The following is a 57,671-nucleotide window of genomic DNA, read 5'->3' on the forward strand; positions in this document are numbered from 1 at the left end:
CGGACGGCAGCACTTGTGCTGGCTGAACTGGGGGACATTCAACGCTTCGGCAGCAGCCGAGCGGTCACCGCCTTTGCAGGGCTCAATCCCAAGCTACAGGACTCGGGGATACTCAAAGGGCATGTGCAGATTTCCCGCATGGGGTCAGCCAGGTTGCGCGCAGGGCTCTACATGCCAGCCATTACGTCCATGAGCCGTAACCCTGCCATTCGGGCAATGGTCGAGCGGATGAAAGCCAGAGGCAAAGCCGGCAAACAGATCGTCTGCGCGGCGATGCGTAAATTGCTCTGTATCGCCTATGGCGTGTTGAAATCCGGCGAACCGTTCAACCCCGAACTCGCTATTGCGAAGTGAGGGGCAAGACGGTATCTACCGAAGCCACACCATTCGTAGGTCGAATTGGCCGAAGGCGTAATCCGACATTCCTCACCGCAATTTGACAATCCCCCACCATTCAGCTTTCGTTGACGTAAAGGTAAAGCACGGTTCGCCGATTATTGCCAGTCGCGCGACGTCCACTGATCAGAACAACGACAGGCAGGTGGCCTCATGAACCATTCCGTGCTCAATTTCGCGCTTGGCGAAACCCTCGACATGCTGCGCGATCAGGTGGCGGGTTTCGTTGCCGACGAACTGGCGCCACGCGCCGAAGCCATCGACCGCGACAATGCCTTTCCGCACGACATGTGGCGCAAGTTTGGCGACATGGGCCTGCTCGGCGTGACCGTTCCCGAACAATACGGCGGCGCCGGCCTCGGCTATCTGGCGCATGTGCTGGCGATGGAGGAAATCAGCCGGGGCTCGGCCTCGGTGGCGCTGTCCTACGGCGCGCACTCGAACCTGTGCGTCAACCAGATCAACCGCAACGGCACCGCCGAGCAGAAGGAAAAGTACCTGCCGAAACTGATCAGCGGCGAGCACGTCGGCGCACTGGCCATGAGCGAACCCAATGCCGGTTCCGATGTGGTCTCGATGAAGCTGCGCGCCGAGAGAAAAGGCGACCGTTTCATCCTCAACGGCAGCAAGACCTGGATCACCAACGGCCCCGACGCCAACACCTACGTGATCTATGCTCGCACGGTCCCGGACGCGGGCGCCCACGGCATCAGCGCCTTTATCGTCGAGCGCGACTGGAAAGGCTTCTCCCGTGGCAACAAGTTCGACAAACTCGGCATGCGCGGTTCCAACACCTGCGAGCTGTTCTTCGACGATGTCGAGGTCCCGGAAGACAACCTGCTGGGCGCCGAGAACGCGGGCGTCAGGGTGCTGATGAGCGGCCTGGATTACGAGCGCGTGGTGCTCGCCGGAGGCCCGGTCGGCATCATGCAGGCCTGCCTGGACGTGGTGCTACCCTATATCCACGACCGTCAGCAGTTCGGCCAGAGCATCGGCGAGTTCCAGTTCATCCAGGGCAAGGTGGCCGACATGTACGTCCAGCTCAACGCCAGCCGAGCCTACCTCTATAGCGTTGCGCAGGCCTGCGACCGTGGCGAAACCACCCGCAAGGACGCCGCCGGGGTGATTCTCTACACCGCCGAGGCGGCGACGCAGATGGCGCTGCAGGCGATCCAGATTCTCGGCGGCAACGGCTATATCAACGAGTTCCCCACCGGGCGCCTGCTGCGCGACGCCAAGCTCTACGAGATCGGCGCCGGCACCAGCGAGATTCGCCGCATGCTGATCGGACGCGAGCTGTTCAATGAAACCAAATAATAAAAGCCGCTGGAGGCTAAAGGCTGGAGGCTGGACGAAAGCAGCCGCAGCCCCCGTTCAGCCTCCAGCCTATAGCGCTTTTATCGAGGGCTTTATGGCTATCCTGCACACCCAGATCAACCCCCGCTCGCCGGAGTTCGCCGCCAACCACGCCGCGATGCATGCGCAGGTGAACGACTTGCGCGCCCTGCTCGAGCACATTGCCGAGGGCGGCGGCGCAACCGCCCAGCAACGCCATGTTTCACGCGGCAAGCTGCTGGTGCGCGAGCGTATCGACACCTTGCTCGATCCCGGCTCGGCGTTTCTCGAACTGTCGCCGCTGGCCGCGCACGAGGTCTATGGCGAAGAGGTACCCGCCGCCGGCGTGGTGGCCGGGATCGGTCGCATCGAAGGCGTCGAATGCATGATCATCGCCAACGACGCCACGGTAAAAGGCGGCACCTACTACCCGCTGACGGTGAAGAAACACCTGCGCGCCCAGACCATCGCCCAGGAAAACCGCCTGCCCTGCCTCTATCTGGTGGATTCCGGCGGCGCCAACCTGCCGCGCCAGGACGAGGTGTTTCCCGACCGCGAGCACTTCGGGCGGATCTTCTTCAACCAGGCCAACATGAGCGCCATGGGCATCCCGCAGATCGCCGTGGTGATGGGCTCCTGCACCGCCGGCGGGGCCTATGTGCCGGCGATGGCCGACGAAACCATCATGGTGCGCGAACAGGCGACCATCTTTCTCGCCGGTCCGCCGCTGGTCAAAGCCGCCACCGGCGAGGTGGTGACCGCCGAGGAACTGGGCGGCGCCGAGGTGCACTGCAAGACCAGTGGCGTCGCCGATCATTACGCCGAGAACGACGAACACGCCCTGGCCCTCGCCCGCCGCTGCGTGGCCAATCTCAACTGGCGCAAACAAGGGCAATTGCAAGCGCGCGAACCCAGACCGCCGCGCTATCCGGCGGACGAGCTGTACGGCGTCATCCCGGCCCAGAGCAAACAGCCCTACGACGTGCGCGAAGTGATCGCGCGGCTGGTGGATGACAGCGAGTTCGATGAATTCAAGGCACTGTTCGGCACCACCCTGGTATGCGGTTTCGCCCATCTGCACGGCTACCCCGTCGCCATCCTCGCCAACAACGGCATCCTGTTTTCCGAAGCGGCGCAGAAAGGCGCGCACTTCATCGAGCTGGCCTGCCAGCGCGGCATTGCGCTGCTGTTCCTGCAGAACATCACCGGCTTCATGGTCGGGCAAAAGTATGAAGCGGGGGGAATTGCGAAGCATGGCGCCAAGCTGGTCACCGCCGTGGCCTGCGCGCGGGTGCCGAAGTTCACGGTGATCATCGGCGGCAGCTTCGGCGCGGGGAATTACGGCATGTGCGGGCGCGCCTACGACCCGCGCTTCCTGTGGATGTGGCCCAACGCCCGCATCGCCGTGATGGGTGGCGAACAGGCCGCCGGCGTACTGGCGCAGGTCAAGCAGGAACAAAGCGAGCGCGCCGGTAACAGGCTCGGCGCTGACGAAGTGGCGGCCATCAAACAGCCAATCCTCGAACAGTACGAGCGCCAGGGTCACCCGTACTATTCCAGTGCAAGACTGTGGGATGACGGCGTGATCGATCCGGCGCAGACGCGCGACGTGCTGGGCCTGGCAATCTCGGCCAGCCTCAATGCGCCCATCGAGCCGACACGCTTCGGCGTGTTCCGTATGTAAAGCCGCTCTGTACTGGAGTTCAAATGACTGATTTCACGACCGTACAGCTTGAAACCGACCCACGCGGCTTCGCCACCCTCTGGCTGAATCGTCCGGAAAAGCACAACGCCTTCAATGCCGAAATGATTCGCGAACTGGTACTCGCCATCGATCAGGTGCAGGCGGACCCTTCGTTGCGTTTCCTGCTGTTGCGCGGACGCGGGCGGCATTTCTGCGCCGGTGCCGACCTGGCCTGGATGCGGCAGTGCGCGGCGCTGGATTTCGAGGCCAATCTCGGCGATGCGCGCCAGCTGGGCCAACTGATGTACAGCCTCTACCATTTGAAACTGCCGACGCTGGCCGTGGTTCAGGGCGCGGCGTTCGGCGGTGCGTTGGGGCTGATTGCCGCCTGCGACATGGCCATCGGCGCGAGCAGCGCGGAGTTTTCGCTGTCGGAAGTGCGTATCGGCCTCGCCCCGGCGGTGATCAGCCCGCTGCTGTTCAAGGCCATCGGCGAACGCGCGACACGCCGCTACGCCCTGACCGGCGAGCGCTTCAGCGCTGAAAAGGCCGGCGAGCTGGGCCTGCTGTCGGATATCTACGCAGACGAAGAACTGGATGAGCGCCTGGGCGGCTGGACAGACAACCTGCTGCGCAACGGCCCGCACGCCATGCGCGCCTGCAAGGACCTGCTGCGCGAAACGGCCAGCGCATCGCTCAGCCCTGCCCTGCGCCGCTACACCGAAAACGCCATCGCGCAGATTCGCGTCAGCCCCGAGGGTCAGGAAGGACTGAATGCCTTTCTGGAAAAGCGCCGCCCCGCCTGGCAGGAGACACAGTCATGAGCCGCCCCCTCGACACCCTGCTGGTGGCCAACCGGGGCGAGATCGCCTGCCGCGTGATGCGCACCGCCAGAACCATGGGCCTGACCACGGTGGCGGTGCACAGCGCCATCGACCGCGACGCCCGGCATGCCCGCGAAGCCGATATCCGTATCGACCTCGGCGGCGCTAAACCGGCTGAGAGCTATCTGCTGATCGACAGGATCATTGCCGCCGCGCACAGCAGCGGTGCCCAGGCGATTCACCCCGGCTATGGCTTTCTGTCCGAGAACGCCGCTTTCGCCCACGCCGTGGAAAACGCCGGCCTGATCTTTCTCGGCCCACCCGCCTCCGCCATCGACGCCATGGGCAGCAAGTCCGCCGCCAAGGCACTGATGGAACAGGCCGGCGTGCCGCTGGTGCCCGGTTATCACGGCGACGATCAGGCGCTGGAGCGCTTCCGCGCCGCCGCAGAAAACATCGGCTATCCGCTGCTGCTCAAGGCCACTGCCGGGGGTGGCGGCAAAGGCATGAAGGTGGTCGAGCGCGAGGCCGATCTGGCCGAAGCCTTGCAGTCCGCCCGGCGCGAAGCGCAGTCGGCGTTCGGCGATTCACGCATGCTGGTGGAAAAATACCTGCTCAAGCCGCGCCACGTGGAAATCCAGGTGTTCGCCGACCAGCATGGCAACTGCCTCTACCTCAACGAGCGCGACTGCTCGATCCAGCGACGCCACCAGAAGGTCGTCGAGGAGGCGCCCGCGCCCGGCCTGACGCCGGAGCTGCGCCGCGCCATGGGTGAAGCGGCGGTCAAGGCGGCGCAGGCCATCGGTTATGTCGGCGCCGGCACCGTGGAGTTCCTCCTCGATGCCACTGGCGAATTCTTCTTCATGGAGATGAACACCCGCCTGCAGGTGGAGCATCCGGTCACGGAGATGATCACCGGGCTGGATCTGGTGGCCTGGCAGATTCGCGTCGCCCGCGGCGAGCCATTGCCCATCAACCAGGAGCAGGTGCCGCTGAACGGCCATGCCATCGAGGTGCGGCTGTACGCCGAAGACCCGGACAGGGATTTTCTCCCCGCCACCGGCTGCCTCGACCTGTACCGTGAGCCGGAAGCCGGACCCGGTCGGCGCGTAGACAGCGGCGTGAGCGAGGGCGATAGCGTCTCGCCCTTCTACGACCCCATGCTCGGCAAGCTGATCGCCTGGGGCGAGAACCGCGAGCAAGCGCGCCTGCGCCTGATGGCGATGCTCGCTGAAACCCATATTGGCGGGGTTCGCACCAACCTCGCCTTCCTGCGGCGCGTGCTCGGCCATCCGGCGTTTGCCGCCGCCGAGCTGGACACCGGCTTCATCCCGCGCCATGCGGATGAATTGCTGCGTAAAGCCGGCGAGCTGACGGATGAGTTCTGGCCGCTGGCTGCCGAGCTGTTCGTCGAAACCGAACCGGCTCGGGTACGCAGCGATGATGTGCATTCACCTTGGGCGAAACGTGAAGGCTTGCGCTTGGGCATGCCTGCGCAAAGCCATGTGCATTTGATGTGCAACGGTGAAAGCCGTCGGGTACGCCTCGGGGCAGCGTCCACAAGGGTCTCGCGCCAGCCAAAGGCCATTCGCCAGGGTCATGTCCTGTATCTGCAATGGAACGGCGAAATGCAGGCGGTCACTGCCTTCGACCCCATTGCCGAGGCGCAGGCCGACCACTCGCATCAGGGCGGGCTGACCGCCCCCATGAACGGCAGCATCGTCCGCGTGCTGGTCGAGGAAGGCCAGGCGGTGGAAGCCGGCACCGCGCTGATCGTGCTGGAGGCAATGAAGATGGAACACAGCATCCGCAGCGCCCAGGCCGGCGTGGTCAGGCAGTTGCTCTGCAGCGAAGGCGAGATGGTCAGTGAAGGCGCGCTATTGCTGGAGATGGACGAGTCCTGAATATCGTAGGGTGGAAAACGCCGAAGGCTTTTCCACCACACACGCAAACCATGATCAGGTGGAAAATGCTGCGCAGTTTTCCACCCTACGGAGCACTTATGACCCTGCCCAAACACGTTCGTCTGGTCGAAGTCGGCCCGCGCGATGGCCTGCAGAACGAGAAGCAGCCGATCAGCATCGCCGACAAGGTGCGGCTGGTGAACGACCTCTCCGCTGCCGGTGTGCAGTACATCGAGGTCGGCAGTTTCGTCTCGCCCAAATGGGTACCGCAGATGGCCGGTTCCGCCGAGGTGTTCGCCCGGATCGAACAGATGCCCGGCGTGACCTACGCGGCGTTGACGCCCAACCTCAAGGGGCTGGAAACGGCCCTCGAAGCGGGCGTCAGCGAAGTCGCGGTGTTCGCCGCCGCATCGGAAGCCTTTTCGCAGAAGAACATCAACTGCTCCATCGACGAGAGCCTGGCGCGCTTCGCTCCCCTGCTGGAAATGGCACGCGCCAATGGCGTGCAGGTGCGCGGCTATGTCTCCTGCGTGCTGGGCTGCCCCTATGAAGGTGAGGTCGATCCGGCGCATGTTGCCCATGTCGCGCGCGAGCTGTTCGCCATGGGCTGCTACGAGATATCCCTGGGCGACACCATCGGCACCGGCACCCCCGGCAAGACCCGCCAGCTGATCGAAACCGTCAGCCACGGCGTACCGCGCGACAAGCTCGCCGGGCATTTCCACGACACCTACGGCCAGGCGCTGGCGAACATCTATGCGAGCCTGCTCGAAGGCCTCTGCGTATTCGACAGCTCGGTCGCCGGGCTCGGCGGCTGCCCCTACGCCAGGGGTGCCAGCGGCAATGTGGCCAGCGAGGACGTGCTGTACATGCTCGACGGGCTGGGTATCGACACCGGCATCGACCTGGATGCGCTGGTTGCCGCCGGGCAGCGCATCAGCGATGTGCTGGGCCGGACCAACGCATCGCGGGTCGCGCGGGCGCGGCAGAACGCGGTCTGACGGGCGTTCGAGGAAGACAGCCATGGCACAGCAGACCTACAGCATTTCCGATCTGGCCAACGAGCTGGACATCACCACCCGCGCCATTCGCTTCTATGAAGAACAGGGCATGCTCGCCCCCACACGGCGTGGCCAGGAACGCATCTACAGCCCCAGGGACCGCGTTGCCCTGAAGCTGATCCTGCGCGGCAAGCGCATCGGCTTTTCCCTGGCTGAATGCAAGACGCTGATCGAGCTCTACGACCCCAGGGCCGGCAACCGGAAACAACTGCAGATCATGCTCGACATGATTGCCGAACGCCGCCAGCAACTCGAACAGCAGCTGCTGGATATCCAGCAGATACAACGGGAACTCGATACCGCCGAGGAACGCTGCCTGAAGGCCCTGGCGGGCCGCTGAAACAGACGGGCCTACACCTGCAACAGTCGCTCGCGCAGTTTGTGGATCTCGTCGCGCGTCTGCGCTGCGGCTTCGAACTCCAGATCACGGGCATGGGCGAGCATCCTTTCCTCTAGCTGACGGATGCGTTTGGTGATCTCGCTGGGTGAACGCAGCTCATTCTCGTAGCGTGCCGCTTCCTCCGCCGCCTTGGCCTCGCCACGCCGTTTCTTGCTGCGCGAACCCGGCACGGTGGCGCCTTCGAGAATGTCCTGGACGTCCTTGACCACGCCCTGCGGCACGATGCCGCGGGCCTCGTTGAAGGCGATCTGCTTGTTGCGCCGGCGCTCGGTCTCGTCGATGGCGCGCTGCATCGAGCCGGTCATGTTGTCGGCATAGAGAATCGCCCGACCGTTGAGGTTGCGCGCCGCGCGGCCGATGGTCTGGATCAGCGAACGCTCGGAGCGCAGGAAGCCTTCCTTGTCCGCATCGAGGATCGCCACCAGCGACACCTCGGGCATATCCAGCCCTTCGCGCAGCAGGTTGATGCCCACCAGCACGTCGAACACACCCAGGCGCAGGTCGCGAATGATCTCGACCCGCTCCACGGTGTCGATATCCGAATGCAGATAGCGCACCCGCACGCCATGGTCGCCGAGGTAGTCGGTCAGGTCCTCGGCCATGCGCTTGGTCAGGGTGGTGACCAGCACACGCTGCTCCTTGGCCACGCACTTGTTGATTTCCGAGAGCAGGTCATCGACCTGGGTCAGCGCCGGGCGCACCTCGATCTCGGGGTCGACCAGGCCGGTGGGGCGCACCACCTGCTCGACCACGCGCCCGGCGTGCTCAGCCTCGTAAGGCCCCGGCGTGGCGGAAACGAAGATAGTCTGCGGGCTGATCGCCTCCCATTCATCGAAGCGCATGGGCCGGTTGTCCAGCGCCGACGGCAGGCGGAAGCCGTATTCCACCAGGGTTTCCTTGCGCGAGCGGTCGCCTTTGTACATGGCGCCGACCTGCGGCACGCTGACGTGGGACTCGTCGATCACCAGCAGCGCATCGGCCGGCAGGTAGTCGTACAGGGTTGGCGGCGCCTCGCCACTGTCGCGCCCCGAAAGATAGCGCGAGTAGTTCTCGATGCCGTTGCAGTAGCCCAGCTCCATGATCATTTCCAGATCGAAGCGCGTGCGCTGCTCCAGGCGCTGCGCCTCCACCAGCTTGTTCTGGCTGCGCAGGTAGTCCAGCCGGTCCTTGAGCTCGACCTTGATCTTCTCCACCGCCTCCAGCAGCGTTTCGCGCGGCGTCACGTAGTGGCTCTTGGGATAGAAGGTGAAGCGCGGTAGCTTGCGGATCACCTCACCGGTCAGCGGATCGAAGGCCGACAGGCTTTCCACCTCGTCGTCGAACAGCTCGATGCGCACCGCTTCCAGGTCGGATTCGGCGGGGAAGATGTCGATCACGTCGCCACGCACGCGGAAGGTCGCGCGGGCGAAATCCATGTCGTTGCGGGTGTATTGCAGGCCGGTCAGGCGGCGCAGCAACTCACGCTGATCGAGGCGGTCGCCGCGATCGACGTGCAACACCATCTTCAGGTACGACTGCGGATCGCCCAGGCCGTAGATGCACGACACCGTGGTGACGATGATGGCGTCCTTGCGCTCCAGCAGCGCCTTGGTCGCCGACAGGCGCATCTGTTCGATATGGTCGTTGATCGAGGCATCCTTCTCGATGAAGGTATCCGACGACGGCACGTAGGCTTCGGGCTGGTAGTAGTCGTAATAGGAAACGAAATATTCCACCGCGTTGCGTGGGAAGAAGGACTTGAATTCGCCGTAGAGCTGCGCCGCCAGGGTCTTGTTCGGCGCCAGCACCAAGGTCGGGCGCTGTACGTGGGCGATCACGTTGGCGATGCTGAAGGTCTTGCCCGAGCCCGTCACGCCCAGCAGCGTCTGGTGCGACAACCCGGCCTCGATGCCTTCGATCATCTGCCGAATGGCTTCGGGCTGGTCACCGGCGGGCTTGAAACGCGTGACCAATTCGAACTGCGACATATGGACCTCTTGGTTGACGGACCTGCTGGGGTATCGATTGTGCCATTTCATGCGCCGCACGGCAGTGAAGACGGTCGGCAGTGCGCCCATGTGAACGGACCGATTCTGGCAGAAAAACCATCCCGGCATTCGCAACGAAAGCCCGGGATGGCTATAATCCTGCCCGTTTGCCCGCAGCCCTCAGCGTGAAGCGAGGGTGCTGTATCACTCACCTTCTTCTCTTCGAGCCTCCCCACCATGAGTTTGTTCTCTGCTGTCGAAATGGCGCCGCGCGATCCGATTCTCGGCCTCAATGAAGCCTTCAACGCCGACACGCGGGCGAACAAGGTCAATCTCGGCGTTGGCGTCTATTACAACGAAGAAGGTCGCATTCCCCTCCTGCGCGCAGTCGCTGCGGCGGAAATGGCGCGTCTGGAGCTGAACGCACCACGCGGCTACCTGCCCATCGAGGGTATCGCCAGCTACGACATGGCGGTCCAGGGCCTGCTGTTCGGCGCGGATTCGGCGCTGGTCGCCGGGGGTCGCGTCGTCACCACCCAGGCTCTGGGTGGTACCGGCGCGCTGAAAATCGGTGCCGACTTCCTCAAGCGCCTCCTGCCGGACGCCGTGGTCGCCATCAGCAACCCGAGCTGGGAAAACCATCGCGCACTGTTCGAATCCGCCGGTTTCGCCGTGCAGAACTACAGCTACTACAACGCAAGCAGCCATGACGTCGACCGCGCGGCCATGCTCGAAGACCTGAACAATCTTCCGCCGCGCTCCATCGTCGTGCTGCACGCCTGCTGCCACAACCCCACTGGCGTCGACCTGCTGCCCGAAGACTGGAAGCAGGTGCTGGAAGTCCTGCGCGCCAGGGATCACGTGCCCTTCATCGACATCGCCTACCAGGGTTTCGGTGACGGCATCGAGGAAGACGCCGCCGCCGTGCGCCTGTTCGCCGAATCCGGCATGAGCTTCTTCGTCTCCAGCTCCTTCTCCAAATCCTTCTCGCTGTATGGCGAGCGCGTCGGCGCGCTGTCGATGGTCACCCAGAGCCAGGAAGAATCGACCCGCGTGCTGTCACAGATCAAGCGCGTGATCCGCACCAACTACTCCAACCCGCCGACCCATGGCGCCACCGTGGTTTCTGCCGTGCTCAACAACGCCGAACTGCGCGCCATGTGGGAAACCGAGCTGGGCGAGATGCGCACCCGCATCCAGGAAATGCGCCTGAGCATGGTCCGCCAGCTGGCCGAGAAAGGCGCCCGGCAGGACTTCAGCTTCGTCGCCAAGCAGCGCGGCATGTTCTCCTACTCCGGGCTGACGGCCGCACAGGTCGAGCGCCTGCGCGTGGAATTCGGCGTCTACGCCATCGGCACCGGACGCATCTGCGCCGCCGCGCTGAACCACAACAACCTGGACCACGTCACCGACGCCATCGTGCAGGTAATTTGAGCCAGTCTCAGGGTTGACTTCCCCTTGATAAACAGTAGGATACGCACCGCAGTTCCGCGATAGCTCAGTCGGTAGAGCAAATGACTGTTAATCATTGGGTCCCTGGTTCGAGTCCAGGTCGCGGAGCCAAATTCAGAAGCCTCGGGTAATACCGGGGCTTTTTTGTGGCTGCAGGACTCTCACCAGGGACTACGTCCCAGGTGATTCGCTTCGCTCACCCCTCCGGGGCCGCGCTGAAGCGCGTTCTGCTGCGCAGTCGAGTCCAGGTCGCGGAGCCAAATTCAGAAGCCTCGGGTAATACCGGGGCTTTTTTGTGGCTGCAGGACTCTCACCAGGGACTACGTCCCAGGTGATTCGCTTCGCTCACCCCTCCGGGGCCGCGCTGAAGCGCGTTCTGCTGCGCAGTCGAGAGATTTGAAAGCCTCAGATGAAAATCTGGGGCTTTTTTGTGAGCGATGGAAACCACCCAAGTGCATAGATGGGTGGGCCGAATGCTGAGCTTGCTTGCAGGCACAATTAACCCCGCTCCCCTGATGGGGAACGGGGTTAGATCGCAGCCGGACAGGATCAGTCGATCACTATGCCTTGTGCCTCCAGCTTCACTTCCGTTCCGTTGTGGCCACTCACCCAGGAATTTCCTTGCTGCGCCCAATCCATGTCCAGCGCCGCCGAGTCCTCGTTATCACCGAGAATGTTCAGGATGTCGCCCTGATCGGGCATCTCGAATACATCTTCAGCACTCAGAACCAGGATGTCATTGTCGCTGCTGGTACTTGGGTCATCGCTGACGCTGTCCTGCACTGGCAGCTCCACCTCGGTTCCATTGTGATCACTTATTCCGAAGTCTTCGTCCTGTATCAAATCCTCACCCAGCGGCACCAGGTCTTCATTGTCATGAAGAATACTCAGGGCGCTGTCCTCGTCCTCACCGGTCGTCTCCTCGACGCTTAGAGCAAAAATGCTGTCGGCTCCGCTGGGGCTCAGGCCAACGGCTATGCCTTGAACCTCGAGTTTCACTTCGGTTCCGCTGTGATTGCCAACCCAGGAGCTTCCCTGCTGCGTCCAGCCCTCGCCCAGCGTTACCGAGTCCTCACTATCACCGAGAATGTGCAGCGTGTTGCCCTGATCGGTCATCCCGAACACATCCTCGACGCTTAGATCAGTGATGCTGTTGGCCCCCGCGACACTCAGATCAATCACCTCGATATTGCTCAGGTGGGCGGCCAGTTGACTGCCACTCAGGCTCTCTCCATAGCGCAGTTGAATGGTGTCATTGCCATCACGGCCATCGATCGCACTGCCGGTCCAGAGCAACGTGTCGTCGCCATTGGTTGGCAGCTTGTCCGCGACGTTGATCTGCACCGTTCCGGTTGCCGGAGTGCTGGCTGCTCCCACAGGATTGCCCGCCGCATCCACCTCCTGGGTCCAGGCATTGACCACAATGTCTTGCACCCCACCTGTCCCCTGATGCTTGAAGCCCAGACCATCCAGCTCCGCCTGGGTCAGGTCGCTGATGATGTGCTTGCCACCAACGAAGCTGACACGATCAGCCGCCAACGCAACGCCATTGACGAAGAACAGCACTTTCGCCTGATCCGGGAAACCGCTCAGCTCCAGGGTGGTGAGTTCACGATGGGCATCGGAACTGCCAACCGCTGCCGGGTCCTTCATCTCGGCGTTCAGGTTCAGAGCGATGATGTCACCCGCCGTACCGAAGCTGAGCGTGGGACGCAATTCAAGACCGTCTGCCTGGGGCGCGATGTGAAGATCGAATTCGACCGGCCAGGCTGTGGGTTGCAGACCCGCTTCGCCACTCACCAGGTACAGCTTCAGCTCTTCCAGTGTGCCGCTCCAGTGAGCGGGTGGCTGGATGCCTATGTACGCAGGCAGGCTGCCTCCTGACAGCGGGATTGACCAGGTATTGGTAGTGGCGCTTCCCCCGGCGTTGCTGGCAAGAATGGCCCCTGAGCCATCTGCATTGCTTCCGTAGAAAACGGTGAAGTCCTTCGGCAGGCCTTCGATAAAGGCCGCCTGCAGCGTCTCGCCGGAATCCGGCAGAACCTCGCCATCAATCTGCAGCGTCGCCTGCGACTTCACTACACCATTGTGCTCGATACCCTGCGCCGTGATCGTCACGTTCGGCTCGGTGTTGGTCGGGTTGACCGTCAGGTTCTGCTGGCCGGAAGAGATCATTGCCGAACCACCATTTTCCTGATTCTGCACCCAGGCCTTGAGTTGTACGCTGCCATTGTCGTGCGGGTTCGCCGGGCTGTAACTCAGGTTCAATGGGGTATCCGCCACGACACCTTCGATAACGTAGTACTGGCCGTCAGCCAGACCGGGCACACCCGCCACGTTCTGCAGCGTCAGGGTCACATCACCCTGCTTGAGTTCGCCGGCAAGGGCACTGCCTTCCAGCTGTAGATAGAGCCTGCCATCGAGGATCGCCCAATCCCCGCCTGCGTCGGCGGAGTTGGAAACGGTAATGGCAATCTCGACTTCCTGCCCTTCCTCCACCGGGGCAGCCACAATCGAGACTGTGGCAGCGTCGGTGACGGGCTCCAGCGAGATGTTCGGCTTGACGTTGCCTTCGCTATGCACGCCGTTGTGGTGCAGGGTCACCGTGACATCCAGCGGCAGCCCCGCGCCCAGATTGTTCGGGTTGCTGTTGGCATGTTCCGGCGGTGTGACGTTGATGGCTGCCAAGGCATCATTCATTACCTGCTGGGCGGTCGCATTGGTCACACCAGTGATGGTCTGTGTCCACAGCACCACCGGCTCGCCATTTTCCATCGCAAGCGTACGCGTCATGCCGGAGAACGTCGTCTCGTCACCCGGTGCCGTACGCAGGGTGATGGTCATGCTGTAGGTGGCCTGATTGGCCCCCGTCGTATCGATGGTTCCCGACACCACCTCGGACAGATTGAAGGAGTCATCCTCCGTCTGCGGCACCTCGATGGCATGCAGCGTCACCGTCGGCAGGATCTCCGGCTCGCCGTCGGCAAAATCGGTACTCAGATGCCAGACAAGGCTGGCTTCTTCTGTGTTTTCAGCAGCACCGTCGCGCGTCACGACCGTGATGGTGATAGGCACAGCGGTGAGATTTCCAGCCTGCCCGTTCACGCTGAATTCGATGTCTTGGGTGATGGCGCCCGGCTGGAAACTGCCGGTGACCGGCAGCAGCCACTGGCCATTGCCGGTGAATTGCGCGCCTGTCACAGCCACCCCCTCGGGCACGCCCTGGATGAGGATATGGGTCAGGCGCTCGCTGCCATCGTAGTCACGCTCACCATCCGCATTGCTATCGGGCTCTTTGCTGATGTTCAGGCGAACGGTGACAGTGCCCGCCGCCGTCAGCTCAAAGGCCGAACTGCCCGCCTGGCCATTGATCGATTCCAGCGTAAGGCCGACCTCATCCGTGACCGGCTGGAAGTTCAGTGTGTGGCCGGCGTTTTGCCAGTCGCTCTCAACCGCATCGACAGTGCCGTCCCGAGGAGCATCGATAACCTTGTACTGGACGGTCAGCGCCACATCGCCACTGAAGTTGGGCGCGCCCTTGACATAGATACTTTCAACCTCGCTGACCCCGCTGATCTCATACCAGCCGCCCACCGCAACGAGTGGCTGAGTACCTGCCGCATCGCGGTAGAACGTCAAGCCGGAAACCTCCTGAATCCGAACCGCGCTGATCTGCTCGTCGGTGTCGCCATTCTGATAGACAGGCGATAGATCGACCTGGCGAACCAGATCCTCGATCACGCTGGAGCGAATGGTCAGGGTCGCCTCGGGCGAGGGATTGACCTTGAACTCGACGTTCTCCGGTGCGAAGAAGGTTTCCGATGGGTTGTCGTTTTCGGTGACCACCGGCTGGGCAGTGAATTTGACCGTGCCGCTGTAATTGGGCGGCAGCTTGATTTTCACCGAACCATCGGCAATCTGTTCGGGGGTCACTACCCAGACGCGACCGGTTCCCGTGCCGTTGCCGATAACCGGCCCGGCACCGACGATACCGAAGCCATCCGCTAACCCGCTGATGCGCAGGGTGATGCTCTCCGAGCCGTCACTGGTCGTTTCACCGGAAGCCAGGCTGGTGATCATATCCCGCAGGGCAACCTCATTTCCGCTACTGTCCAGGGCGTTTTCGTCATAGACCTGGGTATTGTCGGGCGTCATCTGCGGTTCATCCGGCACACCCGTCACCGTGATGGTGATCGGCAGGGTATGAGGCGCGCTCGGAGCCGAAATGATGGTCTGTTCAACACCATGCACGTCGGTATAGGTCAGCGTATCGATAGAGACCGCTTCCACCGACAACTGAATGATTTCGTTACTGTCCTTCGGAGGTGTCAGGGTTGGTTGCTTGGTCCTGTCGAAGCTCTCCAGCGTCAACTGGTAATGGCCACTGCCATCGGCGACCAGACCGCTACCGACGCTATAGACAACCCCGTCATAGATGATGCTCGCCCCCGCCGGAATCCCCTTGATGGTGACGTTGAAATCTTCGGTCAGATCATCGCTGGTTGGATTGATATGCAGCGTGACAGGCGCATCTTCCTGAGTGGTGATGCGCGCGCCCACCTGCAGCGTCACCTGGTCGGCTACTGGCGCCAGGATCAGGTTTGACAGCCAGGCCTCACCCGAGACCTGAGTATCGGTCAGGCTGGAATCCTCGTCCTCGTCGATGGTGACAGCCTCGACTTTGATCCTGACCATACCCTTGAAGTTGAGCGGCCCCTTGAACTCCACGGTATCCAGGTAGGCGATGGGGATATCCACCGGCGTGCCGTTGTAGGCGACTGTTCTGAGGCCGGTGCCATCGTGGTATTGGAACCAGGAACCATCGAGGGCGACATCACTTCCGCCCTCGACCTTGAAGGGCGTGAAGCGGGCGAAGGTCTGCTCGCTGCCACCGCTCGGGCCGCCGTTGGCAGCACCGTTGCCATCTTCGTTGGACCAGGGGCCCTTGAGGTCAAAACCATCACTATTCAGACGGAAATAGACGTCCTCTTCACCCACAGTGCTATAGGCGTGCGAGCCGTTCATGCTCAGATCGTTACCAGCCTGACCACCCGAATCCGTATCGGTACGCTCACCAACGGGCCTGACGGTAATGTTCACATCCAGGGAAGGCCTATCCAGACTGGTGACCGTTCTGGTATCGGGATCGCCGGTTACAGCATTGGTGTCGGTGGTCGTGACGGTCAGCCTGATGGTCTCATCCAGGCTGCTATGAGCCGGCGGCCTGATCATGAAGCCATCCAGAACGGCTTCGCGCTCTGCCTGGGTGCCACCGGTAAATTCGATGGTATAGGTCGAGTCCGCCAGGTTTACTGTCCAGGTCGCGCCGTTACTGACCGTTGAGTCCGTTACGAGCCAGTTCGTTGGCACCTCGAAAGACACCGAATCGATGACTTCCGTGCCAGTCCCTGTATCCGTTACCCGCAGGTGCTGCAGGAAGGCCACAGCCGTGTCTTCATCAGTGGTGACATTGCCTGCCGCCACGTCGCCCGCAACCGGCGTGACACGCAGGTTCAGCGTAACGCTATTGTTGCTGGTATCTGCCTCGGCAACGCCATCCGGCGGATTGGATGCGTTGCCCGCAGTGCCTTGGAAGCCATCTGCGTCCTTGTCCTGGGCATTGATGGCAATCACGATGCCATTCAGATCGCCACTGAAGTCGCCGACCGCACCGATGCGGATATCCGGGAAGCTGTCGAGGTCTCCCGTCTGGCCATTGGCGCCGCTCCTAGCGTTGATCGTCCGGGCACCACCCGCCGCCAGCTGCGTGCCATCGACCAGGATCGCCTGCCCGGTAGTGTTGGTGATGGTGATCGAGCGCACCTCGGAGCCGTCCAGGTCGGCAAACTGCGCTTGCAGGATGTCGTTGAGGCGGAAGGTGGTGTCTTCCTTGAGCGTGACGGTGGCTTGCGTATTGTCGGTATAGGTCACGCTGTCGATGTCAGTGCCGCTAACCACGCCAGTGTCGAACAACAGCTCAGCATCATCGGTCACAGCCTGCACCCACACCTTGAAGGTGGCCTCGGATGTTGCGCCGGGCACCGGCGTACCGTTCACCACGGCGATATTGCCTGCATCATCCACTTCATGGCTGGTGGCCTTCACGCTGACGTCGATATTGTCGCCGCGGTGTACAACCGGCAGCAGCTGCAACGCCTCGAACTGAGCCGAGGTCATCTGCACGGCGCCAACCGGTGGTGTCATATCGGCAGGATGCGGCGCGTCCGTCAGCCAGATGGTGACGGGACCGCTGTACGTGATATCCACCGCACCCGAAGAGCCATCAGCTGCCGCCGTCAGCTTCACGCCATTGACCTGCGCACCGGTCAACTCCAGGGTGATTGCGCCCAGGCGTTCGGCTGCATCGCCGACCGCTGCAACGTTCTGGTCGGTGGCATCAGTGATGATGGGCGCCTTCAGGCCCAGCGCTACGGCTGTATCTTCCAGAGTGCTGACATCGGCAAGGGTAACGTCACCTCCTGTCGAGGGCCCCGTACCGTCCATATCCGGCGCATCGGCTACCGGGTTGACCGTCACCTCGATGGTGAAGGTCTTGGTCTCGTTATCCGTCACCGTGGTGTAGGTGAAGGTATCCGTGCCGCTGTAATTGCCATGCGGAACGTAGGTGATGGTGCCATCGGGGTTGACCGTGGCGGTGCCATGGGAAGGTGCGACCGTCCCGCTGCTGCCATCACCGATGGTGGTATTGCCGCCCACGCCGCCTACAGGTCCGACAGCATCAGCGTTGGTGTTGAAGGTAATCTCATCGTCTTCATCCACTTCGACACGGCGTGGCTGAGTCGCGTCGGGTGTGTCATCGAGGACAGTGACGGTAAAGCTTGTATGCACCTGGTCGCCATCACGATCGGTGATACGCACCTGGCCGAATACAAGATCGAACTCATCAACCGGAGCATTCGATCCATCGACGTGATCCAGCGGTTTGTGCAGCCTGAACTCGTAGCCCGGATTGGTCGCCGGGTTGGTGATGACGACGGTAAAGACCTCATTACCCACGCTCTCGCCACCACGATAGGCCGTCAAGGTGTGACCGTCGGCGCTGACGACATAGCTCAGCGTCTGGCCGTTCGACTCCAGGCCAAGAGCCTCCAGCGCTGCCGCAGTAGCTGGTGTGAACTGGGCATCGCCAGCACCGTCGCTGCCGAACTGCACATTCAACGAAGCGCTGACGGTGGTCTGCGGCACATCCGGATCACTGCCGTTGGCCAGGTTGGCCTCATCGACAGTCGCCGACGCGGGCTGGGCGCTGATGCGGGGGCCATCGTCCTTGAAGGTAAACCGCCCTCCCACTTCGACCGCTGTGCTGGAGACGACATCGCCATCGCCATCGGTGGCCGTTGCCGTCAGGGTGATGGCGTCGGAAGCGAGAGTCAGCGAATCATCATGATCATTTACGTTCGGATGCTGCAGGGGACGCTTCTGGGTCAGGGTCACCGCGCCTGTTTCACTGTCGATGGCAATACGAAAGGCTTCCGTCCCCGAGGCGTTGGCCACACCGCCACTGCCGACCAGACCGACAATATCGCTACCCTCCTTGTACAGGTACACACCTTGACCGGTGGCGGTATCGACGACACCGCTGGCCACGCCTGGGCTGGCGACGTTCAAGGCATAGATGAGCGCATTGCTGGTTGCTGCGCCATCGGCGCCGTAGTGGATAGCGAATACGTCTTGCACGAAATCGGTATCGATCGCACTGACGGAGCCATCTACAAAATCCGTTTCATCCACCACCAGATGGCCGAGTTGCGCCGCATCCGTACTCACCTGCGGCACGTCATCTTCCACTTGGACAGTCAAGGTACCGTTGCTGGTGATATTGCCTGCATCCGTCACGCTCAGCGGGATATCCAGCGTCAGCGTGTCATTGCCCGGGCTGCCGTGGGTACGCTGCTCGGTGAGGGTGTAGGTGTAGCTCAGATTGCCAGCAGTGGGCACTTCGCCCACGCTGGCAGTGGCGGTAAAACCGGTCAGAACCAGAGTGCCGCCGGTAACGTTGATGGGAGCCGACGGGTTGGCTGCAAGCGCCTGGAGTTCGGCCACCGTAAAGACTTGACCGCCAACGCTGATGCTTTGCAAACCATCAGCGGCATTGATGCTGATGGTGCCACTGGCTATTTCACTGTCAGCCATACTATCGCTGCCGTTCGCCAGGCCGCTTTCCATGACCGTGACGTGGCCGCTGATCGCCGCGCCATTGGTATCCTGCGGCACGATGCTCGGCGAACCATCGGTTACGCCATCGATGGTGATGGTGAGGGTGGTAGTGCTCCAGTCACCATCGCTGTCCCTGATGGTATAGCTGAACGTCTCGATCAAATGATCCCCATCCTTCAGCGCATTGACCGCAGGGTTGCTGTTATCGAGCGTGTAGCTGTAGCTGCCATCGCTGTTCAGGACCAGAAGACCGTACTGCCCGCTCACCCCGGCGCCCGCAACACCGCCAGCAAGCTCGCTGGTTTCGATGCCTGCGGCGACGCCTACAACAAACGTTGCATCTGCGCCCAGCTCGTCCTCTCCGCTGCCCGCGTCAGTGACGACGTTGCCTCGCAGCGGCCCTGCGGCATCTTCAGTGATGCTTCCGGTGTCCGGGTGGGCTACAGGCACGGTGTCGGTGATCAGGACGATCAGGTCCACAGGAGCGGAGGTCTGATCGGCATTGTCGGTCACGGTAATGGGAAAGCGATCGGTCACATCGCCGCCGCCATGATCCTTGCTGGTCCCGGTCTGCTGGTAGCTGTAATTCACCGTTCCTGTTGCCGGGTCGTAGCCCGTCAGCCTCAGGGTGCCCTCGGAGCCGGGGATCACTCTGGGCGTGGTGTCCAGCGCCGCCAGTTCGCTGGCCGTGACAGTCTGCCCGCCGACAATGATGTGCTTGAGACCATCCGGCGCGCTGATCTGGAACTCGCCGGTCACCGGTGTGGCGGCATCCTCGGCAATGCTGTTGACCCCTGCCTCGAGCCCGTTATAGTCGGTGACGGTAACGACGGGGATGCCATCGGTATGGCCATGGATGGTGATGGTGAGGGTGGCGGTGGATTTGTCGCCGTCATTGTCAGTAAGGGTGTAGCTGAACACTTCGTCGTTCAGGCTTTCGTCGGTCCTGAGTGCGTTGACGATCGGATTGCTGTTGTCCAGTTCATAGGTGTAGCTGCCATTGGCGTCGAGCGTCAGCGTGCCGTACTTGCCGGTGATGACCGTGGCCAGGCCTCCATCGGCTACATGCGTACCCTCGGCTACTCTGCCGGCCTGCACACCCGAAATAGCTGCGCCATCCGCGCCCTGGCTGTCTGCCATATCACCGGCACTCGCCCCACTGCCGCCCAGGACATTGCCGCTGATCGGGTTCGGAGTACTGTCCTCCCAGATGCTGTTGACGTCATCGACCGCTACCGGCACATCATCGACGATCTTGATGTTCAGGATATTGCTGTCGCTGTCGTCATCGCTGTCGTTAGCCGAAATGTCGAATACATCGCTGATGTCAGTAGCCGACACGTCGGGCGCGTTTTTCAGCGTATAGCTGTAGTCGATGCGGACAAGGCCATCGGCGCCTTTGCTGTAGCCATCCAGTACCAATTCACCGTATTCGGTGGTGATGATCTGCGGAGTCGTGCCAAGCGCTTCCACCTGAGCCTTGTTCAAGGTCAGGGTCTGACCGGTGCCGCTGGCATCCTTGTAGCCGATGGTGAGCGCTACGGTCGAATCGAGGCCATCCAGCGCACTGATGGTGAAACTGGAGATGACCTGGGTATCGGGCGTATTCGGATTGGAACCGTCTACGAGACCGCTCTCGAACACCACATGGTCCTCGACGTTCCCCGCCTGAGGATTGACGGGGTGTACGACCGGCACATCGACGATGACCGGATCATCCACCGGCGTGACCTCGATGACCAGATTCGCACTGTCGCTGCCACCCTCACCATCGCTGATGCCGTAGGTAACAGTCGGCACCGTGCCGTTCCAGCCCGGCACGGGCGTGAAGGTGTAGCTGCCATCGCCATTGATGATCAGCGTACCGATGCCGGGAATCGTCGCAGTACTGCCAGCCGTATGTTGTGTAGGATCGCCGGCCACGACGAAGGTCGTCACCGTCAGCGGATCGCCGTCGGGATCGCTGTCGGCAGAGGCACCCGGAACGGTCGAGCCAGCGCCCGTGAGCACATTACCACTGACCGGAGTACTCTCTGGGGTCGTCGCATCGTCATCCCTGGCTGCTGGCCCGGGATTGGTCACGGTCCAGATAAAAGTGATCTCGGTGCTGTTGCCCGACGGGTCGGTAACGGTCAGGGTGACCGGGTAACGGCCATCGTCATTCGGGCCATTCTGACTGGCGGAGCGATCGATGGAGCCTGTGATTTTACCGGTATCGGGGTCGATGGTCAGGCCATCCGGGAGTCCCGTGGCCTCATACTTCAACGGACCGCCGCTGTTGTCGCTGACGAGGGGCGAGAGATCCAGATCGATGATATCCGCATCCACGTCGCTCCGGTCCGGCACCATGCCCGAAGGCGGCGTGGCATTCACTGGCCTGTTGTCAGTGGCACTGCCGCTGTTGCCGGAAGGCTCGGTGATCGTGGCGGTAACCGGCACATCGGTGTCACCCGGTGACACCGGCACCTGAACGATGATCCCATTGTCCAGATCGTCCTGAGTCACTGGACGATTGAGCAGTTCGTTGCCGTTCCTGTCGGTGACCACCAGCGTGTCACCAACCCGAACCTTGTCATCCAGAATTATCAGCGCCGCAACGGTGCCGTCCGGGCCGATTTCAGCCTCGTTATAGATCCCATCAGGACCAGCGCCCTGCAGCTCGATGGATACGCCGGGAGTGCGCGGCTCGGGATCATCTTCGTGACGCAGAGAGCCGCCCCGATGCTCCCGCCATTCTTCCGGCTCGAATACACGATCAGGCAGGCTCATGCCCATCGGGCGCAGCAATTCCTGAATGCGGGCGACAGTAAGCGGGGTGATGCCGTCGGCTTCGATGATCTCGCCGATGCGTACCAGCTGGACGAAGTTATGGCCTTCGGCCCTCGGCTCATCATCGCGGGCGTTCGAATCGAGTGGCCGTTCGGCCTGTTGACGAATATTCAGCGGGGCAGGCGCCGGAACCTGCATGGTGGTCAGGGCGATGGCGTCATCGACCAGGGCATTCTGCTCGCCGATGAAACTCAGCAGCTGGTTGTCACCGAAGTCGAGATCCACCTGGGCGCCCGGCGCTGTGATCAGCACTTCATCGCCGCGCAGGCGGTCACCAACCCTAAGTTCACGGCGATCGCCATTGGCGGCCTGGGCCCAGGCCTGGCCAACGAGAGAGACAACAATTGCCAGAGTGTTCATATGGACCTCGATACGGGTTTTCTATGCTGAATGATGTCAGGCACGTAAATGATCAACGCTCGCTCAAGGCATTGGCCTTGGCGCGCAGTACGGGTTTGAGCAGGTAGGACAGAATGCTTTTTTTGCCGGTCATGATGTCCAGCTGGGCGGTCATGCCCGGAATGACGGACAACCGCCGGGCGAAATCACTGTCGGTAGTGACGGCACGTACCAGATAGAAGGTGTTGTCGCGTTCATCGGTAATGGTGTCGGCGCTGATGTGCTGCAGCGTCGCCTCGATGCCGCCGTAGATGGAAAAGTCGTAGGCATGCAGCTTGATCGTGGCGGGCAGCCCCGGACGGAGGAAGGCGATGTCCTTGGGCGATATCTTGGCCTCGACCAGAAGCCGGTCGTCGTTGGGCACGACTTCGATGACCGCATGTCCCGGCTGCACCACACCACCGATGGTGTTGAACAGTACGCGCTGCACGGTGCCGTTGACGGGCGAGCGGATTTCCGAGAATTTCACCCGATCGGCCAGCCCATCGACGTTTTTATCCAGGCTGTTGAGCTGCGCGGAGGCCTCGCTCAGTTCAGCCCGCCACTGATTGCGGGCAGTCAGCTCCACTTCGCTCAGGCGCGCATCGGCCTCCTGGATACTGGCCTCGATCTGCCGCGCCCGCGCGGCGGCCTGACGCCGTTCGCCATCGGCACTGGCCTGGTCGCGCTCAAGGCGCAGGATATCCATCTCCGATACGGCGCCGGAGTTGAGCAAGGGCCGGGTCACTCGCAGCTCCTGGCTGGACATCTGCCAGGCCTGCTCCGCTGCGCGCAGGCGCGCCTTCACCTCGTTGAGTTCCTGTTGCCGCTGGGTGCGCTGCTCACGGGCGATGGACAGCCGCTGGCCGAGTTCCTTCAGGCTTTCCTGGTAGTAGTTGTGCTCCCGGGCGATGACCTGTGCCTGGGTCGCACTCATATCCTCCGGCGTCAGCGGCTGGTACGGCTTATCGTCGATCAGCGCCTGCAGACGCTCGACCTTGACCCCGAGGGCAAAGGCCCGAACGCTGCCTTCCTGGTAACTGGCGACGAAGCGAGTAGGGTCTATGCGCACCAGCAGGTCATCCTTGCGCACCGCGTCACCTTCCTCGACGAAGACTTCCTCGACCACCCCGCCGTCCACCGACTGGACGATCTGCAATTGCCGCGAAGGGATGATCTTGCCTTCTCCTCGGGAGACTTCATCGACGCTGGCGAAAGCCGACCACAGCAGCAACAGCACGAAGGTCAGGGCAATTGCGTAGAGCAGGCCGCGGGCGCGCAACACCCGCTGCCCTTCCAGCGCCTGCTCGGCATCCTGCTGCCAGTCATGCGAGCCGTTGCGCAAGGCCGAGAAGAACGGGCGAAATAGCCGGTCGATGCCGCGACGCCCATGTACACCGACGGAATCCATCCGGCTCAGGTGCTCGAAGGCCAGCTGCTCGGTCTGTTTTTGTGTCACGTCCTTGCTGATCACGGCGCCACCTTCTGCATGGAACCGCTCTCCAGGGCTTTCAGCACACTATGCTTGGGGCCGTCAGCGATGATCTGCCCGCCATCGACGACGATCAGCCGATCCACCAATGCCAGCAGGCTGGTGCGGTGGGTTACCAGCAGCAGTGTCTTGCCCTGGCTGTATTGCCCCAGCGCCTTGGCGACATGGTTCTCCAGAGCGCTGTCCATGGCGCTGGTGGGTTCATCCAGCAGCAGGATGCTGCTGTCGGCCATGACCGCTCGGGCGACGGCGATGGTTTGTCGCTGCCCGCCCGAGAGCCGGCTGCCACCCTCGCCCACCGGCATCGAAAGGCCGTCGGCATGGCTACCGATCAGAGACTTGAGGCCGGAGATATGAATGGCTTCCAGCAGCTTTTCGTTGCTGGGGTTCTCCACGCCCAGGGTGATGTTTTCGTAGACCGTGCCGCTGAGCAGCTGCACGTCCTGCGGGATATAACCGATGTTGCGCCGCAGCTCCGCCGGATCGATCTGCTCGATATGCACGCCGTCCACCAGAAGAGTGCCGGCGCTGGGCCGATAGAGACCGAGCACGAGCTTTTCCAGGGTGCTCTTGCCAGAGCCGACACGTCCCAGAATCCCGACCCGCTCGCCAGCGCGGATATGCAGAGAGACGTTGGACAGAGCATCGCGCTGCTCGTCGGGATACCTGAACGAAACATCCCTCAGCTCAATCTCGCCACGCAGGCGGGGCCGGCTGATCAGTTGCCTGCCGGGCGTGCGCTCCTGCTCGTTGGCCATGATCTGTTCCAGCGAGGCCAGCGCGGTTGCCGCCTGGTAGTACTGCGTCAGCAGCGAGGCGGTCTGCGCCACCGGCGCCATGGCACGGGACGAGAGCATATAGGCGGCGATCAGCGCGCCCTGACTCATCTGCCCGTCGATGACCAGATAGACGCCGACGATGATCATCGACACGGCGACCAATTGCTGAATCCAGGACGCTCCCGAGCCCACCGAAGCCCCCAGCAGACGCAACTTCGCCGAGCAGCCGGAAAGAAAACGGGTCGCCTGCTCCCAGCGGCTCTGCATTCTGCTGGTGGCGTTGAAGCTCTTCAGGGTCTGCGCCGCCGCCAGGCTTTCGATCAGCCCCGAACTGCGCTGGGAACTGGCCTGGCTTATGACTTCGGACAGCTGTCGCATCCTGGCCTGAACGGACAGTGCGTAAAGAATGATCAGCGCCGCGCCGAGCAGCACCGGGATCGCCATCACCCAGGAGATCAGCATGATGATCAGCGCGAACAGCAGGAAGAACGGCAGGTCGATCAGCGCCGTGACGGTCATCGAGCCGATGAACGAGCGCACCGACTCGAAAGACTGCACGTTGGAGGCGAAAGAGCCGACCGAGGACGGGCTGTGCTCCAGACGCATCCCGAGGATGCGCTCCATGATGCGCGCCGAAAGCGTGATATCGGCACGACTGGCCGCCAGCTCGACGAACCAGCTGCGCAACATGCGCAGCGCCAGGTCGGCACAGACGATAATGGCCGCGCCCAGGGCCAGCACCCACAGGGTGTCGGTGGCATGGTTGGGCACGACGCGGTCGTAGACATTCATCACGAACAACGGCATGGCCAGAGCGAACAGGTTGATGACGAAGGCCGCGATGAGGATGTCGCGATACACCGGACGATTGGCGCGGATCACGCTCCAGAACCAGTGCCCGTCCGGATCCTGGCGTGCTTCACTCTTCTTGCGCCCTTCCTCCAGACGAAAGCCGGGGCGGCAATAGAGGACGACACCCGAACAGCATGGCCTGAACGCCTCAAGTTCCAGCTCCTGGGCTTGCATGCCCAGCTCGGGAAAGATCACCCGGACCTTCTGCTTGTCCAGATCCATCTCCTGCAGCAGGCAGGCCTTGTCGTCCTTGAGCAGGAGAATGCAGGGAAGCAGCAGACCGTTGATGCTTTCCAGCGGCTGCCGCGACAGGCTGGCGTTCATGCCAACACGCTCTGCGGCCCTGGGGAAAACCGAAGGTGTCAGGCGCCCCTGCACCAACGGCAGGCCGTCGGTGATCGCGTCACGGCTGGTCGTTGTGCCGTTGGCGTTCGCCAGCCACAGCAGGCAGGCGCTCAAGGGGTCGTCTGGCAAGGCTTGCATGGGTTGTCCTGTACGGGTGCAACTGAGGGCGCGGCGCAACCGCTGGCGGTTGCGCCGGTCGGTTCGGGGTTACGGCGCGCGGTTGATTTTCAGTTCGACCCGGCGGTTTTCCGCACGCCCCTCTGCCGTCTCGTTGCTGGCGATGGGCTGGTCCGCACCCACCCCGGAGACGGCGATAATGGCGCTGTCAACACCCCTGGAAACCAGCAAGTCACGCACTGCAACCGCGCGGGCCAGGGACAGCTCGCGATTGAGCGCGGCGGAGCCCGTGCTGTCGGTATGGCCAACGATGCTGATCGCCAGCAGATCGCCCTGCCCGGCCACGCGCTGGATCAGGTGCTGCAGACGGACAATCGAGGCCGGCTTGATTTCAGCGCTGGCGGTATCGAACAGGGCATCGCCACTGAGATCGATGGTTTCTGCCAGTTTGACCGAGGGCAGATACAGATTCAGGTCCAGCCCGGCGTCCGGCGAGATCTGGCAGAACGGGCTGGAGGCCGGGGAAGCCGGGGATGCGTAGAGGTCGTCCAGGGTCGGGATCGCTTCGCTGGAGAGCGACAGGGTCTGCAACAGACGCCCCATGCTGTGCAACGTACGGAAGCGGGCCGTTTGCAGGTCGAAATTGCCATCGACATAGGCACGTTCGGCCTGGAAGGCTTCGTTTTCAGAGTCGAGAACATCGAGCAGCGAACGTCGCCCGATATCGAACTGCTCCCGGTAGGCCACCACGACATTGGCCGAACCGTCACGATGCGCTTCGAGGAAGACACGCTTTTCCTGCAGATTCATCACATCGCCGTAGGCGATGGTCGCGGTCTGGCGCAGATCGACACAGGCCTTGTCACGCAGGCTTTCGGCCTGGTTGATACGGCGGAACGCGGCACGCTCCGCCGCGCGATCGCTGCCGCCACGGAACAGGTTATAGCGGGCGCGCAGCTCGACGATGCTTTCGTTGCCGTAAGGATCGGGGTCGGTGCGGTTGTCGAAGCTGTTGTTGTTCTTGTACAGCCCGTGGCGCAGGCCAAGCTCCAGAGTCGGATAGCGATTGGCCTTGGTTTGCGCCAGGGCGGCTTCCGCCGTCTGGATATTTTCAAACGCGGCATACAGCGCGGGATTGTTGAGATAGCCCTCTTTCAATACATCCCGCAGCTCAGCCGGAACACCCGCCGCATCGACGGGTTCCAGGGTGCTAGCCGGTGTACGGCCAACCAGGCGCTGGAAACGCGCGGTAACGCTTTGCAGGTTGGCAATTTCGGTCATCAGGTTGGAGCGCGCCAGCGACAGGCGCCCATTGATCTGTTCCAGATCCGCACGGTTGCTGACGCCACGCTGCGCCCGCTGCCCGATCTGATCCTGCACACGCTGGTGGTTGGCCAGGTTGCGCTGCGCCAGTGCGACCAGCTCGCGATGACGAAGCACGCTCAGGTAGGCTTCGCTCGCTTCCAGCGCCTTGGTTTCGGCCTCGTCCAGCAGCTCGTAATAGCGCACCCGGCTGGTGTGATCAGCCCTGGCCAGGCTGTTACGCACACGGAAACCGTCGAACAGCATCTGCGTCAGGGATATTTCGGCGTAGTTGCGCGAATAGTCGCTGCGGCCATCGAACTGGCGGTTCGCCTGGCCGGCAGAGGCACTTATGTCAATGGAAGGCAGGTAGCCGCCGAAGACCTCACGGCGATCTTCCGTGGTCGCATGAAACGCCTCCAGTCGCGTTTGCAGCTCGGGATTGAACGCGAGCGTTTCCTTGACGACACCCAGCAGGTCGTCCCTGGGCTCCGAGGCGCTGACGACGACGGGCGCAAGGCCGAAAAACATGGCAAGCGCGAGTTTGCGGAACGGAAATTCAACGTGCATAAGGTCCTCTAAGCAATCTGATGCTCAATGCTGTGCCCGGCAGGGCTTGGAGTTATCTTTGGGGCTGGGGCTGGAGCGGCTGCCGTCGGCATGGCCAGGCCGTCTGCGATGCCAGCAGCAGGCAGGAAAACCACGCGCACTGAAGCGGACAGCACCAGGCAATCTCGGTACGCGCAATGGGATACAGGTGCTGCTTGCGCTATCTGGCTGGCGACGAAAGCCCGTGCGCTCCCCAAGACCAGCCGCCGCTTCCCTCGAACACGCCGGCTGTATCCCGTCTTGAATCATTGCTGCTTCCCTGTGGTCATGGTGTCCTGTGCCCGTCCACCCTGTACGGGCCGTGGGCAATGTAGGGAGTGAGGGCAGCAGCAAGAAGCCCGGCAAAAGGAAAACAGCGTTTCACACAGGGAACGGTCTTGCGCTTGAACAAAAGCAAGATTGGAAGGAATCACGGCAAACAAAGATGCCAAAAGGCCACGGGATTAATCCCTGCTTTTGCCTGGGCGGAAACGCAAGCGCTTCTAAAACAGGCCTATGGGCCTAAAGTCTGAACCTTTCGTCGCACAACGACGGCCCATGCACGTCGGAATAGGGGCACGCTTCATCGTTCCAGACATGCAACGGGCAGCAGCATCAACAAACAGCCGGCCTGCGCATGTCGCTCCGGTGCGACCACGACGCAATGGAACGGACGCTAGTAACGCGCCCTCAGCGTCATGCCGAACGTGCGCGGATCGCCCGGCAGGACGCCATAGTCGCCAGCACCGAGCAGCGCATAGACGGCGGTGATGGACTCCCTGTCGAACAGGTTGTGCACCCAGGCCTCGACCTCCCAGCGGCGGTCGATACGACGCAACCCCAAACGCAGATGAGTCAGTCCGAAGGCCGGCTGCCAGCTGCCCTCTCCGCCTTCGAGCGTGCCGTAGTAGCCGCTGCGAAAGCTGTAGTCCAGAACCCCGAAAGCCTCATGCCTCGTCGTCAGCGGTTGACGATAATCGAGCCCGGCGCTGGCATTCCACTCGGGCGCGTTATAGAGCCGCTTGCCCCCGAGGTCGCAGACATAGGCGTCACTGCCTGGAGCACAGGGCCCATTGGGGAAGCGCTTGTAGCGCGCATCGCTCCAGGCCGCGCCCAGGCGCAGATCGAGTTGCTCGTGCAGGCGCCACAGCGAATCCAGCTCGACGCCGCGCAGCCGCACCCTGCCCACGTTCAGCAGGTTGTCACGCAACGGCGGCGCCAGGGAATTGGCCGGAGGGCTGTAGGTCAGCGCCTGGTAATCATCGACATCGGTCTGGTAGACGGCAAGGTCCAGGGTGGCGCGCTGGCCCCACAGCCGGGTCTTGAGACCGGCTTCCAGCGAGGTGGCACGTTCCGCGCCGTAGGTTGGCCCCACATGCGTGCCAGTCACGTCGAAGTTGATACCGCCGGCCTTGTGACCACGCGACCAGCTGACATAGCCCAGCATCTGGTCGGTGAAATGGTAGCTGGCGCCCAGCAGACCGGAGTGATTGCTCTCCCCGATGGAGTCACGCCGGTAGTAGCTGCCGCCCAGCGCCACCTGGCGCAGCAGCGGCCCACCGATCTGGGACACCATGTCGGGACCAAGCGGGCGCTCACCCGTAACCTCGCGGGAAATCCAGCCATCCTTGCGCTCACGGGTGTAACGCAGCCCCGCCGTCACCTCCAGTTGCTCGAAGGGACTCCATGCGAGCTGACCGAACAGGGCGCGGCTGTCGCCCTTCTGCTCGCCGTCGAATGCCTGGGACGTGCCTGCCAGCAGCTCGCTGGGGATTTGCGCAGGATCGGTGATACCCAACAATGCAAGCTCGGGCCTGTCACCCAGGAACCAGGCAGCGGCCTCGTCGCCGAAACGCACGCCGATATCGCGCTCCAGGCGCTGGCGCAGATAATAAAGGCCCAGCACATAATCCAGCTGCTCACTGGCCGCCCCGGACAGCCGGAACTCCTGGCTGAACTGGCTGTGCTCGAGACGGCTGCCTGACCGCGCCACGGCCAGGGCGGTGCCGTCAGCCTCGCGCTGGTCGGTGAAGTCCCAGTCGCGGTAGGCGGTGATACTGGTCAGGCGCAGGTCGTCGCGCATATCCCAGTTGAGTTCGAGGGCGGTTGCGTTCTGTTCCGTGCGTGAGCGGGTCGGTGAATTCTGGCGCACCTCCCGCCGGTAAGGGGCGGACGGTGAAAGGCGATAGCCGACGAAGTCGGCACGCTGCCGGGTCTGGGTGCTGTAGTGGTTGCTCATCAGCACGGGGCCGTGATTTTCCTGCCAGGCGTTCTCGCCGCTCAGGCGTACGCTGAAGCGATCATTGGGCGTCCACAACAGTTGACCGCGCAGGCCTTGGCTATCCAGATCGTTGAGTGAAGAGCCATCATGCAGGTTGTCCACCTGTCCATCGCGGCCACTGTGAAAAGCGCTCAGGCGGCCCGCCAGCTCGCCCTCCAGCAGCGGCCCTGAAATATTGCCGCGATACTCGCGCGTACCGCGCTCGCCCAGCGTCATCTCGCCCGCCGCCTCGAAAAACGGCGTCGGCGGGCGTGTCACGATATTCACTACCCCGGCACTGGTGTTCTTGCCGAACAGCGTACCTTGGGGGCCGCGTAGCACTTCCACACGTTCTACATCGAGCAGCTCCGCGAACGCCATGCCCTGGCGCCCCAGGTAGACGCCATCGACAAAAACCCCAACGCTGCCGTCCAGCCCGTCGTTATAGGCTGTCGCCCCGAAACCACGCAGCCCGAAGCCCGCGTAGCGAGCGCCATGCCCGGACACCACCAGGCCAGGCACCCTTTGCTGGATGTCCTGCAGACGATGCAAACCGGCCTCTTCCAGTGCGTCACCATCCAACACGCTGAGCGCGATGGGCACCTGCTGCGAGACCTCCTCGCGGTGACGCGCGGTGACGGTCATCGCCTCCAGCACCACGCCCTTCTCGCCATCGACACTCGTCGGCTGCTCGGCCAGTGCCTGGGAGCACAGCAGCCAGCCAAGCAGCAGCCAGCCTGTAGGTGGCAAAGCGTGGACGAATTTCAGCATTGCAAGGGATCATCCGCCAGAGAATTGGATTGATTGCTCCGTGCTCTCTGGATAAGCGCATCGACACAGGCCAGCAGCTCGCCACTGGCAGCCGGCTTGAGCAATGCGGCATCGAAATCCAGCTCCGCCGCCGTGTCCCGCGGGCGTAACGCGGGGGCGGCGGAAAGCAGCAGAACGGGCATCTTCGGCCAGTGTTCGCGCACGTTCTGCAGCAGTTCCCAACCGTCCATTTCCGGCATCATCTGATCGGTGATCAGCAGATCCACCGGCTGGCTCCGCAGACAGGCCAGGGCGTACAGGCCATCCTCCGCGGTCTCTACCTCGAAGCCGTAACCCGACAGCAGATCATCGAGCCATTCGCGGTTCTGCTCCATGTCATCGACCAGCAGCACGCGCCGCCCGGCGCCCTCGACCTGCACGGCATGGGTTTCGATGAAGGTCGTGTCCATGTCCTCCTCTGCTGCGAGCTGGAGCTGGAGTTGAAAGCTGAAGCGGCTGCCGCATGGTTCGAGGCGTTCCAGTTCGAGTTCGCTCGCCATATGACCAAGCAATTGGCTGACGATGGACAGCCCCAGCCCGCTACCATCGTAGCGCTCGACGTCGTTCCCGCGCTGGAAGGGCCGCAACAGACGCTCGCGCTCGCTCGGATCGATGCCGATACCGGTGTCGCTGATGCAAAACTGCAGGCGCACCTGTTGCTCATCGCGGCTCATGCAGCTCACTTTCAGGCTCAAGGTGCCGTCGTGGGTGAACTTGGCGGCGTTGGACAGCAGATTGATCAGAACCTGGCGAAGCCGGCGGAAATCGGCTCGCACCAGCAAGGGCAGGTCCTCGGCAATCTCACTCTCGAAGCGGTTGTTCTGCCTGTCGGCGAGAAAGCCGGCCTCTCCTTCTATCTCGCGCAGGAAGCCATACAGGTAACCGGGCGCAATGATCAGCTCCAGCGGCTGCATCTCGCTGCGCGAGAACTCCAGCAGCTCGTCGATCAGCTCCAGTTGATGCCGCGCATTGCGCTCGATCTTCTGGCCGAAGCCACTGTCGCCGGAAGCACCTTGCGAACGTCCCGCATAGTCGATGATGCTCACCAGAGGCGAGCGCAGGTCATGGCTGATCCGGGCCATCAAGGCACTGCGAGCCTGCAGCGACTCGCGCAACTGGCCGGTGCGCAACGCCACCATGCTTTCCAGGCGCTCCTGTTCGGCCTTGCGCTGTTGATCCAGAGCGGTCAGGGCATGCTTTTCGCGACGGCGGCTGCGGCTGACCTCGATGACCAGGGTGCAGACCAGCAACAGCACGCCAGGCAAGGTCGATGACAGGCTGAGGAAGTTCTGCCGCGATTGCCAGGGCAGCACATGCCCCAGAGGCAGCACATAACGCACCAGAAACTGCAGCAGGTACAGCCCAGGCACCAGCCAGACCATCCAGTTGTAGGTGAGCCCGCGCCGCCAACCCGCCAACAGGGTAGCCGGCAGGAGCAGGTAAAGGGCTATGCGCATGGACAACTCGGCAAAGGGCCTGCCCTGCTCCGGCTCCACCAGCCCCCACAACTGCCCGGCTACATAACTGAGCATGAACAGCGTGAACAGCCGGCCCCAGATATCGGGCAGTTGGCGAACCTTGAGCAACACGCGCAGATAGCCGAGAACGCACAACAACGATACGCCGCCGAGCAGCAGCTGCAGCAACTGAGCCCAGGGCAGCAACTGCGGCAAAAAGATCAGATAGCCATTCACGGCACAGGTGTAGAGGATATAGCTGAGCACTGCACCGGCATGCACCACCAACAGCCGCGAACGCACAATCCTGCCGACGATCAGACTGAAGGGCACGACCAAAAGCACGATGCCCAGGGCGATGCCGTCGATCATGGAGGCCCACTGGCGCTCCTGCAACAAGACCAGCTCATCCCAGAGCATCGGTTGCAGAAGCAGCAGAGTACTGCTCACTACCCGGACCAGAACCGTGGTGCTTTCGTGCGCGGGGAGCTCCAGCGGGAAAATCGGGTGACGCTCGGCTATCGCCCAATCCTTCAGGGCATGAGCGCTACCAGCCCGCTGCACAAGCCAGCCATCACCCTGCAGGACATACACCCGGACATCTTCCAGGCGCGGCTCACCGACCGTCAGCCAGCGCAGACAGGCCCGTTCATCCTTGTTGTGCAGTTCGAAACGCAGCCAGAACGCCGAACTGCTGTATTCCCTGAGCAGATTCTCGCGTGTCGCCGCCTGAAAATGCCGCTCCGGCATGGCCAGTACCTGGTCCGCGGCCAGGCTTCTGCCAGGGTCTTCGAGGATCTGCAGGCGAGGCGCGAGATCCTGCTCGGGTACCCTACAGTCATTCGCGGCCAGTGCCGTGGCGGCGCCCAGCAAAGCGAGAATGGTTACGGCGATACGCCAGATGACACCAGGCCAGACCCGCTTCAATGCCATCCCCTACAGCCTGTCGGACTGCTCCCGTGCCTGCTGACGGAACTGGCTCGGGGTCATGCCCAGGCGCTCACGGAAGGCGGTGGTGAAGTTGCAGGCGCTGCGAAAGCCCACCAACACGGAAATATCCTGAATCTCCATTTCGCTGTCGGCCAGCAGTTCCTGTCCACGTCGCAGGCGGGCTTCGCGAACATAGGCGAAGACCGTCATGCCCAAGCGCTCACGAAAAATGCTCGACAGGCGCTTGTCATAGGTACCTACCTTGCGCGCTATCTCGGCCAGGGATGGCAGCTCGTCCAGGTGCTGGCCGATCAAGCGCATGGCGGCGCGCAGGATCATCTGCTCGGCATCCGGCACCTCGTTGACCGCGCCAGCGGGCGCCGGCGTCTCGCGCCACGCCAGTTGCAGGTGGATGCGGATACGCGCCAGCACTTCTTCGGGTGCGCAGGACTTCAGCACGTAATCAACACCGCCCAGCGACAACCCCTCCAGACGTTCATCCACCGCCCCGGCGGAGGTCAGAAAAATGATCGGTACCTGCCGGGTAACCGGAGCCTCGCGCAGCAGTCGCGCCAGGGTGAAACCGTCCATGTCCGGCATTCTCACATCCAGCAGGATCAGGTCGGGACGCAGTGCCAGGGCGCGCTGGTAGCCCTGCCTGGCTTCACTGGCGATCGACAATCGCCAGGGCTGCACACGCAACAGCGCCAGCAATAAACGGATATCTTCGGTGGTGTCGTCGATAACCAGAATATGCGGGGCATGATCAACGGGCGGAATGCGATCTCGCATCAATCTGAAGCTCCTATGCCCACCCAATGGTTAGTGGCTGTTCTTTTATTCATGCTAATCCCTTCAAGCAAACACGATATCCGCCCGGGCAAAAGCTTCGCTGGCAAGGGGGCAACAAGATAGCGCAATCGAAACAGGGAAGACATGATGAGCCGCTCCTCCCCGGACAACACAGTGTTGCACAGGCGACAAACGAAAGCAGCGATCCAGGCTGACACCTTGAGCGAGCTTTACTGGCTCATCCAGGTCATCGAAGCCGGCAGCTTCTCGGCTGCTGCCGAGCGTACAGGGGTCGCAAAATCGAGTCTGAGCCGCCACGTCAAGCAACTGGAAACACGCCTGGGTGTTCAGCTGCTCTACCGGAGTACCCGCGCATTCAGCGTGACCACGATCGGCAATCAAATCTACCGTCACGCACTCGACATGCTGGCGGCCGCAGAAGCTGCCGAAGCCGAAGCCCAGGAAAGCAACGGTACGCCAAGCGGGCTCATTCAAATGGCAGCCCCAGGCATACTCGGTAATTGGCTGCTCGGCCTGCTTACTGGCTTTCAGGCCTGCCATCCCAATGTGCGCTTTGCCCTGACGGCAAAGGATGCGCTTATCGAGCTGAGCTCACACAGCCTGGACCTGTCCCTGAGCCTGGATGAAGCGCCTGCGGACAGCAGCGAAATCGTCGCCCGGCCCCTGGCCAGCCTGCAAAACGTGATCGTCGGCTGCCCGGCACTACTCGACCGCCTCGACAACCCGCGCACCCTCGACAAACTGGAAGACAGCGCCCTGCTCGCCCTGGGCCCACCCCAGGCGTTGCGTCCGTGGCGACTGTCCGACACACAGCGCATATTGCAGGCTCCCGCGTTCAGCGCGCAAAGCCTGCAGACGCTGCGTGAAGCGGCCAAGGCCGGAATCGGCCTGGCCTGCCTGCCATTGAATACATGCCTCGAAGAACTTGCGACGGGCGCGCTACGAATCGCCTGCGCAGAAGAAGCACTCCAGCCTGCCACGCTCTATGCATTGACTCCGTCATCGCGGGCCATAACCCGGACCACACGCAGCTTTATCCAGCATATCCGCAGCACCATCACCGACGAGCCATGGCAAGGGATCAGCTCTCTCTAGCCGCCACGCATCGGCGGCGTGCGTCATTTCACTGCCAGCACGCGGCAAACTGAACAGCAGGCCAAAGCACCGCTACAGGCCCAGCCATAAAAAAAACCGCTTCCCTTGCAGGGGAAGCGGTTTTTTCTATTCACGACAGTAGGGCCATCAACAAAAGCGTTCGAAAGGCCACCCGCCTGGATTACTGCCCAGAGGCTTCTTCGGCAGCTTCCGGCTCGACTTCTTCTGCCGGCGCCTGGGTTTCATCACCCTTGATACCCAGCAGTTCCAGCTCGAACACCAGCACGGAGTTCGCCGGAATCAGCGGGCTCGGGCTCTGCTCGCCATAGGCCAGCTCGCTCGGAATGTACAGTTTGTACTTCTCGCCGACATGCATCAGCTGCAAGCCTTCGACCCAACCCGGAATCACGCCGCCGACCGGCAGGTCGATCGGGCTGCCACGCTTGATCGAGCTGTCGAAGACGGTGCCGTCGACCAGGCTGCCTTCATAGTGAACGGTAACCACATCCTCAGCGGTCGGCTGAGCACCATCGGCCTGTTTGATGACTTCGTACTGCAGGCCGGATTCGGTGGTTTTCACACCGTCACGCTTGGCATTGTCTTCAAGAAATTTCGCGCCTGCCGCTACTGCTTCCTGGTTCATCTCGAGCATGCGCTCTTCGGCGCGAGTCTGCAGGTAGGCAAAGGCCTCCATCAACTCCTCATCGGTCAGTTTCTGCTCCTGCTTGGTCAGGGCATCGTCGATACCCTGCGCAACAGCGGCTGAATCGAGATCATCCATCCCTTCCTGCGCCAGGCTCTTGCCCATGTTCAGGCCAATGCCGTAGGACGCTTTCTGCGCCGGCGTGTCCAGCTTGACGCCGGGAGCGCTGGTATCGCTGTCGCAACCCGCCAGGACCAGGCCCACCAGGGCAATCGCCGGGGCCAAACGCTGATATCTCATGCTGTTTCCTTAATAACGCTGAAAGGGATGATGCAAAAAACAGTCGTCGAGCTTAGCAGGCGGGCACAATCACTGGCTACAGCCCTACACTCAGCCTGTGCTCGAAACAACGCGCATCGGTGACCTGCATCACCACCTCGGCGCGCCATACGTTGCGAGCCCGTTCAAGCCCTGACCCTTGCCGGACTGCCGAATGCCGTGCAGCCGGCAGGAATATCGCGCGTGACCACGCTACCGGCACCGATCAGCGCGTCGTCACCAATGCTCACGCCCGGCAGGATGATCGCTCCGCCACCGATCCAGACATTGCGCCCGATATCGATGGGGCGCCCGAACTCGAGCCCGGATTCACGCTGCGCCGCATCACGCGGATGGTCGGCGGTGAGTATCTGCACACCAGGGCCGATCTGGGTCCTGTCACCGATGGTCACCGCGACGACATCGAGAATCACACAATTGAAATTGAGGAATACACCTTCGCCCAGGCGAATATTGAAGCCGTAATCGCAACGGAATGGCGGGCGGATATTGACCCCCTGCCCGACCGCTGCGAGACGCTCGACCAGTAGCGCATGCCGCTCCTCCACCGACCACGCAAGAGCAGCGTTGTAACGGGCCAGCCAGTGCATGGCTGCCGTCATGTCTGCCTGCAACTCGGCATCGGAGGCGTCGTAGAGATCGCCTGCCAGCATCTTCTGTTTTTCCGTTCGAGACATTCTCACCAGCCTTTTTGCAGACACGTCGTCTTTCGGACAGCGCAAAGCGAAATTCGCTGCCGACAAAAAGTCAGCCGAATAAATTCGGCTCTACGATGGAGACGCTTGTGTGGGAAATCGACGGTCTGATCAGAGCAGGAGCAATCGCCAGGGCGCAGCGGAAGAATTCCAGACGCAGAAAAACGAAAAGCGGCCAATGGCCGCTTTTCGTGTAGCTCCAGGGCGTTCAGTGGACCCATGAAGCGAATTTGGCGCAGCGGACGGGACTCGAACCCGCGACCCCCGGCGTGACAGGCCGGTATTCTAACCGACTGAACTACCGCTGCGCTAAACCTCGAGAGTGGTGGGTGATGACGGGATCGAACCGCCGACCCTCTGCTTGTAAGGCAGATGCTCTCCCGGCTGAGCTAATCACCCATTCAGTGCATTCGCTTGTTTGCGTTTGCTCTCGAAGTGGGGCGCATTCTAGAGAGGGTTCCGCACCTTGGCAAGCCCCTTTTGCAAAAAAAATTGCAGGAGTTCCAAAGACTTAGGAACCCCACTGTTTATAGGAAAAACTGTGTTCTCCATCGGTATTGATGCGCTGCAGGCTTGGCCTGGGGTCCCGCTGGAGGAATAATGCGCGCTTTGCTTTTACCGGAGTTTCAAAACGCCATGTGGTTTCGCAACCTGCTCGTCTACCGTCTCACCCAGGATGTTTCTTTCGATGCCGAGACACTTGAAGCTGCACTGGCTGCCAAACCCGCTCGCCCCTGCGCCAGCCAGGAGCTGAGCACCTATGGTTTCGTCGCCCCGCTGGGCAAGGGTGCGGACGCGCCGCTGGTGCATGCCAGCCAGGGCTTCCTGCTGATCTCCACGCGCAAGGAAGAGCGCATCCTGCCCGGCAGCGTAGTCAAGGACGCGCTCAAGGAAAAGGTCGACGAGATCGAAAACGAGCAAATGCGCAAGGTCTACAAGAAGGAACGCGACCAGCTCAAGGACGACATCATCCAGGCCTTCCTGCCGCGCGCCTTCATTCGCAAGTCCGGCACCTTCGCCGCCATCGCACCGCAGCAAGGACTGATTCTGGTTGATTCTTCCAGCCCCAAGCGCGCCGAAGACCTGCTCTCGACCCTGCGCGAAGCCATCGGCTCGCTGCCAGTGCGCCCGCTGACCGTGAAGATCGCACCATCGGCAACCCTGACCGACTGGGTGAAAACCCAGAAAGCCGCCGACGATTTCTTCGTGCTCGATGAGTGCGAGCTGCGCGACACCCATGAAGATGGCGGCGTGGTGCGCTGCAAGCGTCAGGACCTGACCAGCGACGAGATCCAGCAACACCTGGAAGTCGGCAAGCAGGTCACCCAGCTGTCGCTGGCCTGGCAGGACAAGCTGTCATTCGTGCTGGACGACAAGATGGTGATCAAGCGCCTTCGCTTCGAGGAGCTGCTACAGGATCAGGCCGAACAGGACGGTGGCGACGACGACCTCGGCCAGCAGGACGCCAGCTTCCTGCTGATGATGCTGACCTTCGGCGAATTCCTGCCGGCGCTGTTCGAAGCGCTCGGAGGCGAAGAGATTCCGCAAGGCATCTGACCGTTTGACCAAGCCGAATAAATTCGGCTCTACAGCTCATGCACGCGCCGTAGAGCTGAACTTGTTCGGTCGCTTGTGTGCTGTGCTGGCCGAATGAATTCGACCCTGCGAGCATCCGCAGCCAGCGGCACCCGCCGCGGCTTGCCCAATGGGCCGATGTGGACAATAAGCCGCTGTGAGGACGACCTCACCGCTCTTCGAGCGCTCCGCCAGGGGACGGCCCCAACGTTCCTTGTTGGAGTCTTTATGTCCTGGATCATCCTGTTTTTTGCCGGCCTGTTCGAAATCGGCTGGGCCGTCGGCCTGAAATACACCGAAGGTTTTACCCGCCCGCTACCCACCAGCCTGACCATTGCAGCAATGGCGATCAGCGTGGGGCTGCTCGGCCTGGCCATGAAATCCCTGCCGCTGGGCACCGCCTATGCGATCTGGACCGGCATCGGCGCGGTTGGCACCGTGATCGCCGGGATCATCCTGTTCGGCGAATCGGTGAATCTGTTCCGCCTCGGTAGCGTGTTGCTGATCTGTACCGGTCTGATCGGACTGAAGCTCAGCCACTGACCGTTCGGCGCCCCTTCCATCATGGTTCGGGCGCCGCATCCCGATTGCCACTGAGCCACAGTCGGAAGCGCTGCAGGAATTCCGGCACCGAAGTGAAGATCCAGCCAGTCACCAGCACATTGAGCAGAGCCACAGTCAGGAATAGCTGCGGGATCGACAGCCCGGCCACTGTCAGCAGCAGAATGGCAAAGATCGCCGACACCACCATGAACAGCGCATTGAGGATATTGTTCGCTGCCACCACGCGGGAGCGCTCCTGGCGGGCGGTGCGCGCCTGAATCAGCGCATAGAGCGGTACGATATAGAGCCCGCCAAAAACGCCGAGGCCAAGAATATCCACCAGCACCCAACGTGCTCCGGGCTCGGCCAGCAGCATCAGCCAGTCGCGGGTTTCATTGGCCGACAGCACGCTCGCGGCATGCCACCAGAGCAGAATGCCGAACAGTGTCAGCCCGATGGAACCGAAAGGCACCAGTCCCATCTCCACTCGATGTCTGGAAAGACGCTCGCAAAGCAGCGACCCCAGCGCAATGCCCACCGAGAACACCGCCAGGATCAGCGTCACCACGCCCTCGTCGCCCTGCAGCAGGTCGCGGGCGAACGCCGGAATCTGCGTCAGATAGACCGCGCCGAGAAACCAGAACCAGGAATTGCCGATCATCGCCCGCGAGACGGCACGCTGCTGGCCCAGCCCCAGACGCATGATCCGCACCGATTGCCGCCCGATATTCCAGTCCAGGCGCAGGCTCGCCAATGCAGCCGTGGATGACGGAATCGCACGGCTGGCCAGGTAGCCGATGCTCGCCAGCAGCACCACCGCCAGCGAGACCAGCAGCGCGTAAGCGCCATGGCTCATCAACAGCCCGGCCATGATGGTGCCACCGAGAATCGCCAGAAAAGTGCCCATTTCAACCAGCGCATTACCGCCCACCAGTTCATCGGCACGCAATTGCTGCGGCAGGATCGAGTACTTCACCGGCCCGAACAACGCCGATTGTGTGCCCATGCAGAACAACACCACCAGCAATAGCGGCAGACTGCCCAGCAGCATGCCGAGCGCTCCCGCCAGCATGATCAGGATCTCGGCGAACTTGATCCGGCGAATCAGCCAGGCCTTCTCGTACTTCTCACCAAACTGCCCACCCAGTGCGGAAAACAGGAAGAACGGCAGGATGAACAACAGCGCGCACAGGTTCACCAGCAGGTGGACATCGGCGGTAGTTCCAAGCTTGTAGAGGATGGCCAGCACCAGGGCCTGCTTGAACACATTGTCGTTGAAGGCACCGAGCAGCTGCGTCACGAAAAACGGCAGGAAGCGCCGCGTGCCGAGCAGTGCGAACTGGGAATGCTGGCTCATCGCACCTCTCCAGCGTGGCGCTCGAAGACAGCGTTCACAACGGCAACTGCCCGAACGCCCAGCGCAGCAGGAAGAACGCCAGCAGACCACCGGCGATGGTCGCCAGCAGATTGCGGCTCAGCGCCGCGATCAGGATCGCCAGCAGGCCGGCCAGCAGGTAGGCATTGTTCCAGCGCAGCGCCCATTCCCCTTCGGGCATCAGCATGGCGGGCACCACGATGGCGGTCAGCACGGCGACGGGCACGTAATGCAGCCCCTGCTCCGCCAGTCGTGGAAAGCGCAGGTTCGGCCAGGCGAAGAAGCTGTAGCGAATCAGGAAGGTGATCGCCAGCATGCCGAATATCAACAGCCAGATCAGCATCGCTGCGCCTCCTGTTGCACACGGCGCTCGGCCAGACGCTCAAGCCAGACTCCGACGACGATCCCCGCCAGCGCTGCGGCGATCAGTCCCAGCTTGTACGGCAGTTCCCAGGTCAGCAGCGCGACACCACCAGCCACCAGTGCCGAGGCCACTTGTGGCGAGGTGCGCATCATCGGTACGGCGATGCCGATAAAGGTCGCGATCATCGCGAAATCCAGGCCCCAGCTCGCCACATCCGGCACCGCCTGACCGAAACCGATGCCTATCAACGTTGCCAGTTGCCAGCTGAGGTACATGGTCAGCGCCGCGCCAAGGAAGAACCAGTGCTTGTGCGGCGAGGCATCATCACGGGCATAGCGATGCTGGATCACGGCGAAGGCCTCGTCGGTCAGCCAGAACGCCAGGGGAACTCGCCAGCGGCTCGGCAGGTGCCGCACGAACGGCTGCAACGCCGCGCTGTAGAGCGCATGGCGCAGGTTGACCACGAAGGTTGTCAGCAGCACCACCGCCGCGCCGACACCGCCGCTGATCAGGGTGACCGCGATGAACTGCGCCGAGCCGGCGAATACCAGCAGCGACATGCCCATGGTCTGCCAGCCGGACAACCCGGCACCGATGGCCAAAGTGCCGAAGATGATGCCGAAGGGCACGCCGCCGATGATCAGCGGCAGGATGTCGCGGCAACCATGCAGGAACTCTTGCGAGCGGGTCATCGGTTTCCTTGGGACAAATAACGCAACGGCACGTCCAGCGCACCGTCGCTGCAGTTGAAGATGATGAGGAAGCATGAAGCGGAGTCATGACAGAATCGAGGTAGACCTTAACTCAAATGCGGGTCTGTTGGCGCGGTCCGGAGCGTCTGGACCTCGTCCCGCCAGCACGAGGTCGCCAGGCACTTAGTGATTTGACGCACATTCTTCCCGAAGCCTCTGGAGCGGGACTTCCGCCGACTCCAAGGCCACCGCCCAACCTTATTCGACGTTGGTCGCAGCCTCGGTTCGGACGTCTCTTTTACTGCGAAAATTTGCCCATACCTCTACCAATAAGCGGCAGCGTCGAGTGACCTGAAAGCTGTCGAACCTGAGTCGCCGCTCCCGAAGGGATGATCCGGTCAGCACCCATCAACCCTGGGCCAAACGGCCACCGGGCCGGTGGCTCTGCTTTAATGACCGCTACCCAGGCGTCGCAGGTCTCGATGAATTCTTCATTGCGACGCCCGCACATCCTTGCTGTCTGGAGTCTGCATGTCGTTGTCCGGTGGGCTGATCGCACTGGTCGCCTTCGCCTATATGGCCCTTCTGTTTGCCATCGCCTTCTATGGCGACCGCAATCGCGACCAGATGTCGCCGCGCCTGCGTCCCTGGGTCTACAGCCTGTCGCTGGCCGTCTGGTGCACCAGCTGGACCTTCTTCGGCGCGGTCGGGCAGGCTGCCGAACAGCTCTGGTCGTTCCTGCCGATCTATCTGGGCCCGATCCTGCTGATGCTGCTGGCGCCTCATGTGTTCCAGAAGATGATCATGATCAGCAAGCAGGAGAACATCACCTCGATTGCCGACTTCATCGCCGCGCGCTACGGCAAGTCGCAACTGCTGGCCATCGTGGTGACGCTGATCTGTCTGGTGGGCGTGCTGCCCTATATCGCCCTGCAGCTCAAGGGCATCGTGCTGGGCGTGAACCTGTTGATCGGCAATGACGGCGAGGCCGTCGCCGGCTCCGGCACCCAGGACACCGCGCTGATCGTGTCCGTGGTCCTGGCCCTGTTCACCGTGCTGTTCGGTACGCGCAACCTGGACGTGACCGAGCACCATCGCGGCATGGTTCTGGCGATCGCCTTCGAGTCACTGGTCAAGCTGCTGGCCTTCATGGCCGTCGGGGCCTTCGTCACCTTCGGCCTGTATGACGGCTTTGGCGACCTGTTCAACCAGGCCCATGCCAGTGCGGAGCTGTCGAGCTTCTGGGAAGTCACGGTGAACTGGCCGGCGATGGTGGTGCAAACCGGCGTGGCGATGATGGCCATCGTCTGCCTGCCACGGCAGTTTCACGTCACCGTGGTGGAGAACATCGAGCCGAAGGACTTTCGCATGGCGCGCTGGGTATTCCCGCTGTACCTGGTGCTTGCCGTGGTGTTCGTCATCCCTATCGCGCTGGCCGGACAGATGCTGCTGCCGGCGGGCATCAGCCCCGACTCCTTTGTGATCAGCCTGCCGCTGGCCGAGAGCCATCCGGCTCTGGCGATGCTGGCTTTCATTGGTGGCGCCTCGGCGGCAACCGGCATGGTCATCGTCGCCAGCGTGGCCCTGTCCACCATGGTCTCCAACGACATGCTGCTGCCCTGGCTGTTACGCCGCAAGGAAGCCGAGCAGCCCTTCGAGGCGTTCCGCCACTGGATGCTCTCGGTACGGCGCATCAGCATCGTCACGATACTGCTGCTGGCCTATGTCAGCTATCGCCTGCTGGACTCCAGCGCGAGCCTGGCGACCATCGGCCAGATCGCCTTCGCCGCCTTGACCCAGCTGGCGCCAGCCATGGTCGGCGCGCTGTACTGGAAACAGGCCAACCGTCGCGGCGTGTTCGCCGGCCTCACCGCCGGCGCACTGATCTGGTGCTATACGCTGATTCTGCCGCTGCTTGGCTGGCCGCTGGAAATGTTCCCCGGCCTGCAGTGGCTGTACACCACCGATCTGCCTTTCGGCACCAGCGCACTGACGTTCGGTGTAACCCTGTCGCTGGTAGGCAACGCCACCCTGTTCTTCTGGGTCTCGATCTTCTCGCAGACCCGCGTTGCGGAGCATTGGCAAGCCAGCCGCTTCATCGGCCAGGAAATTCATCCTGCCGCCAGCTCGCGGCGCCTGCTCGCGGTACAGGTCGAAGACCTGCTGCAACTGGCCGCGCGCTTCGTCGGCGCGGAGCGTGCGCGAACCAGTTTCTACCGTTTCGCCCGTCGCCACGGCCAGGAGTTTTCCCCCAAGCAACCGGCTGATGGCCAGTGGATTGCCCATACCGAACGGCTGCTGGCCGGCGTGCTCGGCGCCTCCTCCACCCGCGCGGTGGTCAAGGCCGCGCTGGAAGGCCGCGACATGCAGGTCGACGACGTGGTACGGATCGTCGGCGAAGCTTCGGAAGTGCTGCAGTTCAACCGCGCCCTGCTGCAGGGCGCCATCGAGAACATCACCCAGGGCATCAGCGTGGTCGATCAGTCGCTGCGGCTGGTGGCCTGGAACCATCGCTATCTGGAAATGTTCGAGTACCCGGACGGCCTGGTCTACATCGGCAGACCGATTGCCGACGTGATCCGTTACAACGCCGAGCGTGGACTGTGCGGCCCCGGCAACCCGGACACCCATGTCGCCAAGCGGCTGTACTGGATGCGCCAGGGTCGCGCGCACACCTCGGAACGGATGTTTCCCAATGGCCGGGTGGTGGAGCTGGTGGGCAACCCGATGCCGGGTGGCGGCTTCGTCATGAGTTTCAGTGACATCACCGCCTACCGCGAGGCCGAACGCGCACTCAAGGATGCCAACGAAGGGCTGGAGCAGCGCGTCAGCGAGCGAACCCAGGAACTCTCCGAGCTGAACCAGGCGCTGACCGCGGCCAAGAGCACCGCCGAGGCCGCCAGCCAGTCGAAGACGCGCTTTCTCGCGGCGGTCAGCCATGACCTGATGCAGCCACTCAATGCCGCGCGCCTGTTCTCCGCCGCGCTGTCGCACCAGCACGATGCCCTGCCGCGTGAGGCGCAGGAGCTGGTCCGTCACCTGGACAGCTCACTACGTTCGGCCGAGGACCTGATCTCCGACCTGCTGGATATTTCGCGCCTGGAAAATGGCCGCATCACGCCTGAACGCAACCCGTTCCCGCTGGCCACCCTGTTCGACACCCTGAGCACCGAGTTCACCGTACTGGCCGCCGAGCAGGGCGTCGATTTCAAGGTGCATGGCAGCCGCTTGCGCGTCGACAGCGACATTCGCCTGCTGCGCCGGGTGCTGCAGAACTTCCTCACCAACGCCTTCCGCTATGCCAAGGGCCGGGTGGTGCTCGGCGTGCGCCGCCAGGGTTCGTCACTGCGCCTGGAGGTCTGGGATCGCGGCCCCGGCATCGCCAGGGACAAGCTGCGGGTGATCTTCGAGGAGTTCAAGCGCCTGGACAGCCACCAGACCCGCGCCGAAAAAGGCCTGGGACTGGGACTGGCGATCGCCGACGGCTTCTGCCAGGTGCTCGACCATCCGCTGTCGGTGCGCTCCTGGCTCGGCAAGGGCAGTGTCTTCAGCGTGACCGTGCCGATTGCCGCCAATGTGCTGAAGCAGCACAGCAGCATCAGGATCGAGCCGCAGCAAACCGCGCTGACTGGCGTGCAGGTGCTGTGCATCGACAACGAGGACAGCATCCTGATCGGCATGCGCAGCCTGTTGTCACGCTGGGGCTGCCAGGTCTGGACCGCCAGCAACCGTGCCGAATGCGAGGCCCTGCTCAAGGAGGACGTGCGTCCGCAACTGGTGCTGGTCGACTATCACCTGGATCACGGCGAAACCGGCTCGGATCTGATGGCCTGGCTGCGCACCCGTCTCGGCGAGCCGGTGCCTGGCGTGGTGATCAGTGCCGATGGGCGTCCCGAGCTGATCGCCGCCGTTCACGCCTCCGGCCTGGACTTCCTCGCCAAACCGGTCAAACCGGCGGCGCTGCGAGCGCTGATGAGCCGCCACGTACCGCTGCATTGAAAACTGGCCCCTCAAGACCGGCTTCGCAAGGAGCCCGCTTGCCCCCGCACCGGCAAGCGGGCTCCTAGAGCGTGGCATTGCTTGACCTGAGCCGTATCTGAGCCAGGCATGACGGTTAGACTACCTATCCACCATCATCGATGCTCTGCACACCCATGACTCTAGAGCTGTTGTTGGACCTCGCCACCGCCTTGGGGGTTGGCCTGCTGATCGGAACGGAGCGCAGCTGGAGCGGTCGCGGCAACAGCGGCGAAGAGCTGGCCGGGCTGCGTACCTTCGGTCTCAGCGGGCTCTTCGGCGGATTGGCAGCGCTGAGCGCCGGGCATTTCGGCACGGCGGCCTGGATCGCGATGTTCGTCGTGCTGGCGCTGCTGGTGATCGCCGGTTACGTGATCGAGGCCCGCTACAGCGCCGACCACGGCATGACCACCGAAGTGGCGCTGCTGCTGACCTTCCTCCTCGGCAGCCTGGCGGTCGCCGAAAGCCGCATGCTGGCAGCCTCCATCGCCGTTGTCGTGGCCCTGCTGCTGAGCCTCAAGGCACGCCTGCATGGCGCGCTGCGCAAGCTGAATGAAGCCGAACTCGGCGGCGCGCTGAAGCTGCTGTTCATTTCCGTGGTGTTGCTGCCGGCGCTGCCCAACCAGGGCTATGGTCCCTGGCAGGCCTTCAACCCCTATACCACCTGGTGGATGGTGGTGCTGATCGCCGGGATCGGCTTCGCCGCCTATGTCGCCATCCGCCTGCTGGGCACCCGACATGGCCTGCTGGTCACAGCGCTGCTCGGCGGCATCGTCTCTTCCACAGCCATGACCATGAGCCTCGCGCGCCTGGATTCGGCCAAACTGCGACCAGCGCTGGCCGCCGGCCTGCTGGCGACCTCGGCATTGATGTTTCCACGGGTACTGCTGGAAGTCGGGCTGATCAACCGAGCATTGCTGCCGGCGCTGATCGCACCACTGCTGACAGCCGGGCTGGTCTATGCCGCCGGTGCGCTGTTCTACTACCTGCGAGCCGCCCAGCAGCCCGAGAGCACAACCGAGCCACCGTTGAAGAACCCCTTCGAGCTCGGCCCGGCCATGCGCTTCGCCGCCCTGCTGGTACTGATCCTGTTTCTGGTCGAAGGCGCCCAGCGCGGGCTCGGCGATATCGGGATCTATCTGGTTTCGCTGGTATCCGGGCTGACCGATGTGGACGCCATCACGCTGTCGCTGGCCAACAGCGCCCACACCGACCTGAGCGAGCAGGTCGCGGTGCGCGGCATATTTCTCGCCGCGCTGAGCAACAGCCTGGTCAAGGCAGTGCTGATTGCTTTCATTGCCGGTCGCAGCATGGCGCTGCTGACACTGCCCTTCATGGCCGGTGGTTTACTCGCCGGGTTCGCCGTGCTGTCACTGGCAGGCCGTTGAAAAACTACCTGCTGGCCTGAGTCAGCCCGCATTGTCCTGCGTCGACTCGGCGCCGGCGCGCTCCAGCCAGTCAGCGGGCAGACGCTTGCTGGCCCGGGCGCCGAGCAGCTTGAGCTGTTCGGCGCGACCGATCAGGTTGCCGCGCCCATCGGTAAGCTTGTTGCGCGCCCCCAGGTAGGCCCTGTCCAGTTGCTGCAGGCGGCTGCCAATCTCATCCAGATCCTGAATGAAGGCGACGAACTTGTCGTACAGGGCGCCGGCCCGCTCGGCGATTTCGCGGGCATTCTGGCTCTGTCGCTCCTGACGCCAGAGGCTGTCGATCACCCGCAGCGTCGCCAATAGCGTGGTCGGGCTGACGATCACGATGTGCTTGCCATAGGCCTCCTGAAACAGCTCGGGATCGGCCTGCAACGCCGCCGCGAAAGCCGCCTCGATGGGCACGAACAGCAGCACGAAATCCAGGCTTTGAAGACCATCCAGACGCTGATAGTCCTTCAGCGAGAGCCCCTTCAGATGATTGCGCAACGACAGCACATGCTGCCTGAGCGCCTGTGCGCGGCTGTCTTCGTCCTCGGCGCTGGTCAGCATCTGGTAGGCGGTCAGGCTGACCTTGGCATCCACCACCACCTGCTTGTCGCCCGGCAACCGGATCAGCACGTCCGGCTGGAAGCGCTCGCCATCGGCACTCTTCAGGCTGACCTGGGTGTGGTATTCACGGCCCTTCTCCAGGCCGGCATGCTCCAGCACGCGCTCAAGAATCAGCTCGCCCCAGTTGCCCTGGGTTTTCTGCCCCTGCAGGGCGCGGGTCAGGTTGGTCGCCTCGTCGCCCAGGCGCTGGTTGAGCTGTTGCAGCCGCTCCAGCTCCCGCGCCAGGGAAAAACGCTCGCGGGCCTCATGCTGATAGCTTTCCTCGACACGCTTCTCGAACGACTGGATGCGCTCTTTCAGCGGGTCGAGCAATTGTCCCAGGCGCTCGTGACTGGTCTCGGCGAAGCGCTGTTCACGCTCTTCGAAGATCTTGCCGGCCAGCTCGGCGAACTGCGCACGCAACTCGTCGCGGGCACCCTGAAGATCCTCCAGGCGCTGCTGATGGGCTTTTTGCTGCTCATTCAATTCGGCACTGACACTGGCATGGGCCGCACTCAGCGTACGCAGTTCGGCCCGCTGGGCATCACGTTCGGCCTGCAAATCGTCGAGGCTTTCGCGGCTTTCCAGACGCTGCCTCTGCAGCCACTCGTTCTCCCGCCGCAGGGCTGCCAGCTCGGCCTGCAGCCCGGCGCGAGACTCCATGAAGTCGGCCTGTTCCAAGTGGCTGGCTTCCAGCTGTGCGCTGAGCCCTTCCTGAGTCAGGGCAGCCTGGTTCAGGCGTTCGTCGAGCAAGGCGAGTTGCGCCTGACGCTGGGCCAGGCGATGTTGCAGCACGCCCGCGAGTACAGCCAATGCAAGACAAAGGGAAGCAAGCCCGGCAAGCAGATAGGAAGGATCGAGAGACATGGGCGCTCCGGCGAAAATTGCCGGGCAGTATAGCCGTCAGGCTATGGCCCGGCGTGCCGGGTTGCGTCTGTATATGCCAGGGTAATGCCTTCATGATCGTCGGATTACGCCTTCGGCTAATCCGACCTACGAATGAGACCCAGCAAGTCGAGGGCCATTCTGTCTTTTAACGGTCAAAAGGCGAAGCAGATCGCATAAAAAATTAATCCACAGAAGCTGTGGATAACTCTGTGAACAAAGCGGTAACAGTTTGCCCCAGCACCGATGGTTACAGGCCTGAGGTTAAACTGGCGGTTTTTTCACCAATGAAAAAAAGCTTTATTTTTCAATCAGTTATTATCGATCTATGCTGCAGCGCGGTTTGCGACTCTTTGTAATAAGCGCTTGACAAGGGCGCCGCTACGAATGTGCACAAGTTTGGAGCAAAAGACGCAGAACGCCCATGGCAGGCGCGTTCGCGGTCGCTGCACGGAACTTTCCGGTCATCAGCCACTCGGCTGCAGGCAATGAGCAGACGGATCGCAACACCGCATCGGCCAGCTTATGCTGTGGCGGTATCGACTACGGAAAAGGCCATGGCCAAGCGGCGCACCACCCTCCTCCTGGCTGTCTCAGCCATGCTTGTATTTCTGCTCGGTATCGGTATCTACGCCGGATATCAGTGGCAGGCGTTCAAGCGCGAACAGGGCATCGTTGCACTCGAATTCCATGGCTGGCGGCTGTCGACGGATGGCCTTTTTCTGCAACACATCAGCCTGACCCGACAGACCGCCGATGAGCGGCTGGTGCTGAATATCGACGGTCTGCAGCTACGCCTCGACGCCTGGTGGCGACCATTGCCACTGCGTTCACTGACCATCGACCACCTCCAGGCTGACTGGCAACCTGAAGCGCACCCGGATCAGCACATCGACGACGACACGCCGCTGAGCCTGCCCGGGCCTCGGCAACTGGAGCGCTGGGTCGTCTGGATTCCCCGCCAGGGTCATGTCGCCTCTCTCGATTTCAGCCTGCCCTGCACCAGCGGCACCTGCCGCGAGCAGGGCCAGTTGCACTGGCAACATGCCGGCGAGCAACCATTGCCGGCTGAAACGCGCCTGCAATTGCGGCGCAACAGCCACGATCTCGTGCTGCTGGCCAACGCCTACGAAGAAGGCGCCGACACTCATCTGGACCTGCAGCTGCAACTCGACGGCCAGCAACGCCTGAGCCTGCTCAACAGATTGACGCCCCATGCCGGCAACACCCTCTGGAACGGCACCCTGGCCATGAGTGAACTGCCAGAAGCCTCCTGGCTACTGGAGTGGCTGAGTGACTGGCTGGCTTACCAACCGCCGACACTTCCCGAGCTGCCCCAGCAGATGCGTATCGGCGCGGCCTGGGCGCTCCAGCTCGCCCCATCGAATCTGCCCGACACCTGGAAAAGCCTGGATGGTGACCTGCGACTGTCCGCCCATCTCCCCATGCCCTGGCCTGTACCCGCCATCGGCCAGTTACAGGGTCAACTCGACCTGACGGCCAGGGCCGAGCGCGGGGTCTGGCTACCCACCGAGCTGGCCGCGAACCTGCAACTGGAACCCATCGCCGACCTGCTCGCGGCGCTGCCGCTACCGCTGCGCCCGCACCGGCTCGGTCTTGTGGCGACACCCGGTCCGGCACGGGAATCCTCTTCGACACTGCCATTGCAGATACAACTCCAGGCCGAAGGCCCGGCGCCGGCCACGTTGCACGCGCAGCTACTGCTCGATAGCGCGGCGCCCTATGGGCTGGCTGTCGAACAGGGCCGGCTGCGGCTGCAAGGCAAGAACCTGCCTGAGCTGGGCGCGAAGGGGCTGACAGTGGACCTGCGTTTCAACGGCCAGGCATCGCCGCAAGCCGCGACCCTTGGGCTGACCGAAGGTTCGCGAATCACCCTCGACAGCCTGGCCAGCGGCCCTGAGCTGTCAGCAGAAAAACTGAGCCTGCGGCTGGCGGGCATCAATATCGAGGCAAACCTTGCCGACCAGCAACTGCGGGTCAATGGCGCGCCACTGATCGAAACGGGTCTGCTGCGCCAGCCATCGCTGCGCCCCCAGGGCTGGCGCTGGAGCCCGACCCTGAACGGCGACCCGCAACGAATCACCCTCGACGGACCGCTCACGAACGATGCCGGTCTGTCCCTGACGCTGGCGCTCCGGCATACCTGGGCGGATACCACGACCCGCCTCGACGCCAGGCTCCCGGAGCTGTTTCTGCGTGCCGGCAACCCGTTCGCCGCCACCCTGGCCGACTGGCCGCAGACGCTGGAACTGAATACCGGGCGCATGCAGGCCCAGGCACGCATCGAACTGGCCGGCGACGCACCGCCCAACGCCACGGCCACGCTCGATGCCAGGGGCCTGGGCGGCATCTTCGACCGCGCCGAGGTGAGCGGTCTGGACAGCGCGCTCAGGCTCAGCCTGCAACGCAACCGGCTGCGCCTTGAAATACCCGAACTGAAGGTGCAGCAGGCCAACCCCGGCTTCAGCTTCGGGCCATTGCTGTTGCGCGGTGAGTACACAGGGGATATCCAGCAACTTCAGCAGGGTCGCCTCGCCTGGAGCACTGCCGACGTCCAGGTGATGGGCGGCAGGCTCTGGCTGGATCCCGGCGCCGCCGACCTGGCCACCGGCGAACAGCGCCTGAGCGCCCATTTGCGCGGTTTGCAGCTGCCGTTACTGCTTGACGCCTACCCCACCGAAGGTCTGTCCGGTACGGGGGTGATCGACGGCGAGTTGCAATTGCAACGCAGCGAGCAGGGCCTGAGTATCGAACAGGGCTCGCTGCAGGCACGCGAACCCGGCGGCATCCTGCGCTTTCGCTCGGCCAGGATTCAGGCGCTGGGGCAATCCAACCCGGCGATGCGGCTGGTCACCGAGGCCCTGGACGACTTCCACTACGACCTGCTCACCAGCGACGTGCGTTACGCCAGCGACGGCACGCTGAACCTCGGACTGCGGCTGCACGGGCGCAACCCGGCACTCGAAGGCGGTCGCCCGGTCAACCTATCGGTCAATCTGGAGGAAGACATCCCGGCCTTGCTGACCAGCCTGCAATTATCCGATCGTGTCAGCGAAACCATCCAACGACGTGTGCAGGAGCGCCTCAGACCAGGCCACCAAGAAACACAGTAGTTTTTCGACGGCCTGTTAAGGCACTGTAGCGACACCCACAAAGGAGAAAGCGATCATGCGCTTGCGCTATCCAATCAGCATCCTGGCGCTGGCTCTGCTGTCCAGCGCCTGCACCCCGAGGGTGGAACTGGCGGTGCCCAACGAGCCGATCAACATCAACCTCAACGTGAAGATCGAGCACGAGATCTATATCCGGGTCGACAAGCAGCTCGACGCCATCATCAACGAAGACAGCGGCCTGTTCTGAACCGTTCCTAAAGGAAGTGCCATGAAAACCTATCTGAAATTCGGCTCTCTGCTTGTGGCGCTGTGCCTGGCGCTGCCTGTCGCGGCCATGTCCCTCAACGAAGCCATGTCCGCCCTGGGCCAGGCCAAGGCCAGCGGCCAGCTGGGCGAAAAACCGGACGGTTATCTGGGCGTGGTGCAGCCCGGCGGCCAGGCCGAAGCCATCGCCAGCCAGATCAACCAGGCGCGGCGTGCCGAATATCACCGTGTGGCGCAGAAGAACGGCATCAGTGTCAGCGACGTGGAAGCCATCGCCGGCAAGAAGGCCATCGAGAAAACGCCAGCCGGGCAGATCATCCAGCTCAATGGGAACTGGGTGAAGAAGTAGCCCGGCGGTTATGCGGGACTATGCCGGCCAGGCGTTTCCGACCCGGCTGTTTGACGCCGCCCCGGCATGGCTTCATGCCCTTCGCGACTGAAGCCGTTCCCACACTGACTGATGTCCATGGGATCGGCTTCAGCCCCGAAGCTTTTCCGTGAGGGTCGCACGCAGGCGAATGAATCCGACGCTCGCGAGCCGCCCACCAGGCAAAACGGCCCCTTTACTTCAAAACCACGCCGAAAGGGTCAGTGAACCGAACTGATCATGTTCGTCCTGGCCATGAAATTCACGGGTACGCCAGACGCTGGCGAATGCCAGTTGCCAGTCGTTCCAGGTCAGCGCCACGCCGGCCTTGGCATCGCCGACCCACTCGCGGCTGTCCACCGAGTGGCTGCTCTTGAAGGTATTGCCTTCGAGCAGCATGTTGTGCGCCATGTAGCGGCCTTCCAGATTGGCGAACAGATTCCAGGCAAAACCGCCGCCCTGGTCGAAGAACAGGCTGCCACTCTGCGCGGGCGCCACCGCCGGGATGCTGAAGCTGCGCGCCAGGCCCTGGCCGATACGGACGCCCAAGCCCGCGGAACCATAGCTGTAGAGGTTGCCCAGGGCGACACCCGCGCTCGGCCCGTACTCCATTTCCAGCCCGGCAAAACGCTGTTGCAGCCACCAGCGCTTCTGGTAACCGAGGTTGACGAAGGGTTCGTTGCGCAACTGGTTGTCCCAGCCCCTGGGCTCGTCGCTGCCGGTCGCATCGTGTACCCAGCGCTGAATCTTCTTGCCGCCGGCAGCCGGGCCGACCACGCCGACATCAAGATGCAAGCCACTGGTTTCGCGCCAGCCTTCATACTGGTTATCGGAGAAAAGCGACATTCCGGCGAAGAGCAGGCCGGCATAAGGCCGATCGTCTTCGATCAGCGCGGCCCGCTCGATCTCGTTTGGCGTGTAGATCTGATGCCCGAAGCGGTAGGCGATATTATCGACCTCATCCGCTGTCCAGCCCGGCGTGGCTCCGGCGAACCGCCTCGCCCAATGATCGGCATCCGGCTTGAAGGAGCGCATCAGCTCGAAGCCATTGGTGTAGTGACCGTCGCTGCCGGTCGCAATGATGTCGTTCTCGATCTTCAGCGAATACAGGTCCGCCTGGCTCAGCGCCGGCAAACTGGCGGCGACTAGGGCGAGGGATAAACAGGCACGCGAACATGAAATTGCCATGGCCAGCTCCTTGGTTACATGCAACAGAGAATGTATCTGCATGTTTATAGAGCCTGACATGTGGCCAATCGTTCACCATCGCGCGCCGTTAACGGGCAGATTGCAAGACCTGATAACGCCTCATTCTTGGTGATAAGCACCGTCGGCGAGCGTGGCCAGGCCTACTATCCCCGACGTCATCGAAGGCGAGGGAAATCACGCGAGCCCCTCGAACCGCGCATAGGGATTGCTGCACGGTAGCCGGTAGCCCAGAAAGGTCACTTTGGGGTTGGCCTCCTGATGACGCAGGTAATCGGTGGAGACCATGAAATCGGTCAGTAGCCGGCGCTCGAACTTGTCCACCCTGGGGTCGGTATAGGGCGTGCCTACGCCGGTCTGCTGGCGAATCTTGTACAGGCCCATCAACGCCATGAGTTTATCCTCGCCGTAGTGGCCGGCCAGGGCATCGATGAACCTGCGTTCATCCTCGGCATCCATCCTGAAGTCCCCCACCAGTTGCTGCAGCAGCTGGGGAATGAACACCTGGCGATCCTCGTAGACCCAGGCACCCGCGCCTACCGCGACCAGGCCGAGCGCGGCAGTCGAAGCGATCATGAAGGTACGGCGTTTCATCGAGAGTCCTTAGCTATACAGCAGGTCAGCAGCCCGAATGGACAGCGCGGCGGCAGTCAGGCTGGGGTTGGCGGGCGAGCAGCTCGGGTAGGTCGCGGTACCCACCACGACGAGGTTGCGCATGCGCTGATGCAGCATCTGCCCATCGACCACCGAGCCGTCATCGGCCTGGCCCATGCGCAGGGTGCCCTGCACGTGGGATTCGGTCAGACGCCATTCACGGAAATTGATCGATTCGACCGGCAGTGGCGCCAGCAGCTTTTCAAGGTTGTCCAGACCGTACTGCACGCCCTTGAGGCCGTAGTCGGATTCGCCCTGGTAGTCGATGATCGCATCGCCCGTGGCGGGATCGATCAGCACGCGGCTGTCGCGGTTGGGCAGGTCTTCGCTGACCACCATCAAGGGCAGCAGCTGGTTCCAGCGTCCCGGTTCGGGGCGCAGGCCATAGGGCCAGCGGTTCTCGAAATACACCAGGCAGGCCGAGTGGTCCCTGCGGAAATCGCCGTCATACAGGGCATAGTTCAGGCCGGTGGTGATGGTGCTGCCGTCGAAATTGCCCAGACCATCGAGAAAGACCTCGACGTTGGCGCCGACCTGCTCGTGCAGCCCCCTGCCGGTATCACCGTGGTCGATATCCGAGCGCAGCAGGATGGCCGGGCTCTGAATGGCGTTGGCGCCCAGCACGAAGACATCGCCATGCACCCGGAATTCGCCGTCCTCGCCGCGCAGGGTGGCCGCTTTGACGCTGCTGCCCTCGTATTCGAGGGTGCGCACTTCGGTCTTCAGGCAGACATCCACCCTGGGGTGGCTGAACAGCTCGGCGAAGCCGTTCTGCGCGGTGAACTTGGCATTGACCGGGCACAGGTTGCAGGTGGCATTGGCGCAGCAGACGCCCCGCGTGCCGGTGGCCACCCGCGCACGCCCGGTGGGCATGATGAAGTGATGGTCCGGCATCGCCTTCTTCATCAGCATGTCGATAGTCGAGCCCTTGTGCGGCGGCTGTGGGAAGGGCTGGCTGCGCGGCAGCACCCTGGCCATGTCCGGGTCGCCGGCAATCGACATGATCTGTTCGGCCTGGCAGTAGTAGGGTTCGAGGTCCTCATAGCTCAGCGGCCAGTCGTGGCCCACGCCGTAGAGGCTGTGGGTGGCGAAGTCGCTGGGATGCAGGCGCGGCGTCTGGGAGAACCAGCAGTTCATGCCGCCGCCCAGGGCAATGGTGGTGTTCCAGGGCTTCTCGCCGGGGTTGTCGTAGGTCGACTCGGGCATGATCAGCGAGCTTTGCTGGTTCTGGATCTGCCAGTCCCAGGGATGGAAGTCGCCCCATTCGATGATCAGGGCGCGTCCCTGAATATGCTTCAGGGCTTCACTGAGGAAGAAGCAGGAGCCGAAACCCGACCCGATGACGACCAACTCATAATGCTGTTTGTCTATGTCCCTTGCGCTGACACGGTTGATTTGCACGCAACTCTTTCCTTTCCATTGGCAGGCCGCCGAGTTGACGCAAACTCGTCCAGACAACGCTGCCGATCAACGATCACGCAAGCATTGTTCCCGCCGCGCGTTACAGGTTTCTTTCGTGCACGGCTACAGCAGAGCCAGCGCGCCTCGCTTAAGGGGACCGTCCAGCAGCCTCCAAGTTCATCCACAGCGACCGCTGGCTCCCGAACGACGGCGGACAGAACAGGTCGAAACAAGCGGGTACGTCGCCACACACTCGAGGACAGACCATGCACATCACACCTTCCGCCATCGCCCTCTTCACGTTGCTGGCAACAGGCACGGCCTTTGCCAACGAAAGTGCCCAGGATGGCTCGCAAAACACCACCGATTCCCATCGTCAGCAACTTGAAGATGATTCCGCACATGGCTACCAGAACCCCACCGGAGTCGATCCAGATCCACGCATGGATGATCACCCCGCCCCCAATAGCCATGAGCATGACGAAGACAGCGATGACTGAGGCAACTGTGGAAAACAGCTGACTGCGCTTTCTTCTTTGCAACGCAACCGTTAAGGTCGCCGGCCTTCGCTGACGAGCCGGCATGCCTTATCTGATTTTCGTCACCCTGCTGTGGGCCGTTTCCTTCAACCTTATCGGGATATACCTGGCCGGCGCGGTGGACAGCTACTTCGCCGTGCTCACCCGCGTGCTGCTGGCAGGGCTGATTTTTCTGCCGATGACACGCTGGCGTGGTGTGGCGCCGGGGTTCATTGCTGGCGTGACGGTAGTCGGCATGTTGCAGTTCGGCGTCACCTACCTGTGCCTGTACCTGAGCTTCAACGTGCTGACGGTGGCCGAAGTGCTGCTGTTCACGGTGCTCACGCCACTGCACGTGGCACTGATCGATGATGCGCTGAACCGGCGTTTCAACCCCTGGGCATTGCTCGCCGCAGCGGTGGCCGTGCTCGGGGCGGGGCTGATCCGCTATGACGAGCTCAGCAGCGACTTTCTCGCAGGCTTTCTGCTGCTGCAGCTGGCCAACTTCACCTTTGCCGCTGGCCAGGTCGGCTACAAGCATCTGGCCCGGCATTACCAGTCGCAGATCCCATTGCACCGCCGCTTCGGCTATTTCTTCCTCGGCGCATTGCTGGTGGTCCTGCCGGCCTGGCTGGTGCTTGGTGATCCGGAAAGACTGCCGACCACCTCCACCCAGTGGGGCGTGCTGCTGTGGATGGGCGTGCTGGCCACGGCCCTCGGCCAGTTCTGCTGGAACAAGGGCGCCACCCTGGTGGATGCCGGTACTCTGGCGGTGATGAACAACCTGTCGGTACCGGTCGGCCTGATCATCAACTTCCTGTTCTGGGGCAGCGAAACCCGCCTCGACCTGCTGCTGATCGGCGGGCTGCTGATCCTCGGCTCGCTGTGGATCAGCAGCGCCGGCCAGACCCGCTGCGCAAGAGCCTCGTAGGGTCGAATTCATCCGGCCAACATCGCCTCAAGCCGCCATAGCAGGCAGCCAACCGCATGATTTTATTGATGATTTATCCATGGTTCAGCAGTAACATGCCGGGCTCTGCATGGACGCATTTCTCAGTTTGCCGTCGAGATGCCCATGCACCCGCTTGCCCTGCTTGTGCTGTTGCTCCTTCCGTTCGCCTCGGTTCAGGCCGATGCACCGCGCACCTTCCGCGAAGCCAAGAAGATCGCCTGGACGATCTATGCCGAACGCCCGGTGGATTTCTATTGTGGCTGTGCCTTCAAGGGCAACCGGATCGACCTCGACAGCTGCGGCTATATTCCACGCAAGCAGCCCAAACGCGCCGCTCGCGTGGAGTGGGAACACATCGTCCCGGCCTGGGTGATCGGCCACCAGCGTCAGTGCTGGCAACAGGGCGGGCGCAAGCAGTGCACCGCCAAAGATCCGGTATTCAGCAAGGCCGAAGCCGACCTGCACAACCTGGTGCCGGTGGTCGGCGAGGTCAATGGCGACCGCAGCAATTACGGTTTCGGCATGCTCGCCGAAAAGCCCAGCCAGTACGGCGCCTGCCCTTTCGTGGTCAACTTCAAGCAGCGCACGGCGATGCCGCCGGAGTACAGCCGTGGCGCAATCGCCCGCACCTACCTGTACATGAGCGAGCGCTACGCCCTGCGTCTGTCCAGACAGGACCAGCGCCTGTACGACATCTGGAATCGCCAGTACCCGGTCAGCGAATGGGAACAGTGGCGCAATCGCAGCATCGCCTGCATACAGGGCAACGCCAACCCGCATGTCG

General features: G+C 62.5%; 36 protein-coding genes and 3 tRNA genes (1 of these 39 running past the window's edge). 20 read left to right on the top strand and 19 right to left on the bottom strand.

The genetic code is table 11. The features are described from left to right. The 7 genes from G7020_RS14850 to G7020_RS14880 all read left to right on the top strand — a co-directional run. A partial coding sequence (locus tag G7020_RS14850; protein WP_181085763.1) for a transposase occupies window positions 1–354 on the top strand: 354 nt, incomplete at its 5' end. 195 nt (window positions 355–549) lie between these two features. Further along, a complete protein-coding gene (locus tag G7020_RS14855) occupies window positions 550–1,713 on the top strand; it encodes an isovaleryl-CoA dehydrogenase (RefSeq protein WP_181085765.1) in 1,164 nt (387 codons plus the stop codon). A 94-nt stretch (window positions 1,714–1,807) separates the two neighbouring features. Continuing rightward, window positions 1,808–3,415, top strand: coding sequence for a carboxyl transferase domain-containing protein (locus G7020_RS14860; protein ID WP_181085767.1), 1,608 nt, complete (start codon window positions 1,808–1,810; stop codon window positions 3,413–3,415). Window positions 3,416–3,438: 23 nt separating this feature from the next. Further along, window positions 3,439–4,239 carry a gamma-carboxygeranoyl-CoA hydratase gene (locus G7020_RS14865; RefSeq protein WP_181085768.1) on the top strand — a complete coding sequence of 267 codons (801 nt, stop codon included), beginning with the start codon at window positions 3,439–3,441 and terminating at the stop codon, window positions 4,237–4,239. Further along, the gene (locus G7020_RS14870) at window positions 4,236–6,143 is read left to right on the top strand and encodes an acetyl/propionyl/methylcrotonyl-CoA carboxylase subunit alpha (RefSeq protein WP_181085770.1); all 1,908 of its coding nucleotides are present in this window, start codon (window positions 4,236–4,238) and stop codon (window positions 6,141–6,143) included. Before G7020_RS14865 ends, G7020_RS14870 begins: the two co-directional genes overlap by 4 nt. A 98-nt stretch (window positions 6,144–6,241) precedes the next feature. Beyond that, on the top strand, window positions 6,242–7,144 hold the full coding sequence (locus tag G7020_RS14875; protein ID WP_181085772.1) for a hydroxymethylglutaryl-CoA lyase: 903 nt from the start codon (window positions 6,242–6,244) through the stop codon (window positions 7,142–7,144). A 22-nt stretch (window positions 7,145–7,166) separates the two neighbouring features. Then, window positions 7,167–7,544 (top strand): MerR family transcriptional regulator, encoded by a 378-nt coding sequence (locus G7020_RS14880; RefSeq protein WP_181085774.1) that lies wholly within the window; start codon window positions 7,167–7,169, stop codon window positions 7,542–7,544. 11 nt (window positions 7,545–7,555) lie between these two features. Here the strand turns inward: G7020_RS14880 and uvrB are convergent, their stop codons facing one another. Continuing rightward, the gene (gene uvrB, locus G7020_RS14885; protein WP_181085776.1) at window positions 7,556–9,571 is read right to left on the bottom strand and encodes an excinuclease ABC subunit UvrB; all 2,016 of its coding nucleotides are present in this window, start codon (window positions 9,569–9,571) and stop codon (window positions 7,556–7,558) included. 237 nt (window positions 9,572–9,808) lie between these two features. Here uvrB and G7020_RS14890 point away from each other — a divergent pair, with 237 nt between their 5' ends. After that, window positions 9,809–11,005, top strand: a complete 1,197-nt coding sequence (locus G7020_RS14890; RefSeq protein ID WP_181085778.1) for an amino acid aminotransferase — start codon at window positions 9,809–9,811, stop codon at window positions 11,003–11,005. A 53-nt stretch (window positions 11,006–11,058) separates the two neighbouring features. Next, window positions 11,059–11,134: transfer RNA gene (locus G7020_RS14895), tRNA-Asn, on the top strand. A gap of 438 nt (window positions 11,135–11,572) precedes the next feature. Here the strand turns inward: G7020_RS14895 and G7020_RS14900 are convergent. The 7 genes from G7020_RS14900 to G7020_RS14930 form a co-directional block, all read right to left on the bottom strand. Then, complete coding sequence (locus G7020_RS14900; RefSeq protein WP_181085791.1) at window positions 11,573–22,390, bottom strand: DUF5801 repeats-in-toxin domain-containing protein; 10,818 nt, start codon at window positions 22,388–22,390, stop codon at window positions 11,573–11,575. Window positions 22,391–22,442: 52 nt separating this feature from the next. Further along, a complete protein-coding gene (locus G7020_RS14905) occupies window positions 22,443–23,882 on the bottom strand; it encodes an HlyD family type I secretion periplasmic adaptor subunit (RefSeq protein WP_219852713.1) in 1,440 nt (479 codons plus the stop codon). Then, entirely contained in the window at window positions 23,879–26,014 is a 2,136-nt protein-coding gene (locus tag G7020_RS14910) for a type I secretion system permease/ATPase (protein ID WP_181085793.1), read from the bottom strand. The genes G7020_RS14905 and G7020_RS14910 overlap by 4 nt, the downstream gene beginning before the upstream one ends. A gap of 69 nt (window positions 26,015–26,083) precedes the next feature. Next, entirely contained in the window at window positions 26,084–27,865 is a 1,782-nt protein-coding gene (locus G7020_RS14915) for a TolC family outer membrane protein (protein WP_181085795.1), read from the bottom strand. 694 nt (window positions 27,866–28,559) lie between these two features. Further along, window positions 28,560–30,914 carry a TonB-dependent receptor gene (locus tag G7020_RS14920; protein WP_181085797.1) on the bottom strand — a complete coding sequence of 785 codons (2,355 nt, stop codon included), beginning with the start codon at window positions 30,912–30,914 and terminating at the stop codon, window positions 28,560–28,562. Further along, window positions 30,908–33,343, bottom strand: a complete 2,436-nt coding sequence (locus G7020_RS14925) for a hybrid sensor histidine kinase/response regulator (protein ID WP_181085799.1) — start codon at window positions 33,341–33,343, stop codon at window positions 30,908–30,910. The genes G7020_RS14920 and G7020_RS14925 overlap by 7 nt, the downstream gene beginning before the upstream one ends. A gap of 3 nt (window positions 33,344–33,346) precedes the next feature. Further along, window positions 33,347–34,132: a response regulator transcription factor gene (locus G7020_RS14930; protein WP_181085800.1), complete on the bottom strand. Its 786-nt coding sequence runs from the start codon at window positions 34,130–34,132 to the stop codon at window positions 33,347–33,349. 219 nt (window positions 34,133–34,351) lie between these two features. On the opposite strand from G7020_RS14930, the gene G7020_RS14935 reads away from it, so the two are divergent. Further along, on the top strand, window positions 34,352–35,248 hold the full coding sequence (locus G7020_RS14935) for a LysR substrate-binding domain-containing protein (protein WP_181085802.1): 897 nt from the start codon (window positions 34,352–34,354) through the stop codon (window positions 35,246–35,248). 181 nt (window positions 35,249–35,429) lie between these two features. Here the strand turns inward: G7020_RS14935 and G7020_RS14940 are convergent, their stop codons facing one another. The 4 genes from G7020_RS14940 to G7020_RS14955 all read right to left on the bottom strand — a co-directional run bounded on the left by G7020_RS14940 (window position 35,430) and on the right by G7020_RS14955 (window position 37,324). Then, window positions 35,430–36,191 carry an FKBP-type peptidyl-prolyl cis-trans isomerase gene (locus G7020_RS14940; RefSeq protein WP_181085804.1) on the bottom strand — a complete coding sequence of 254 codons (762 nt, stop codon included), beginning with the start codon at window positions 36,189–36,191 and terminating at the stop codon, window positions 35,430–35,432. A gap of 164 nt (window positions 36,192–36,355) precedes the next feature. Further along, complete coding sequence (locus G7020_RS14945) at window positions 36,356–36,907, bottom strand: sugar O-acetyltransferase (RefSeq protein ID WP_181085806.1); 552 nt, start codon at window positions 36,905–36,907, stop codon at window positions 36,356–36,358. Between the two features lie 249 nt (window positions 36,908–37,156). After that, window positions 37,157–37,233 (bottom strand) — tRNA-Asp (locus G7020_RS14950). 15 nt (window positions 37,234–37,248) lie between these two features. Continuing rightward, a tRNA-Val gene (locus G7020_RS14955) sits at window positions 37,249–37,324 on the bottom strand. Between the two features lie 237 nt (window positions 37,325–37,561). Here G7020_RS14955 and rdgC point away from each other — a divergent pair. Continuing rightward, window positions 37,562–38,482 (top strand): recombination-associated protein RdgC, encoded by a 921-nt coding sequence (gene rdgC / locus G7020_RS14960; RefSeq protein ID WP_181085892.1) that lies wholly within the window; start codon window positions 37,562–37,564, stop codon window positions 38,480–38,482. Between the two features lie 246 nt (window positions 38,483–38,728). Continuing rightward, entirely contained in the window at window positions 38,729–39,043 is a 315-nt protein-coding gene (gene sugE / locus G7020_RS14965; protein ID WP_181085808.1) for a quaternary ammonium compound efflux SMR transporter SugE, read from the top strand. Between the two features lie 19 nt (window positions 39,044–39,062). Here sugE and G7020_RS14970 read toward each other — a convergent pair whose 3' ends face one another. The 3 genes from G7020_RS14970 to G7020_RS14980 are packed head-to-tail and all read right to left on the bottom strand — an operon-like array spanning window position 39,063 to window position 41,474. Next, the gene (locus G7020_RS14970; protein ID WP_181085810.1) at window positions 39,063–40,400 is read right to left on the bottom strand and encodes an MFS transporter; all 1,338 of its coding nucleotides are present in this window, start codon (window positions 40,398–40,400) and stop codon (window positions 39,063–39,065) included. A 34-nt stretch (window positions 40,401–40,434) separates the two neighbouring features. Then, the gene (locus G7020_RS14975; RefSeq protein WP_181085812.1) at window positions 40,435–40,761 is read right to left on the bottom strand and encodes an AzlD domain-containing protein; all 327 of its coding nucleotides are present in this window, start codon (window positions 40,759–40,761) and stop codon (window positions 40,435–40,437) included. Then, window positions 40,755–41,474: an AzlC family ABC transporter permease gene (locus tag G7020_RS14980; RefSeq protein WP_181085814.1), complete on the bottom strand. Its 720-nt coding sequence runs from the start codon at window positions 41,472–41,474 to the stop codon at window positions 40,755–40,757. The genes G7020_RS14975 and G7020_RS14980 overlap by 7 nt, the downstream gene beginning before the upstream one ends. A 531-nt stretch (window positions 41,475–42,005) precedes the next feature. On the opposite strand from G7020_RS14980, the gene G7020_RS14985 reads away from it, so the two are divergent. Together G7020_RS14985 and G7020_RS14990 are read left to right on the top strand one after the other, a co-directional pair. Next, complete coding sequence (locus G7020_RS14985) at window positions 42,006–45,473, top strand: hybrid sensor histidine kinase/response regulator (protein WP_181085816.1); 3,468 nt, start codon at window positions 42,006–42,008, stop codon at window positions 45,471–45,473. 155 nt (window positions 45,474–45,628) lie between these two features. Beyond that, window positions 45,629–46,879: an MgtC/SapB family protein gene (locus G7020_RS14990; protein ID WP_181085894.1), complete on the top strand. Its 1,251-nt coding sequence runs from the start codon at window positions 45,629–45,631 to the stop codon at window positions 46,877–46,879. A 21-nt stretch (window positions 46,880–46,900) separates the two neighbouring features. Here the strand turns inward: G7020_RS14990 and rmuC are convergent, their stop codons facing one another. Then, window positions 46,901–48,373 (bottom strand): DNA recombination protein RmuC, encoded by a 1,473-nt coding sequence (gene rmuC, locus G7020_RS14995; protein WP_181085817.1) that lies wholly within the window; start codon window positions 48,371–48,373, stop codon window positions 46,901–46,903. 617 nt (window positions 48,374–48,990) lie between these two features. Between rmuC and G7020_RS15000 the strand changes: the two genes are divergently transcribed. From G7020_RS15000 to G7020_RS15010, 3 genes are read left to right on the top strand one after another with little or no spacing between them, the layout of a single operon-like run. Further along, complete coding sequence (locus G7020_RS15000) at window positions 48,991–51,525, top strand: YdbH domain-containing protein (RefSeq protein WP_181085896.1); 2,535 nt, start codon at window positions 48,991–48,993, stop codon at window positions 51,523–51,525. Window positions 51,526–51,580: 55 nt separating this feature from the next. After that, complete coding sequence (locus G7020_RS15005; protein ID WP_181085819.1) at window positions 51,581–51,772, top strand: YnbE family lipoprotein; 192 nt, start codon at window positions 51,581–51,583, stop codon at window positions 51,770–51,772. Window positions 51,773–51,793: 21 nt separating this feature from the next. Then, complete coding sequence (locus G7020_RS15010; protein ID WP_181085821.1) at window positions 51,794–52,138, top strand: YdbL family protein; 345 nt, start codon at window positions 51,794–51,796, stop codon at window positions 52,136–52,138. 219 nt (window positions 52,139–52,357) lie between these two features. On the opposite strand, the gene G7020_RS15015 is transcribed toward G7020_RS15010, so the two are convergent. From G7020_RS15015 to G7020_RS15025, 3 genes are all read right to left on the bottom strand, one after another. Beyond that, complete coding sequence (locus G7020_RS15015; RefSeq protein ID WP_181085823.1) at window positions 52,358–53,344, bottom strand: lipid A deacylase LpxR family protein; 987 nt, start codon at window positions 53,342–53,344, stop codon at window positions 52,358–52,360. Between the two features lie 195 nt (window positions 53,345–53,539). Further along, window positions 53,540–53,956 carry a hypothetical protein gene (locus G7020_RS15020; protein ID WP_181085825.1) on the bottom strand — a complete coding sequence of 139 codons (417 nt, stop codon included), beginning with the start codon at window positions 53,954–53,956 and terminating at the stop codon, window positions 53,540–53,542. 9 nt (window positions 53,957–53,965) lie between these two features. Next, complete coding sequence (locus G7020_RS15025) at window positions 53,966–55,417, bottom strand: GMC oxidoreductase (RefSeq protein ID WP_181085827.1); 1,452 nt, start codon at window positions 55,415–55,417, stop codon at window positions 53,966–53,968. A gap of 266 nt (window positions 55,418–55,683) precedes the next feature. On the opposite strand from G7020_RS15025, the gene G7020_RS15030 reads away from it, so the two are divergent. The 3 genes from G7020_RS15030 to G7020_RS15040 all read left to right on the top strand — a co-directional run. Further along, on the top strand, window positions 55,684–55,917 hold the full coding sequence (locus tag G7020_RS15030; RefSeq protein WP_181085829.1) for a hypothetical protein: 234 nt from the start codon (window positions 55,684–55,686) through the stop codon (window positions 55,915–55,917). An 82-nt stretch (window positions 55,918–55,999) separates the two neighbouring features. Next, a complete protein-coding gene (locus G7020_RS15035) occupies window positions 56,000–56,866 on the top strand; it encodes a carboxylate/amino acid/amine transporter (protein ID WP_181085834.1) in 867 nt (288 codons plus the stop codon). 144 nt (window positions 56,867–57,010) lie between these two features. After that, window positions 57,011–57,671: the 5' portion of an endonuclease gene (locus G7020_RS15040; protein ID WP_181085836.1), read on the top strand. The gene runs 53 nt beyond the window's last position; 661 of the gene's 714 nt are visible here — the first part of the coding sequence; the start codon lies at window positions 57,011–57,013; its stop codon lies off the right edge, out of view.

The sequence above is a fragment of the Stutzerimonas stutzeri genome (genome assembly GCF_013522825.1).
Lineage (GTDB): Bacteria > Pseudomonadota > Gammaproteobacteria > Pseudomonadales > Pseudomonadaceae > Stutzerimonas > Stutzerimonas stutzeri_AK.

Bases quoted from the DNA above. Each gene is read 5' to 3' on its own strand.
- G7020_RS14855 (WP_181085765.1), top strand. From the start codon at position 550: ATGAACCATTCCGTGCTCAATTTCGCGCTTGGCGAAACCCTCGACATG.
- G7020_RS14860 (WP_181085767.1), top strand. From the start codon at position 1,808: ATGGCTATCCTGCACACCCAGATCAACCCCCGCTCGCCGGAGTTCGCC.
- G7020_RS14865 (WP_181085768.1), top strand. From the start codon at position 3,439: ATGACTGATTTCACGACCGTACAGCTTGAAACCGACCCACGCGGCTTC.
- G7020_RS14870 (WP_181085770.1), top strand. From the start codon at position 4,236: ATGAGCCGCCCCCTCGACACCCTGCTGGTGGCCAACCGGGGCGAGATC.
- G7020_RS14875 (WP_181085772.1), top strand. From the start codon at position 6,242: ATGACCCTGCCCAAACACGTTCGTCTGGTCGAAGTCGGCCCGCGCGAT.
- G7020_RS14880 (WP_181085774.1), top strand. From the start codon at position 7,167: ATGGCACAGCAGACCTACAGCATTTCCGATCTGGCCAACGAGCTGGAC.
- uvrB (WP_181085776.1), bottom strand. From the start codon at position 9,571: ATGTCGCAGTTCGAATTGGTCACGCGTTTCAAGCCCGCCGGTGACCAG.
- G7020_RS14890 (WP_181085778.1), top strand. From the start codon at position 9,809: ATGAGTTTGTTCTCTGCTGTCGAAATGGCGCCGCGCGATCCGATTCTC.
- G7020_RS14900 (WP_181085791.1), bottom strand. From the start codon at position 22,390: ATGAACACTCTGGCAATTGTTGTCTCTCTCGTTGGCCAGGCCTGGGCC.
- G7020_RS14910 (WP_181085793.1), bottom strand. From the start codon at position 26,014: ATGCAAGCCTTGCCAGACGACCCCTTGAGCGCCTGCCTGCTGTGGCTG.
- G7020_RS14915 (WP_181085795.1), bottom strand. From the start codon at position 27,865: ATGCACGTTGAATTTCCGTTCCGCAAACTCGCGCTTGCCATGTTTTTC.
- G7020_RS14920 (WP_181085797.1), bottom strand. From the start codon at position 30,914: ATGCTGAAATTCGTCCACGCTTTGCCACCTACAGGCTGGCTGCTGCTT.
- G7020_RS14925 (WP_181085799.1), bottom strand. From the start codon at position 33,343: ATGGCATTGAAGCGGGTCTGGCCTGGTGTCATCTGGCGTATCGCCGTA.
- G7020_RS14930 (WP_181085800.1), bottom strand. From the start codon at position 34,132: ATGCGAGATCGCATTCCGCCCGTTGATCATGCCCCGCATATTCTGGTT.
- G7020_RS14940 (WP_181085804.1), bottom strand. From the start codon at position 36,191: ATGAGATATCAGCGTTTGGCCCCGGCGATTGCCCTGGTGGGCCTGGTC.
- G7020_RS14945 (WP_181085806.1), bottom strand. From the start codon at position 36,907: ATGTCTCGAACGGAAAAACAGAAGATGCTGGCAGGCGATCTCTACGAC.
- rdgC (WP_181085892.1), top strand. From the start codon at position 37,562: ATGTGGTTTCGCAACCTGCTCGTCTACCGTCTCACCCAGGATGTTTCT.
- sugE (WP_181085808.1), top strand. From the start codon at position 38,729: ATGTCCTGGATCATCCTGTTTTTTGCCGGCCTGTTCGAAATCGGCTGG.
- G7020_RS14970 (WP_181085810.1), bottom strand. From the start codon at position 40,400: ATGAGCCAGCATTCCCAGTTCGCACTGCTCGGCACGCGGCGCTTCCTG.
- G7020_RS14975 (WP_181085812.1), bottom strand. From the start codon at position 40,761: ATGCTGATCTGGCTGTTGATATTCGGCATGCTGGCGATCACCTTCCTG.
- G7020_RS14980 (WP_181085814.1), bottom strand. From the start codon at position 41,474: ATGACCCGCTCGCAAGAGTTCCTGCATGGTTGCCGCGACATCCTGCCG.
- G7020_RS14985 (WP_181085816.1), top strand. From the start codon at position 42,006: ATGTCGTTGTCCGGTGGGCTGATCGCACTGGTCGCCTTCGCCTATATG.
- G7020_RS14990 (WP_181085894.1), top strand. From the start codon at position 45,629: ATGACTCTAGAGCTGTTGTTGGACCTCGCCACCGCCTTGGGGGTTGGC.
- rmuC (WP_181085817.1), bottom strand. From the start codon at position 48,373: ATGTCTCTCGATCCTTCCTATCTGCTTGCCGGGCTTGCTTCCCTTTGT.
- G7020_RS15000 (WP_181085896.1), top strand. From the start codon at position 48,991: ATGCTTGTATTTCTGCTCGGTATCGGTATCTACGCCGGATATCAGTGG.
- G7020_RS15005 (WP_181085819.1), top strand. From the start codon at position 51,581: ATGCGCTTGCGCTATCCAATCAGCATCCTGGCGCTGGCTCTGCTGTCC.
- G7020_RS15010 (WP_181085821.1), top strand. From the start codon at position 51,794: ATGAAAACCTATCTGAAATTCGGCTCTCTGCTTGTGGCGCTGTGCCTG.
- G7020_RS15015 (WP_181085823.1), bottom strand. From the start codon at position 53,344: ATGGCAATTTCATGTTCGCGTGCCTGTTTATCCCTCGCCCTAGTCGCC.
- G7020_RS15020 (WP_181085825.1), bottom strand. From the start codon at position 53,956: ATGAAACGCCGTACCTTCATGATCGCTTCGACTGCCGCGCTCGGCCTG.
- G7020_RS15030 (WP_181085829.1), top strand. From the start codon at position 55,684: ATGCACATCACACCTTCCGCCATCGCCCTCTTCACGTTGCTGGCAACA.
- G7020_RS15035 (WP_181085834.1), top strand. From the start codon at position 56,000: ATGCCTTATCTGATTTTCGTCACCCTGCTGTGGGCCGTTTCCTTCAAC.